General features: G+C 41.4%; 43 protein-coding genes, 1 other RNA gene and 1 pseudogene (1 of these 45 running past the window's edge). 23 read left to right on the top strand and 22 right to left on the bottom strand.

Features of this window, described 5'->3' with window-relative positions; all coding sequences use genetic code 11:
* The 6 genes from MVI27_RS11080 to MVI27_RS11055 all read right to left on the bottom strand — a co-directional run.
* Positions 1-109: the 5' portion of an SIMPL domain-containing protein gene (locus MVI27_RS11080; protein WP_246961797.1), read on the bottom strand. The gene continues 623 nt to the left of window position 1, outside the view; the window shows 109 of its 732 coding nt (coding positions 1-109); it begins with the start codon at positions 107-109; its stop codon lies off the left edge, out of view.
* A gap of 185 nt (positions 110-294) precedes the next feature.
* On the bottom strand, positions 295-1,743 hold the full coding sequence (locus MVI27_RS11075) for an ATP-binding protein (protein ID WP_246961795.1): 1,449 nt from the start codon (positions 1,741-1,743) through the stop codon (positions 295-297).
* A 400-nt stretch (positions 1,744-2,143) separates the two neighbouring features.
* Positions 2,144-2,515, bottom strand: coding sequence for a DUF3387 domain-containing protein (locus MVI27_RS11070; RefSeq protein ID WP_246961793.1), 372 nt, complete (start codon positions 2,513-2,515; stop codon positions 2,144-2,146).
* Between the two features lie 171 nt (positions 2,516-2,686).
* The gene (locus tag MVI27_RS11065) at positions 2,687-3,328 is read right to left on the bottom strand and encodes a hypothetical protein (protein WP_246961792.1); all 642 of its coding nucleotides are present in this window, start codon (positions 3,326-3,328) and stop codon (positions 2,687-2,689) included.
* Between the two features lie 128 nt (positions 3,329-3,456).
* Positions 3,457-4,209 carry a carboxypeptidase-like regulatory domain-containing protein gene (locus MVI27_RS11060; RefSeq protein WP_246961790.1) on the bottom strand — a complete coding sequence of 251 codons (753 nt, stop codon included), beginning with the start codon at positions 4,207-4,209 and terminating at the stop codon, positions 3,457-3,459.
* Positions 4,209-5,006: a peptidase associated/transthyretin-like domain-containing protein gene (locus tag MVI27_RS11055; protein ID WP_246961788.1), complete on the bottom strand. Its 798-nt coding sequence runs from the start codon at positions 5,004-5,006 to the stop codon at positions 4,209-4,211. The genes MVI27_RS11060 and MVI27_RS11055 overlap by 1 nt, the downstream gene beginning before the upstream one ends.
* 640 nt (positions 5,007-5,646) lie before the next feature.
* On the opposite strand from MVI27_RS11055, the gene ssrA reads away from it, so the two are divergent.
* The 5 genes from ssrA to MVI27_RS11030 all read left to right on the top strand — a co-directional run bounded on the left by ssrA (position 5,647) and on the right by MVI27_RS11030 (position 10,349).
* Positions 5,647-6,046: a transfer-messenger RNA gene (ssrA, locus tag MVI27_RS11050) on the top strand.
* 215 nt (positions 6,047-6,261) lie between these two features.
* Positions 6,262-7,548, top strand: a complete 1,287-nt coding sequence (locus MVI27_RS11045; protein ID WP_246961787.1) for a tyrosine-type recombinase/integrase — start codon at positions 6,262-6,264, stop codon at positions 7,546-7,548.
* Between the two features lie 373 nt (positions 7,549-7,921).
* On the top strand, positions 7,922-8,212 hold the full coding sequence (locus MVI27_RS11040) for a helix-turn-helix domain-containing protein (protein WP_246961785.1): 291 nt from the start codon (positions 7,922-7,924) through the stop codon (positions 8,210-8,212).
* Between the two features lie 141 nt (positions 8,213-8,353).
* Positions 8,354-9,340 (top strand): AAA family ATPase, encoded by a 987-nt coding sequence (locus MVI27_RS11035; protein ID WP_246961783.1) that lies wholly within the window; start codon positions 8,354-8,356, stop codon positions 9,338-9,340.
* A gap of 136 nt (positions 9,341-9,476) precedes the next feature.
* Complete coding sequence (locus MVI27_RS11030) at positions 9,477-10,349, top strand: DUF6371 domain-containing protein (protein WP_246961781.1); 873 nt, start codon at positions 9,477-9,479, stop codon at positions 10,347-10,349.
* Between the two features lie 860 nt (positions 10,350-11,209).
* Here MVI27_RS11030 and MVI27_RS11025 read toward each other — a convergent pair.
* Positions 11,210-11,551 (bottom strand): DNA methyltransferase family protein, encoded by a 342-nt coding sequence (locus tag MVI27_RS11025; protein WP_323134615.1) that lies wholly within the window; start codon positions 11,549-11,551, stop codon positions 11,210-11,212.
* A gap of 30 nt (positions 11,552-11,581) precedes the next feature.
* Between MVI27_RS11025 and MVI27_RS11020 the strand changes: the two are divergent.
* From MVI27_RS11020 to MVI27_RS10940, 16 genes and pseudogenes are all read left to right on the top strand, one after another.
* Positions 11,582-12,064: pseudogene (locus MVI27_RS11020) on the top strand (site-specific integrase); the annotation flags it as partial.
* A 78-nt stretch (positions 12,065-12,142) separates the two neighbouring features.
* The gene (locus MVI27_RS11015) at positions 12,143-12,463 is read left to right on the top strand and encodes a DUF6660 family protein (protein ID WP_246961779.1); all 321 of its coding nucleotides are present in this window, start codon (positions 12,143-12,145) and stop codon (positions 12,461-12,463) included.
* Positions 12,464-12,578: 115 nt separating this feature from the next.
* Positions 12,579-16,907: a CusA/CzcA family heavy metal efflux RND transporter gene (locus tag MVI27_RS11010; RefSeq protein ID WP_246961777.1), complete on the top strand. Its 4,329-nt coding sequence runs from the start codon at positions 12,579-12,581 to the stop codon at positions 16,905-16,907.
* Between the two features lie 20 nt (positions 16,908-16,927).
* The gene (locus tag MVI27_RS11005; protein WP_246961775.1) at positions 16,928-18,151 is read left to right on the top strand and encodes an efflux RND transporter periplasmic adaptor subunit; all 1,224 of its coding nucleotides are present in this window, start codon (positions 16,928-16,930) and stop codon (positions 18,149-18,151) included.
* A gap of 51 nt (positions 18,152-18,202) precedes the next feature.
* Entirely contained in the window at positions 18,203-20,305 is a 2,103-nt protein-coding gene (locus MVI27_RS11000) for a heavy metal translocating P-type ATPase (RefSeq protein ID WP_246961773.1), read from the top strand.
* Positions 20,306-21,022: 717 nt separating this feature from the next.
* Positions 21,023-21,409 carry a hypothetical protein gene (locus MVI27_RS10995; protein ID WP_246961770.1) on the top strand — a complete coding sequence of 129 codons (387 nt, stop codon included), beginning with the start codon at positions 21,023-21,025 and terminating at the stop codon, positions 21,407-21,409.
* A gap of 23 nt (positions 21,410-21,432) precedes the next feature.
* Positions 21,433-22,056, top strand: coding sequence for a DUF3347 domain-containing protein (locus MVI27_RS10990; RefSeq protein WP_122026936.1), 624 nt, complete (start codon positions 21,433-21,435; stop codon positions 22,054-22,056).
* Between the two features lie 14 nt (positions 22,057-22,070).
* The gene (locus MVI27_RS10985; RefSeq protein WP_095072156.1) at positions 22,071-23,354 is read left to right on the top strand and encodes an efflux RND transporter permease subunit; all 1,284 of its coding nucleotides are present in this window, start codon (positions 22,071-22,073) and stop codon (positions 23,352-23,354) included.
* 2 nt (positions 23,355-23,356) lie between these two features.
* Entirely contained in the window at positions 23,357-25,315 is a 1,959-nt protein-coding gene (locus tag MVI27_RS10980) for an efflux RND transporter permease subunit (RefSeq protein WP_239283614.1), read from the top strand.
* Positions 25,316-25,333: 18 nt separating this feature from the next.
* Positions 25,334-26,581: a TolC family protein gene (locus MVI27_RS10975; RefSeq protein ID WP_124805504.1), complete on the top strand. Its 1,248-nt coding sequence runs from the start codon at positions 25,334-25,336 to the stop codon at positions 26,579-26,581.
* Entirely contained in the window at positions 26,578-27,828 is a 1,251-nt protein-coding gene (locus MVI27_RS10970) for a heavy metal-binding domain-containing protein (protein ID WP_228410825.1), read from the top strand. The genes MVI27_RS10975 and MVI27_RS10970 overlap by 4 nt, the downstream gene beginning before the upstream one ends.
* An 11-nt stretch (positions 27,829-27,839) precedes the next feature.
* Positions 27,840-29,045 carry an efflux RND transporter periplasmic adaptor subunit gene (locus tag MVI27_RS10965; RefSeq protein WP_246961768.1) on the top strand — a complete coding sequence of 402 codons (1,206 nt, stop codon included), beginning with the start codon at positions 27,840-27,842 and terminating at the stop codon, positions 29,043-29,045.
* 1 nt (position 29,046) lies between these two features.
* Complete coding sequence (locus MVI27_RS10960) at positions 29,047-29,499, top strand: heme-binding domain-containing protein (RefSeq protein WP_246961766.1); 453 nt, start codon at positions 29,047-29,049, stop codon at positions 29,497-29,499.
* Between the two features lie 18 nt (positions 29,500-29,517).
* Positions 29,518-30,081 (top strand): DUF305 domain-containing protein, encoded by a 564-nt coding sequence (locus tag MVI27_RS10955; RefSeq protein ID WP_246961764.1) that lies wholly within the window; start codon positions 29,518-29,520, stop codon positions 30,079-30,081.
* 37 nt (positions 30,082-30,118) lie between these two features.
* Positions 30,119-32,245: a heavy metal translocating P-type ATPase gene (locus tag MVI27_RS10950; protein WP_246961762.1), complete on the top strand. Its 2,127-nt coding sequence runs from the start codon at positions 30,119-30,121 to the stop codon at positions 32,243-32,245.
* Positions 32,246-32,252: 7 nt separating this feature from the next.
* Positions 32,253-35,168 carry a multicopper oxidase domain-containing protein gene (locus MVI27_RS10940; protein WP_323134612.1) on the top strand — a complete coding sequence of 972 codons (2,916 nt, stop codon included), beginning with the start codon at positions 32,253-32,255 and terminating at the stop codon, positions 35,166-35,168.
* Between the two features lie 709 nt (positions 35,169-35,877).
* Here MVI27_RS10940 and MVI27_RS10935 read toward each other — a convergent pair.
* From MVI27_RS10935 to MVI27_RS10915, 5 genes are all read right to left on the bottom strand, one after another.
* Complete coding sequence (locus tag MVI27_RS10935) at positions 35,878-36,684, bottom strand: hypothetical protein (protein ID WP_246961760.1); 807 nt, start codon at positions 36,682-36,684, stop codon at positions 35,878-35,880.
* 20 nt (positions 36,685-36,704) lie between these two features.
* Positions 36,705-39,863 (bottom strand): type I restriction endonuclease subunit R, encoded by a 3,159-nt coding sequence (locus MVI27_RS10930; protein WP_246961758.1) that lies wholly within the window; start codon positions 39,861-39,863, stop codon positions 36,705-36,707.
* 3 nt (positions 39,864-39,866) lie between these two features.
* Positions 39,867-41,147 (bottom strand): restriction endonuclease subunit S, encoded by a 1,281-nt coding sequence (locus tag MVI27_RS10925; protein ID WP_246961756.1) that lies wholly within the window; start codon positions 41,145-41,147, stop codon positions 39,867-39,869.
* A 108-nt stretch (positions 41,148-41,255) separates the two neighbouring features.
* Complete coding sequence (locus MVI27_RS10920) at positions 41,256-42,392, bottom strand: Fic family protein (protein ID WP_246961755.1); 1,137 nt, start codon at positions 42,390-42,392, stop codon at positions 41,256-41,258.
* Positions 42,393-42,487: 95 nt separating this feature from the next.
* Positions 42,488-43,996, bottom strand: a complete 1,509-nt coding sequence (locus MVI27_RS10915) for a class I SAM-dependent DNA methyltransferase (protein ID WP_246961754.1) — start codon at positions 43,994-43,996, stop codon at positions 42,488-42,490.
* Between the two features lie 937 nt (positions 43,997-44,933).
* Between MVI27_RS10915 and MVI27_RS10910 the strand changes: the two genes are divergently transcribed.
* Positions 44,934-45,554: an alpha-ketoglutarate-dependent dioxygenase AlkB gene (locus MVI27_RS10910; protein ID WP_246961753.1), complete on the top strand. Its 621-nt coding sequence runs from the start codon at positions 44,934-44,936 to the stop codon at positions 45,552-45,554.
* A 12-nt stretch (positions 45,555-45,566) separates the two neighbouring features.
* Here MVI27_RS10910 and MVI27_RS10905 read toward each other — a convergent pair whose 3' ends face one another.
* Positions 45,567-46,103 carry a hypothetical protein gene (locus MVI27_RS10905; protein WP_246961752.1) on the bottom strand — a complete coding sequence of 179 codons (537 nt, stop codon included), beginning with the start codon at positions 46,101-46,103 and terminating at the stop codon, positions 45,567-45,569.
* A 397-nt stretch (positions 46,104-46,500) separates the two neighbouring features.
* Here MVI27_RS10905 and MVI27_RS10900 point away from each other — a divergent pair, with 397 nt between their 5' ends.
* Positions 46,501-46,845 carry a prephenate dehydratase domain-containing protein gene (locus MVI27_RS10900; protein ID WP_246961751.1) on the top strand — a complete coding sequence of 115 codons (345 nt, stop codon included), beginning with the start codon at positions 46,501-46,503 and terminating at the stop codon, positions 46,843-46,845.
* A gap of 286 nt (positions 46,846-47,131) precedes the next feature.
* Here the strand turns inward: MVI27_RS10900 and MVI27_RS10895 are convergent, their stop codons facing one another.
* From MVI27_RS10895 to MVI27_RS10855, 9 genes are all read right to left on the bottom strand, one after another.
* Complete coding sequence (locus tag MVI27_RS10895) at positions 47,132-48,574, bottom strand: helix-turn-helix transcriptional regulator (protein WP_246961750.1); 1,443 nt, start codon at positions 48,572-48,574, stop codon at positions 47,132-47,134.
* 127 nt (positions 48,575-48,701) lie between these two features.
* Positions 48,702-50,726, bottom strand: coding sequence for a T9SS type A sorting domain-containing protein (locus tag MVI27_RS10890; protein WP_246961749.1), 2,025 nt, complete (start codon positions 50,724-50,726; stop codon positions 48,702-48,704).
* Between the two features lie 280 nt (positions 50,727-51,006).
* Positions 51,007-52,125, bottom strand: coding sequence for a tetratricopeptide repeat protein (locus MVI27_RS10885; protein WP_246961747.1), 1,119 nt, complete (start codon positions 52,123-52,125; stop codon positions 51,007-51,009).
* Positions 52,126-52,508: 383 nt separating this feature from the next.
* The gene (locus tag MVI27_RS10880) at positions 52,509-53,159 is read right to left on the bottom strand and encodes a phosphoribosylanthranilate isomerase (RefSeq protein ID WP_246961745.1); all 651 of its coding nucleotides are present in this window, start codon (positions 53,157-53,159) and stop codon (positions 52,509-52,511) included.
* 321 nt (positions 53,160-53,480) lie between these two features.
* A complete protein-coding gene (locus MVI27_RS10875; protein WP_246961743.1) occupies positions 53,481-54,107 on the bottom strand; it encodes a chloramphenicol acetyltransferase in 627 nt (208 codons plus the stop codon).
* A 133-nt stretch (positions 54,108-54,240) separates the two neighbouring features.
* The gene (locus MVI27_RS10870; protein WP_246961741.1) at positions 54,241-55,344 is read right to left on the bottom strand and encodes an IS4 family transposase; all 1,104 of its coding nucleotides are present in this window, start codon (positions 55,342-55,344) and stop codon (positions 54,241-54,243) included.
* An 84-nt stretch (positions 55,345-55,428) separates the two neighbouring features.
* Positions 55,429-56,037 carry a hypothetical protein gene (locus MVI27_RS10865; RefSeq protein WP_246961739.1) on the bottom strand — a complete coding sequence of 203 codons (609 nt, stop codon included), beginning with the start codon at positions 56,035-56,037 and terminating at the stop codon, positions 55,429-55,431.
* A 163-nt stretch (positions 56,038-56,200) separates the two neighbouring features.
* Positions 56,201-56,548 carry a carboxypeptidase-like regulatory domain-containing protein gene (locus MVI27_RS10860; RefSeq protein WP_246961737.1) on the bottom strand — a complete coding sequence of 116 codons (348 nt, stop codon included), beginning with the start codon at positions 56,546-56,548 and terminating at the stop codon, positions 56,201-56,203.
* Positions 56,545-57,671, bottom strand: a 1,127-nt coding sequence (locus tag MVI27_RS10855) for a hypothetical protein (protein ID WP_246961735.1), incomplete at its 5' end; no start/stop codon positions are given. The genes MVI27_RS10860 and MVI27_RS10855, both read right to left, overlap by 4 nt.

Genomic DNA, 57,671 nt, shown 5'->3' with positions numbered 1-57,671 from the left:
AAATGGTATTTTCGGCTTTGTTGCGGTTTTTGATGGCGCTGCCAAGCAAGGCCAGCCCGATCACAAATCCAAGTGCAGCCACGGCGATGGCGATAATTGTTTTATTCATCAGAGTTGAAAATTTGGCTTATGGAGATGCAAAAATCATGCTTAAGAAAGCCAGTTTACCTGATGGAATTTTTTTTCGCGAAACGATCTTATTTTATTTGAGTGAAAATTTATGAAAACTCAGGTGACTGTTTGCGGTTGAATTTTCTTTTTTTATGAAACTATTGCGGCGCTGGCTATCCGGTTTTAAATATTGCTTTTTGTTTTTAGAGTGATATCACCAATATTATAACAATATACCGATGCAGGTAAAAAAGTCAAAGCAACATTTTCAATTGTTTTTATTCCCAATTGATCAATTGTAGTTACCAATGCTTTGTCAAAAGAATTCGCTTGGCAGAATTGAAGAATGCTTTTTAACTCTTGTGGTTTTTCGAAATAACGGTTACTCCATTTTATTTCAACACCCCAAGCCGGTTTATACTTTTTGTCGTCCAAAAGAACCAAGTCTACTTCCCCTTCTGTCCGCCCGTCTTTCCACCGGGCATATTTTAAATCTAGTTTTTCGCGATGCATCCATTGCGAAAGCACAGCAGTTTCGACCAAATTTCCCATTTCGCTGTCCGTTTCAGAAATGGGAGAAAACAAAGCAGTGCGCAGGGATGGATTCGTAAGATACACTTTAAAGCTAGTGACTCTTTTTAATCTTTTAGCATTGACATCTACTTTGTTTAACACTTTAATAAGAAAAGCAGCCTCTAAATATTCCAGGTATTTTTTTAGGGTATCTTTCTGAATACTGCTTTCCCGGCTCATGGTTTCATAGGAGAATTCGTTTCCTGTATTATAAGCGATATAAGTGAAGAAACGATTCAGTTCCTGCACATCTTTTATTCCGTAAAGGCTGGGCAAATCCCGTAACAACACTTTATCCACAATGTCATTCTTTACGTATCTGCCCATATCGCTTTGTATTTTTTCGGATAATACAACTTCCGGATAACCTCCAAAATTCAGGTATTGAATAAACTCCCTATTTAAGGCTTTTACATCATGTGTCAGGCAGTATTTAAGTTGCTGAGTACCGTAATGAATGCTGCTATCAAATATCAGATTGTTCATTTTTTTCAAGTATATATATTCCTGAAATGTAAGCGGAGGAAGCATAAAATCTGTAAATCGGCCAGCACCGCTTTCCGTACTGTGCCACTTCAGCGCGGCAGCAGCTGAACCGGACACTATAAATTTTGTATCCGGAAATGAATCCACAAGAACCTTGAGATGCCGTTCCCAGTCCTTCAGATATTGAACTTCATCAAAAAAGACATAGCAGCCATTTAAGTTTTTCAGGCTGAGAGCTTGCTTACACAGATCTAGCATATCTTCAAGACTTAAATGCATATAGATCGGATTATCAATACCGATAAAGAAAATATTTTGAGGATGTACATTCTCACTTAGTAATTGTTCAATACAGTGAAAAAGCATTACCGTTTTACCAACGCGGCGCGGCCCCATTAAAACTAAAGCGCGGCGAATCCTCTTTTCTTTGACATGCGGATAAAACAAATCAAAATATAGTCTCCTGGACATTGAACCATATACTTGTGGAATCTGATTATTTATCCACCAAGGATTTTCATAACGCAATCTTTCAATGATTTTATCTGTTGGAATAAGAGTAAATCGGCCCATAAATTCATCTATTTATACAAATATACACTATATAAGCAGATTTGAATCCATCTATTCTGACATTTTTGATGAAATAAAATGGAAAGGCGCCGTAATATTAACTCTTTCTTGCAGCCGAGCTATCAGAAAGAGGTTGGTCCCTTAATGCAAGACATTGTCTTTACAAACTCCTGCAGCATACATTTTTAACAGGGCTGCGGATACGAGTTGTAATTCACAGTGCGAATTAAGTAAATTTATATACTACAACTAGTTCCCCATCAGTTCTTCTAACATTTCCTCTAGATTATAATTTTATTTAAAATTTCAGGTCATGGTATATATCACAAATCAATAGATAGATAAAAATCTCTATCACTTACAATAACACTTTCATTGTAGAAACATCTTCATCAACCAATCATGATCTATTGGGATCATTTGTATTGTCATAATTAATTCTTGGAAATTCACTTAGGTCCAAATGCTCCACGATATTCTGTATTTTTGCCATTAAACTCTTCAATTCACTGTTAAGCTGAGAATTCAAGATTTCTCCTGCAAGATTTTTCGAAAGTTGGTAGATCTCCTCACGCCCTTCGATGCTGTCAAGATATTCATTCTGAAGTCTTGAAATTACAGCCCAAGCCTGACATTTAAATTCGATATCATATTCATCATCTACAAAAATCCAACTGTCAGCATTCGCCAATCTCCCAAGGGGATCCTCATACTGCTCGCATTGAAATATTTTGCGAACTAAAAGTTCGCATGAATAGGGAAAATCAACCACTAGTTATTTTTTTTTTACGTTAGAAGACATATTTAATATTGCACTTTTAGAGTTAGTTACGTTTTTCTGCAAATGGCCTTGTTTAAATATTAATCTAATAAAAACTTAATTCACCCTCATGAGATGCAATATATTTTCGCACCACAACATAATGAGTTGTTAAAAATAATATTATTGAAGCTTAATGGAATTAAAGTATTCCTTTAGACCTACCTTCATCTCACTATAATTTTCTTTTTCAGAATTGAAAATTGTTACATAGTAATAGTCTTGATGCGGAATAACGTAGTAATCAGCGATGTACTTCGTAAGTTTTGCTGTAGTTGGTTTCACTAACTGATATTCCATTTGGTAGTAGATGATATTGACCATATTTGAATTCGCGACAATTATCGGCGAAATATTTATTGATGCTTTTGCATCTAGTTTATTTAATTCTGTCACATTTCTTTTTACCGTTTCTTCATAAAAATAAATTAAGTTATCTGCAACTTCAGAGTTAGGCAAGAAGTCTGAATTGATGTTATCCATGTTATAATCTGCAAGCATAATCTGAAAGGTATTCATACAATTACATTTCATATTTTTATAAAAATATGTTTTAGGCGATGAAAATTCTGAAATATCGAAGTTTTCAACTACTGCAGAATAATTTTTATCTACCGATATTTTTGATTTAGCTTGCTCCAACAGTTTTTGATCAGCGATCGTAAAGTTATGCGGCACAGTCAGTTCCAAGCTCGATATTCTAATATTCTGAGACTGAACCAAAGAACAAATCATAACCATGACAAAAAACAGGTATTTTTTCATTTTAAAGAAGTAAGAACGTTTTTGAAGATGACTTCTATTAAGCATGAATTATTATTTCTAAACAATTTCAGCTTAAACTCAAAAGTAATTAATTGATTTTATAGCGCCAAAAAGTAGGGCATTTCTTTTTATAATTTTCTCTTCACCGGCTGATTAGGTTCGCCGCGGCGGTACGGCTCTATTTTGCGATACGCTTCGGAAATAAAACGCGAAACATCGGCGGTAGTCGGCCGAGCCGTTGCCAGTACCGTTGCGTAATCGAAACTTTGAAAAATATAAAAGATGAACGGCTGAATCTGGGTGGTGGTGAGCTTGAGTTCTTCGGTGAAAAATTCTGTTCCGATTTCTTTCAGAAGGAACTGCATATAATCCACTTTATCCCACTGATTGCGCACTTTTCCAACATTGAAACCCGGCCCTACCGGCTGCACAAATTCGCCTACCCTCGGTTTCAATACAGCCGGGTCAGACTTCGACCGGATGTATTTGATGGTTTCTGCCTTGAGTTTGGCAGTGGCTTTTGAATCACCCACATGTTTCACATCTTCTTTCAGGTCACCGACCAGTTTGTACGCTACTTTCACTTCTTCAATCTCCTCTGCAACTCTGGCCAGAACTATGTTTAAAGGCCTAACCGGATTTGTCACCACCGCTGTACTGCGTTCATACCCCCGTTTGAAGATACGGAGCTCGCTGCCGGCTGCGGCCTGAACGGAAAAAGCTCCATCGATTTTGGAGAGCACCTGCTGGCCGGTTTGCATATTGATGACGGTAGCACCGGAAAGCGGATCCCCTTCTTCACTACGCACTGTTCCTTCCACGACTTGTGCTGCGACCAACAGGGGAAACACCAGGAAAGTAATGGCAAAAAATTTAAGCATCAGGAACCGATTCGATGTGTTTTCACGTATTCTTTATAGGCAATACGCAGTTCACGGTCAATCACGGCAGCATTGAAATTTTTGCGGTAGCGCATGGCCAATTTTGCGTACTGATCGGCGTAAATCAGGAAACGATCGATATCTTCCTCGGTCCAGCCGGCTTTATAGTAAAAGCTGAGGTCCACTTCATTTTTAATACTACGGAAGAACTGCTGGGTTTCCGCGTAGTTAGCTTTGGTGATCGCAGGTTCGCTGTTTTTCTTAATTAATTTCGCCACCAGGCCGATCGCCGCAAAAACATCAACGCCGCCCGAGTATTTGGGTTGTTCAAAAAGAGACGGTGTTTTCAGGGTGGGCAGCACTTCCGTCACCGGTTGCCGCATATACCCACTAATGTAATTGTTGAGCGCTACTTTCCGGGGAGACTGATCGAGTGCTTTGCTGTCTTTCTTCAGGTCGCCCGTGGGCCGGAAGGTGAGTTTTACTTCCTCGATGTCATGCGCAGCCTGAATCAGCGTTATATTTACCGACTTCGTGAAATGCTGGTTATTCAAAGTGAGAGTAAAACGCTCGAAGCCTTTTTTAACGATGCGCAGTTGATCGCCCGGCCGTGCGGCGACGGCGAAATTGCCGTACTGATCGGTGGGTGTCGATTGATCGGTGCGCATATTGAAAACGATGGCACCGGCGATCTCGCGGTCGCTTTCGGAGCTTACCTTCCCGATGGCGTACTGCTGGGAAGACAGCAGCCCGGATAAATAAAGGAGGAAAAGGAGCAGGAGTCGATGTATGATCATACGCTTTTGTTTTCAGGTAAAATTAACCGATAACGATAATCGTTGATGCGCTGCGGGTTATTCCCAGCAGAAGTTTAACCATCCTTAACCGCTTTTATGATTTATTTGGAAAACGGCTGTTGAATTATTGTTAAAATCGCCCAAAGAGAGCCGGTTTTCCGCGTGAGGGATTGCAGTGGAAAGCCCGCAGCGAGGCACGAGCGAGGACTTGCAACGAAAAGCCCGACGGGAAGGAGCGCCTGGAGGCCGCGCGGCAGTGCGGGCGGAAGGGGCGACTGAGCGGCACGCCCTTGTTATAGAAGTCAGAGGGTTAGAAGTTAGAGGGGAAATAAAAGATTTTGAGAGAAAAGAGGAAAGTTTGCCGCAATTTTAAATTTTAAATTATAAATTTTAGATGGCTCCGACTTGTCAGCTAGCGTTAGAATTTAAATAACAGAAGCTTAGATTTTAAGTGGAGCATCTGTACAGCAGAAATTAGAGTGTTAGAATTTAGAAATTAGAGGGGAGATGATAGACATTGAGAGGAAAGGGAAAAGAAGAAAGAAAAATACTGGCAGAAATTGGCGATATTTTTTTGGTGAGGCGGCGTGGAAATTTTCATTATTAGCATCATTTTTGTATATTTGCAGGCTAATCAATTGGGGTTGACTGGTTTCGACAGCAAGACCAATAGGTAAGTAAGCATGCAGAGAACCGTAGCGCGATCTCTTAAATCCCTTGCTACGCATTTTTAACTGGCAACGAAGAGTTCGCTCTTGCAGCATAATCTGAATCACAGTAGGATTTTGCGCTTTCCCGAAGTATAGTAAGGAAGCAAGATGTCTCCCAAACGTTCTGTTCTGCGACGTTTGATCCGGGGGCATAGAAATGCAGAAATAAGTCCCGGGAGGCTTTGGCCCGGGAACGAAAATTTCAGAAGCTAAGCGGCAGATTGGGTGTCTGTACTCTGTTTGCCGACGAAAATCAAGTACAGAATAAGCATGTAGAAAGCTTATGTATTGCTTGTTTGGACGAGGGTTCGAATCCCTCCAACTCCACCACCCACACAACAAAGGCACTTTCCCGAGTGCCTTTTTTATTACCCATTCTTCACCAATTAAACAACTAAACGCCTTTCAGCAAGGGCTTCTATTGATGTTTAATGTTTAAATTTGTTCAATTGGGTTTATCGTATTATTACAAAATCTTATTACAAAGAAATAGCTTGTAATGTTTTAATTCCTACATTTGTAACAATAAAAACAAATGCAATAGAATGGCTTCATTTTACTACTTACGAGGAACCAAGGAGAAAAAAAAGATTTACATATCTGTAACATCCGGAACTTCTTTTACTGTACAGAAAGCAACTAAGTTCGTGGTGCATGTAGATGAGTGGGATCAGAAAGACAACAAGCTCATAGTCACCAGAGGCAGATTAGCCGCAGCTAAGGCTGAACTATTAGAGAGAGAAAAGATTAATGCTGAACTGTTAGAATATCAAAATAAGGTCGAAAGCTACCTAAATGAGCTAAAGGAAAGTGATAGCCTGAGTGAGCAGAGAATAGTAGATTTTATTAGCGCCTTAAACGGAAAGAAGGCTAAAACCTTGGAGATTGCCACAGATTTTAATGGATTCCTAGAGTATTACTTTACGTCGAAGCATTGGCTAGCAGATGGCACTGTTAAAGCGTATCGGCGCACCGGCAACTTAGTTAATAAGTTATACCCGAAGCTAAGAATGAGTGATATTGATGACAGCTTTAAAAAGAATTTTGCCTCCTATATGAAAGAAAACGGGCATCAGATGTCCTATGTAAGAAAAACTTTAGGGAATATTCGGGACTTCTGGAAATACGCAAAAGACAAAGGACTAACTGTATCTATAGATCCGCAGACATGGGAATTAGCTAGAGAATTCCCCACTCCAAAAGAGCAAAAATATGAAGATCCTTACCTTTCCTTAGCAGAGCTAGACCTCATAAAAGCGGTTAATTTTGAGAAGGAGTCACTTGACAACGCTCGAGACTGGCTATTGATATGCTGCTGGACAGCTCAAAGAGTTAGTGATTTAATGCAGTTTACACCGGATAAAATCACAGAGGTAAATGGGGAGCAATTCATTACTATAATCCAAAATAAAGGCAAGAAAGAAATTACAATCCCACTTTTTAACGAGGTCGCCAAAATCTTAAATAAGCGAAACGGTAATTTCCCGCGGGCTATTTCGGAACAGAAGTTTAACGAATACATAAAAGAGGTGTGTGAAAAGGCTGGCTTGACAGAAATAATCCACGGCTCACGACGAAGACAAAAAACCGAAATAAATGGCAGAACTGTTTACCGAAATCAAATTGGGTACTTTCCTAAATTTCAACTTATCTCTTCACATATTGGGCGAAGAAGTTTTATTTCAAATTTCCTGCGGCAGATTGACTATGAAAAAATAAAGCAAATTTCTGGGCACAGCCATTCGTCAATGGTCCAACTTTACGATAAAATGGGAGCTATTACGAAAGCTGAGCTGCTTAGAGCTGATTATAAAAATGCCGGAATAGAATAATTTAAAAAAGTTACTAACAATTTATAAAAAGCAAAATCATACCCAGAGCATACTCTAGGTACGATTTTGTTTTTTTTATGCGAAATTTTGATGTCAAAACCTAACTTATCCGTAGTTGTAAATTTGGAATGATACGTTAAAGGGTCTATTTTTGAATCAACAGAAACAAACACAGAAGGACACAACACTATATATTTTATACCATAAAAATGAACCATTAAAAAAATTATTTTACAAAAAAATGCCCGACCAGAAAAGATCGAGCAAAACAGAGTAGGTTACATTAAACTTTGCACGGCCTAATGTAATTACAAAGCTACTCTTTTTGTTTGTACTTAGAAAGTTGGGTTAATATCAAACTTAAATTTTCAAAATGAAGAAAAAAGTATCTTTCAATGAGATACCAGAAGCTCTAGATGCATTACTGGTATTAACTGCGCAGATTTTAACTGCAACACAAGCAAAGCCAACCAATCCGGCGAACGACAATCTTAAAGAAATTTTATCAGTCAAGGAAGTGTGCGAGCTACTTGACATTAACCGAACCACCTTGTGGAACTGGGAGAAAAAAGGCACGGTAAAAAGCTACGGCATCGAAGGGCGAAAGTTTTTCAAGCGCTCAGATCTTTTAAAACTTTTAATACCGCTGACTAATGGAAAATAAAAAGCCCCAAGCATTGCAGTGCGTAGGAGCCGTATTAGTAAATGAGTATAAGACCTGCAAATATAGTGAATACTTACTATTTCACGAAGCTTCTTTTTACACCGTCTTAATAATGTTTAACAACCTAAAAAACGTAGCATTATGTTGGATATAAAAGGTGTTATGCAGTCAGTGAAAGAAGATCGGACGGCGATTGCTGAGCATTATAGGAACGAGATTAAAGCAAAGACTATTTCGGCCGAGGAATTAATTAAGATGGATGTAAGTGAAATCCCGACTCTATTAGAGCCGATATTTCCAAAAGTAGGACTTATTGGTTTTGCAGGAAGTTCTGACGTAGGTAAAAGTTCATTAGTACGCCATTTTGCGGTATCTGTAGTACTTGGCCAGAAAAGTTTCATCGGAATGAATATAAACGCTCAGCATAACAGAGCAATTTATGTAAGTTCGGAAGATTCTGCTGAAAGTTTGGCGTTTTTGTTACAAAAACTGAACAACGAGTATAAACTGCCAGCTTCCGAATACAGGGGATTAAAATTTATAACGGAGACCGAGAACCTTTTAGAAAGATTAGAATTGGAACTCCAGTCCGAGCCCACAGACTTGATTGTTTTAGATACATTTGGAGATCTTTATGGCAGATCCATGAACGAGAGCAACCAAGTACGTAGTTTTCTAAATGATTATAGTCAACTCGCTCAGAAGTATCAGTGCCTTGTTATTGTATTACATCATACCGGAAAACGCACAGATGAATTTGCACCCAGCAAACACAATTTACTGGGCTCGCAAGGTTTCGAAAGTAAGATGAGACTGGTAGTTGAACTTCGGCCTGACAGGCATAAGAACTCCCAAAGACATTTTTGCATTGTCAAAGGCAACTATCTGCCACGGGAGTTTAAGGAAAGTAGTATTGTACTGGAAATGAATGATAATTTTTATTTCTCTGCAACAGGTGGACGTGTAAGTTTTGAACATCTAGGCGCCGCAGGCAACACTAAGCAAATAGAACTTGAATATGAAGTGCTGGAGCTTGCTCAAACTGGCATAAGTCAGACAGCAATCGCAGAAAAGCTAGGAACGAACCAATCTAAAGTGAGCCGGATTTTATCGAAGAATAAAACATGATTTAAAATTATTCATTCATTCACCCCCTAGGGCGTGAATGAATGAATATTCACTTTTATAATCGTATTACTCTTATAATCAATAATTTGTTCACATTTTATTCAATGTGAATATTCAGCAAATAATTCAGAAAGAAATGCAAAAAAAATTCGCATTTTCAAGGGGAAAACGTCGCATACTGGCGCAGACCTGCCCGTGCGGAAAATCCAATAATGATGGCAAATTTGCCCCAGACAAATATGATCCTAACACTGGCTATTGCCATTCTTGCTGCAGAGCGTTCTTTGGTAAAAATGACAGGACAAGTTTTGACAGTAAACTCTATAAACTTCCGGAAGTCCCGAGTTTTCATTCTAGAGAAACCGTTGATACCACTCTGAGAAATTACGGTAACAACAATCTCATCTTATTCTGCAAAAAAGTATTTCCTAAAAAAGACGTTGAGAGGCATGCGCAGACATACGGTGTTGGAACGTCAAGTAAGTTAGGCGGTAAAAGCACCGTTTTCTGGCAGCAGGACAGAATAAACAACGTTCGAGCAGGAAAAATAATTAAGTACGATTCTACAACGGGAAAACGACTTAAATATCCTCAAGTAACAACGGATGCTATTTGGGTACACAGTTTTTTAGAAACGCAAAACTTCAACCTTCAACAATGCCTGTTTGGGCTCCACCTCATCACCAGTGATATGGACAAAGATATTGCTATAGTTGAAAGCGAAAAAACAGCATTTATAATGTCTCTCGTGGATGATAGTGTTATATATTTAGCCACCGGCGGTAAAAGTAATTTTAATCTTAATATGTTACGACCTTTAAAAGGTAGAACAGTTACGGCATATCCGGATAATGGTGAATTTGAACTTTGGAAAAGCACTGCAGATTCATTGCGACAACATGGCCTTGTCATTCAAGTATCTCAAATTATGGAAAGCCCAGAGAAGGATAAAGGATGGGATTTAGCAGATGAGGTAATTCGAGCAGTTTTCAAAGGAAATACACCATAAAATATAATAGAGTCTTAACTGAAGCATTCTTTATATTAATATAAGGCTTGTCATTTTTGATTCAATCGCATTTAATAAGAAAACGATGGACTAAGGTAAATGCTGGAGCAGCCTATTGGTATTTGTATAGTGAGCCCAACAATCGGAAGCGGAGATCCATATTAAACTCTTCTTCCCTACCAAACTATAAATCTAATAAGGCCAGCCAGCCTCATAGCTACATATTTTAAGAAAGCTAATTGGCTTCACATTGAAACTACAGAAATCATTTTTAAGTTCCATTTGACACGTGCGTAAAATCGAGTTTGGAATTGCAAACTAGAAGCTATGATATAGAAGGGGCGGGTCGTTTTGCAGATGAAAAGGTCGTCATTTTTTATTGGTGCTCTTACGATAACACTTACCATAGATCCTAGGTACCAAAGGTGAATTCTTTTTACAATATGCTTGAAATAAAAGTCAGAAAAAATCTCAACTGGCCCTAGCACTGGAGTCTCTAAAAACCAATCATAAACAACCTTTACCATGTTTTAAACAGTAAACTATTAGATTAATAGCTAATGGCTATACTGCTTTAAATTATATATATTTGCATTTCAAATTTACCGATAAAACGAAGCGTTAGCTTTTGTTCTGCAAACAGAAATCTGGAAATTTCAAATACATCGCAGGATAAACAGTTGATGCCCTCGCCATGGGCGTGGGCTATACTGTCTTAAACGCCAAAACCTGGACTATTTTTTCTAAAACTGATTTTTTAAGTGTTTCATCCTCAAGTTTAGATTTGTTCCGAATATCTTGAATTTCAGGAATTATATTCTTTAGCGGAACGATCTTCTTAACATCACGTTCATTGATTACTAGATCCTCGAAGAGATTGCCGGTGCGGACAATTTTTTTTTATTTCGAAGGTTAGTTAGTAATCCAATTGCATCATCCAGATTGCCATGAACGTAAATCTCCGAACGGCCGAAGCGATTGGTTTTCTCCCTAATTTCCCCTAAGATATTTTGTGAGTTTTTATCGAAGTAATCAGAAATATTTTGAGCGGGAGATTGACTATTCTTTTTAAGAATTATAATATCCGTTCCAATTTGTGTACCCGCAAAGGCACCAATTGGCAATCGATAAGCGCTTAACAATTCAGCGTTATTCAGCTTTTTCTGACGGTTTAACCAGCCGGACGGAACAACCATTGCCAAAATACCCTCATGTTTCAAAGCATCGAGACCACCGGGTTGCGATATTCGGACGTAGAAAATTTAAAACGAAGCGACATTAAAGATAATTTCATCGAAATAATAACGGTAAAAACTTCCGATAGTTTAATTATTGAACTCAATGATCACAGCAGAGCCATACTCGAAAAATACAAAGATGAAGTGTATGAAAAATCTAAAGCTTTCCCAGTGATCAGCAATCAAAAAATGAATGAATATTTACGGGAACTAATGGAAATGGCAGAAATTGATGAACCTATTCGCGAAACCTATTATAAAGGTAATCAGAAATTCGATGAAGTTTCCCCAAAATACGCAATTATGAGTTCTCACGCTGGGAGACGAACTTTTATCTGCAACGCTTTGGCATTAGGAATTCCACCGCAGGTCGTGATGAAGTGGACAGGTCACAGTGATTATGCTGCGATGAAGCCCTATATTGATATTGCAGATCAAACTAAAATAAATGCGATGGAAAAATTTAATATGCTGTAATCATAACATGAAGTAAGTCATTGCACAAATACCTACCTCCAATATTGGATAAAAAATAATTTTTCTAACTTAGCGCCCGTGAAAATTATCGCCTTCCTCTTATCCTTATTCTTTATGGCACTCATCGTAGTACCATGCAGCGATGCTGCGAATGGTTTTGGGGATAAGGTGTGTGTCGCAGAGGATGTTCATTTAGAACAAAGTCAGGATCAGCATGCGGATCTTTGTACGCCGTTCTGCGTCTGCAATTGCTGTGGAATATCAATTACTGTTTTGCAAATCACCAAACTACTTCCACAGAAAATTGTTGTATTTATTAAAGATATTCTTCCTGAGAAGAATTACAACTACGCCCTTCTCGCCTCTGCCGGTGTCTGGCAGCCCCCCAAAATAGGTTAATACTTTTCCTTCGGATTTATATTCGTAGGATTATTATACGGCTATTAAATAGTCGTGCATTTCCGTGAACAATACGGAATATGCTCTATCCTTCAATTAACCTTAATTTTTACAAATGCTATATAAAATTATACAGTTTAGTGTAAAGAACAAGCTCATAATTGGGCTCATGACTTTCGCACTAATCATCTGGGGCGTGTATAGTGCTACTAAACTCCCTTTGGATGCTGTACCTGATATTACCAATAATCAGGTTCAGATTATAACCAGTACACCAACATTAGCCGCACAGGAAACAGAACAATTGGTGACTTTTCCAATTGAGCGGAGCCTCGCCAATATTCCTGGAATTACCGAAATGAGATCAATCTCCAGATTTGGCCTGTCGGTAATTACCGTCGTTTTTGAAGAAAGCGTCGATGTTTACTTTGCTCGTCAGCTGATAAGTGAAAAACTGAAAGAAGCCGAGGAAAATATTCCACAAGGTATTGGTACGCCAGAAATGTCTCCGGTATCCACCGGTTTAGGAGAAATCTATCAGTATGTTATTCACCCTAAAAAAGGGTCAGAAGACAAATACTCCGCTACCGACCTTCGAACTATGCAGGATTGGGTCGTGGCCCGCCAACTCTATGGTACACCGGGCGTAACTGAAATTAACAGTTTCGGCGGTAAACTTAAGCAGTATGAGGTGGCTATCAATCCGTACAGACTTAAAGCTATGAACGTGACCATTGCAGATATTTTCACAACCCTTCAAAAAAATAACGAAAATACAGGTGGTGCTTACATTGATAAAAAACCCAACGCTTATTTCATCCGGGGAATCGGCCTTATTTCATCTTTAGATGATATTTCCAATACCGTTATTAAAACTGTTAATGGCATTCCGGTGCTTATAAAAGATGTTGCAGAAACCAGAATTGGTAGTGCAGTCAGATATGGTGCCTTAACTTATAATGGCGATAAAGAAGCAGTGGGTGGTATTGTAATGATGCTGAAAGGTGAAAATTCTGCGCAAGTAGTGAGCCGGGTCAAAGAAAAAATGGTTACCATACAAAAATCACTGCCGCCTGATATTATCGTGGAGCCTTTTCTGGATCGAACGAGTTTAGTGGACCGTGCGATCCGCACCGTAGAAACCAATTTGGTCGAAGGAGCACTCATCGTCGTTCTTGTGTTGGTTCTGTTTCTGGGTAACTTACGGGCTGGGCTTATTGTGGCGTCGGCAATACCACTGTCACTTCTTTTTGCGCTTGGAATGATGAATGTATTTGGTGTCAGTGCAAATTTGATGAGTCTTGGTGCTATTGACTTTGGACTTATTGTAGATGGTGCCGTTATTATTGTTGAAGCAACTCTACATTTTCTTGCTGTCCATCACCGTTTCCAGAAACTGTCTCAAGATACGATGGACCAAGCTGTGCAGTCAAGTGCAAAAAAGATGATGAGTTCTGCGGTGTTTGGTCAGATCATTATCCTCATTGTATATCTCCCGATTCTTTCACTTCAGGGGATTGAAGGTAAAATGTTCCGCCCAATGGCAGAGACGGTGTCTTTTGCAATTATAGGGGCATTAATACTCTCGCTTACCTATATACCAATGATGTCCGCCTTATTTCTGTCTAAAAATATAAGCGCCAAAAAAACTTTCGCAGATAAAATAATGGCGAAGATCCGGAATTTTCATCTGCCCCTTTTGCAGAAAGCAATTGCATTTAAATACGCAGTTGTTGGCGGTGCGGTGGCGCTGCTTGCGATTTCGCTGTTTCTGTTTTCCAGGATGGGTGGTGAATTTATACCGCAGTTGCAGGAAGGCGATTTTGCAGTGCACTGTATTTTACCACAGGGTACCTCACTTTCTCAAAGCATTGAAACGTCAATGCAGGCAAGCCGAATTCTGAAATCTTTTCCTGAAGTGAACACCGTAGTGGGTAAAACCGGTAGTGCCGAAGTTCCCACAGACCCCATGCCGCCCGAGGCAACTGACCTTATTGTGACCCTGAAACCACAAAAAGAATGGAAGGACAGTAACAAATCTTATAAGGACTTAAGTGCTGAGATGATGGAAAAACTCGAAATGATTCCCGGGGTATTCTTCGAGGTTTCACAACCGATACAGATGCGCTTCAACGAGTTAATGACCGGGGTGCGCCAGGACGTAGCGGTCAAAATATTTGGTGAAAACATAGATACCCTTGCGAAACTGGCACCTGAAGTTGCCAAAATAGTACAAAAAGTAGAAGGTGCCACCGAACCACAAATTGAGCAGACGGTGGGTTTGCCCCAAATAACCATTACTTACGACAGAGCCAGGCTGGCCTCTTATGGATTGAATATTGAGGATATAAACCATACAGTGAGCACAGCTTTTGCGGGCGAAACCGCTGGAGTGGTATTTGAGGACGAAAGAAAGTTTAATTTGGTCGCACGGCTCGACAGTGTGAGCAGAAGTTCTATCGATGACGTGAGTAACCTGTTTATTCCAACTGAAAATGGCGTGCAAATTCCGCTTTCTCAGGTAGCAAAGGTTGAATATAAAGACGGACCGGCGCAAATCAGTCGTGAAGATGGCAAACGCCGGATCGTTGTAGGCTTTAATGTAAAAGATAGAGATGTAGAAAGTGTAGTAACTGAAATTCAGAGCAAACTTAATGATGCAAACATCTTACCCGCTGGCTATTACTATACATACGGTGGAACATTCGAAAATTTGAAGCAGGCCTCTTCACGATTGCAAATAGCAGTTCCAGTAGCCTTAGCTCTTATTTTTCTTTTACTGTACTTCACCTTCCGTAACTTCAAAGACAGCATACTTATTTTCACCGCAATACCAATGAGTGCTATCGGTGGGGTCTTTGCACTGCTGATTAGGGATATGCCTTTCAGTATTTCAGCGGGAGTCGGCTTCATTGCGCTATTCGGGGTGGCAGTTCTGAATGGAATTGTTTTAGTCAGTACCTTCAAGGATCTACAGAAATCCGGCGTTAACAATATTTTCAGGAGAGTCATTCAAGGTACGACCACCAGGCTTCGCCCTGTGTTGATGACGGCGGCAGTCGCATCATTCGGATTCTTTCCTATGGCTTTTTCAAATGGTAGCGGCGCAGAAGTACAGAGACCGCTAGCGACCGTGGTAATTGGAGGTTTGGTAACAGCAACCTTACTTACCTTATTTGTCCTGCCTCTACTGTATATCATATTTAATTCTAAGAATCAAATCAAAAATAAATTGAGAATTAGTAAAAAAAAATCGTTTTTAATGCTAATAATTTTACTGTGTTCTTCCGTAGGTGCACTTAGTGCGCAGGAAAGAATTTCACCAAATGACGCGGTAAATATAGCCTTAGATAATAATCTACAGTACACTGTAAACAGTGCCCAAGTCAATAAAGCCGTACTGGAAACTAAAACTGCACGTGAAATTCCGAAGACTGGGATCTTTGTAGAAAACGACGATATGAGACCAAGTGATCCGGATGGCGATTTTAAAATTGGTATCCAGCAGTCCATCCAATGGCCCGGGTTGTATAAGGCGAAAAGAAAATATTTTGAGGAGCAGCTGAAATATCACCAACTGAACAAAAACATGCTGGACGCGGTGATAAAAAGGGAAGTAAATACCGCTTTTTACCAGCTATGGTACCTTCAGGATGTGGGTAAACTCTACCAAAAACTGGATGAATATTATACGTCCATGTACAAAGCTGCTAACCTTCGTTTCAAAACTGGCGAAGCAGCCGGTCTTGAAAATATTGCTGCAGAAGCTCGGATGAAGGAGCTTCAGGCCCAACGCCAGCAAAATTTACAGAATATTGCAGCACAACAGCAACAATTAAGTCTTTATCTTAACAGTCAATCGTTATATCTGCCGAAAGACACAAACCTGGAGAAACTGGAGCTCGATGATTTACCCTCAGACAGTCTTCATCCCTCATTAGCCCTGCAGCGGCAGAATATAGAAATTGCACGGGCGAATATAGATGTTCAGAAAATGCAGAACAAACCTGACTTTTCCGGAAGGATATTTTCTCAGCGATTATACGGAATGAAGGATCCGATCACGGGTTTTTCTGTAGCGGTAGATTTTCCGATTTTTGGAAAAACGGCTTATAAAGCAAAATTGCAATCTGCAAAAGCCGAGGTAGAAATTCAACAGTCTCAGCTGCGTTATCAGCAAAATCAGTTCGCGGCACAAGCTCGCACCACCTATACAGAAATTCTGAAAGCTGCTGAAATGCTTAAATATTATGAAGGCATAGGTTTAAAACAGGCAGATCAAATTTTTAATGCGGCAATGCTCAGTTACAAAGCGGGGGAAATAGGGTTTTCTGAAATGCATCAGTTTTTTACGCAAGCGATAGACATCAGAAAAAACTACTTGGTTGCATTAAATGAGTACAACCTGGCCGTTATTCAGTATAACTATTACATTAAAAATTAAGTACCAAAATAGAATATCACATGAAAAAATATATCACCCTTATTTTTGCAGTTTCTGTCTTGTTGACAGGATGTAAAAAGGAATCGCAAGTCACTGAAAACCAAAAAGCAAGTGAAGTGGAGAAGCATGAAGAACCTAATGTGGCACATTTCACCGACGAACAGATTAGGACAGTTGGAATTCAAATGGGCAGTATTGAAAGTAAGGAGCTTTCAAATACCATAAAAGTAAGCGGTATGCTGACGGTTCCAAATCAGAATAAGGCATTTGTTACTCCATCATACAGCGGCATAGTACGCTCCCTATACGTACAACCTGGAAGTTATGTATCAAAAGGAAAAGTTATCGCAACCATATCAAACCCTGATCTAATTGTGATGCAGCAGCAGTTGCAGCAGGTTAATGGCCAGATCAGGATGGCAGAACTGGAAGTTACCCGTGCACAGCAGCTTTATAAAGGTAATGCCGCACCGCTAAAGAAACTTCAGCAGGCACAGACAGATCTTGCAACATTACGCAGCCAGCGCTCCGGATTGCAGAAACAGTTAGGTAGCATCGGCGCAACACAAAGTTATGGTTCGGCCCTTTCAGTACGCGCACCCATTAGCGGCACGGTAAGTAAAGTAATAGCGCAAATCGGGAGTAATGTAGATATGGCTTCGCCAATTGCCGAAATTGTAAGCAACTCAGCGCTGCATTTGGATATTTATGTATATGAAAAAGACTTGGCCAAAGTACAACCGGGGCAAACCATTCACTTTACACTCACCACCAGTCCAGGCAAAGAATATGATGCAAAAATAACTTCAATAGGTACAGCCTTTGAAGGAGAAAGCAAAACTGTTCCTGTTCATGCGCAAGTCGTCGGAGACCGGACAGGTCTTATTGACGGTATGAGTGTAACAGTCGTTATCAGTCTGGATAACCAAACTGCAGCCTCGGTTCCTACGGACGCAATAGTTAATGATAAGGGTCAGGATTTTATCTTTATTAGGCAAAATGATAAAAACAAAGGAGATCGGGGAAATGTACCGGATTCAGGAGAAGCAAGCAATAACAAAGAATCTGAGGAAAAGGAAGTGCGATTTGAAAAAATTCCAGTGGCTAAAGGAGTTACAGATTTAGGCTATACTCAAATCACACCTTTGAAACCAATTCCCGACAATGCTAAAGTAGTAGTTAAAAATGCCTTCTTTATCTTAGCTAAAATGAATAATAAGGGAGAGGAAGGTCATGGACATTAAGAAATTACAATTCAAAGTAAGCACTAAAGCATTATCATAAAATTTAAACTTATGTCAAATAAAAAATTACATACACATACCTACGACGAAAATAGCAATCAATTGTGCTGCACGCCGCAGGAAGGCAAGATATACAAAGATGCAGGCGCTAAAGTTCTGATCGAGGACAGCTGTTGCAGTGTCACTGACAAAGCATATCGTTCCGCAAAAAAATCACCGTCAGGGTCTAAGAAACTGACCGAGGATGATGAACATACGGAGGATGATGGTCATGACCATTCAGCACAGGGGAAATCAACGTTTCAGCTGTTTCTGCCTGCAATTATTTCCTTCGTGATTTTGATGGTGGGATTAGCGATGGATTATTTGATCCTTCAATCCTGGTTCAGGGATTGGGTGCGGATTGGCTGGTATGCAGCAGCATATATTCCGGTAGGTTTGCCGGTTCTTAAAGAAGCGCTTGAAAGTATCCGGAAAGGAGATGTGTTTTCGGAGTTTTTCCTCATGTCCATCGCCACTATTGGGGCTTTCGCCATTGGTGAATATCCTGAAGGGGTTGCGGTAATGCTGTTTTACTCCGTGGGCGAAGTATTCCAAACTTTAGCCGTTCAGCGGGCAAAAGGTAATATCGCTGAATTGTTAGATCAGCGTCCTGATGAAGTGACCATCTTAGTAGATAATCGCCCACAAACCGTTAAAGCTGCAGACGTCGCACTCGAATCGGTCATCCAGTTGAAACCCGGCGAAAAACTGGCCCTGGATGGAATTTTAATTTCAGACAGCGCTTCGTTCAATACATCGGCACTTACGGGTGAAAGCAGACCGGATACAAAACAGAAAAATGATACCGTCCTTGCAGGGATGATTAATCAGAATACTGTTGCGCAGGTGAAGGTCAATACCCTTTACAGTGATTCGAAACTTTCTAAGATTCTGGAATTGGTACAGAATGCTACGGCTCAGAAGGCACCCACTGAATTGTTCATCAGGAAATTTGCCCGCATTTATACCCCCATTGTGGTGTTTCTCGCCGTGGCAATTTGTCTGACACCGTATTTTCTTGTGGATGAATATATTTTCCGGGACTGGTTATATCGCGCCCTTATATTTCTGGTAATATCCTGTCCATGTGCATTAGTGATTAGTATTCCACTCGGATACTTTGGTGGAATTGGTGCCGCAAGCAGAAATGGAATTTTATTTAAGGGTAGTAACTTTTTGGATGCGTTAGCAGAGGTCAAAAATGTGGTAATGGATAAAACAGGAACCATGACTGAAGGTGTTTTCAAAGTACAGACCGTAAATCTGAAACCGCAATTCGACCGGGATTTAATTCTAAAATTAGTGAATGTAATCGAAAATTCATCAACCCATCCGGTCGCAACTGCAATTCATGAACACCTCGGTGAACCCGACCATACTGTTATTCTCGACAATGGAGAAGAAATAGCAGGTCATGGCTTGAAAGGATCATATCAGGGAAAAGAGCTACTCGTAGGAAACTTTAAACTGATGGATAAGTTCAACATCGAATATGATGTAAATCCAAATGATATTGTAGAAACATTAATTGCCGTTGCTTATGACGGAAAATTTGCTGGATACCTTACCATTGCAGACAGTATTAAGGAAGACGCAGCTGACACAGTGCAAAAACTTCACAGTCTGGGAGTAAAAGTCACGATGCTTAGCGGTGATAAATCAACCGTGGTCAAAGCCGTGGCAGAAAAACTGGGAATCACGAATGCTTTCGGGGATTTATTGCCGGAAGATAAAGTGCATAAAGTCAAAGAAATAAAAGCACGGAATGAAACGGTGGCATTTGTCGGCGACGGAGTCAACGATGCACCGGTTGTCGCTTTAAGTGACATCGGCATCGCAATGGGCGGCCTTGGCAGCGATGCAACCATAGAAACGGCAGATGTGGTCATACAGGACGACAAACCTTCCAAAATTCCGATGGCCATTAATATGGGCAAGCAGACCAAAAAAATTGTATGGCAAAATATCGCATTGGCTTTTGGGGTAAAAGCGATTGTTCTGGTATTAGGCGCGGGCGGCTTAGCGACGATGTGGGAAGCCGTCTTTGCAGATGTGGGCGTAGCCCTGCTTGCCATTCTGAATGCAGTACGGATTCAGAAGATGAAATTTTAAATATAGCGGGCTTCGGCCCGTTTTTTTCACCGCAGCCATCAGTTAAGTTGAAAATAATTCCTACATTTGTACAGCTTTACTTTATAATGCACGGACATTTTAAAATACTGTTGCTTTCCCTTACACTCGCGTTATTGGCGCCAGGGATTTCTCAGGCTTGCAGTACAAAGGAGAAGCAGGTTATTAAAACCGCGACCAGTTCGCAAACTTTCATAAAACAGTCATTCGCACAGATACAGCCGTCTTGCGACAGCGGCGATTGCAAAGAAGAATGCTGTCACCCAAAATCACACAATTGTCAAACCGATGGATGCTCAGGAAATTGCAGCGGTAACCTTTGCAGCACTGCTCAGTATACCATTCTAGCAGACAGCAAATTTTTAGAGGATTCTAAAAACGAAGCGTCCGGTTACGATGACAAAAATTCTAATTTCTTTTATCAGAATCCCCATTACTCCGGTGGATTCCATACCATTTGGGAACCGCCCAAAATAGGTTAAGATCTTCTTTTACAGCCCGAATTGTGTCTGGTCGTGAAGTGTTTATGACACTTTCCGCAGATTATTTAGCGGTGCTGAATGTCCCTTCGAACTTCCACTTCTCGTTTAAGTAATCCTTTAGAAAAGAATGTTCTTTAAAGAACAACTTGAAGATCAGGATATTCGTACACAGTCTCTCAAGACGGAGGCTCAAATTTAACCTTTAACCGATAATTTAATGAAGAATATTCTTTTAGGAATACTGGCTTTTGTAGCAGTGTTTCTCGTTTCCTGCACCAATTCAAAAGCCGAAAATACCCAAATTACCAATGCACAGTTCAAGACCGGCGACATTGTTCCTCACGACCAGGTCTGTATGGTAAACAACGCCTATATGGGTAAAAAACAACTCGAAGTACAGCACGACGGTAAAACGTATTACGGCTGCTGCGAAAACTGCAAACTGAGAATCCCGCAGGAAGAAAATGCGCGGATGGCATACGATCCGATTTCTCACCAACTTATCGATAAAGCAACCGCAATTATAGCGATATCCGATAAAAACGACAATGTCGTGTACTTCGAAAACAAAGCAAACTACGAAGCCTTTTTCAATAAAAAATAAATAAACTTTAAACTTATAAAATAATGAAAACAGTACTATTCAGCCTTTTGGCAGTCGGAACATTTGCACTTACTTCCTGCAAAGAAAACAAAGAACAGAAAAGCACCACTGAAACTTCCATGAAGCACGATATGAGCACAATGTCCGATAGTGCAGCGATGGGCAATATGGCAACGGATAAAGAGATAACCGTTACTGAAGCCAAAAAGTCTTCCGCTGATCTTACGGAGCTTTATTCCCATTACACCCACCTTACATTCGCTTTGTCCGGTGATGATGATAAAGAAGCGGTTAGTGCAGCGAAAGGGATCCTGGCCTCTTTTCCTAAAATAGACAAAAATGGGTTTTCCGATGAACAGAAGAAAGAATTTGCAGAACTGGAAGCCAGCATCCGGGAACACGCCGAGCACATTGCAGATAATGCCGGAAACATTGATCATCAGCGCGAACACCTGGACATAATGAGTGCAGATTTTTACGACCTTTTGAAAGATTTCGGAACTCCAAAACCGGTGTATAAAGTATTCTGCCCGATGTATAATGACAAAAAAGGAGCCTTCTGGCTCAGCGATTCACGCGAGATCAAGAACCCTTATTACGGCAAAAAAATGGCTTCATGTGGCGAGGTTCAGGAAGAAATTAAGTAAAACTGTACAGAACCATGATTCAAAATTTAATCAAACTGTCCCTCCGCAACAGGTATTTCGTTTTGCTGATTGCAATCGGCCTTTTTATCTGGGGTATTTTTGCGGTAAGGGACAATCCCATCGATGCCATTCCGGATCTGAGTGAGAACCAGGTCATCGTTTTTACGGAGTGGATGGGCAGAAGTCCCCAGATTATTGAAGATCAGGTGACTTTCCCGCTGGTCAGCAACCTACAGGGAATTCCGAAAATTAAGAACATCCGCGCCTCTTCCATGTTTGGGATGAGCTTCGTATATGTTATTTTCGAAGATAATGTGGATATTTATTGGGCCAGAACCCGCGTAATGGAACGGCTCAATTATGCGCAGCGTTTACTCCCACAAGATGTCACCCCTACGCTCGGACCGGATGGCACCGGTGTTGGTCACGTTTTCTGGTACCATTTGGATGCACCCAAAATGGATCTAGGAGACCAGCGCGCCCTCCAGGACTGGTATGTGAAATTTGCTCTGCAGACGGTTCCCGGTGTGGCGGAAGTAGCCTCCTTTGGCGGCTTCGAAAAACAGTACCAACTCATTGTAGATCCTGTAAAACTCCAGTACTATAACGTATCCCTCATGGATGTCATGAACAAAGTGAAAGCCAACAATAATGATGTGGGCGGACGTAAATTTGAGATGGCCGATATGGCCTATATCATTCGCGGCCTGGGTTATATCAAGAACGTAGCAGATATCGAGGAAATTGCTTTGGGAAATTACAACGGAATTCCTGTGCGGGTGAAAGACATTGGTTCTGTACAGATGGGTGGTGATTTGCGTCTGGGTATTTTTGATGCAGACGGTGAAGGCGAAGTCGTGGGCGGTATCGTAGTGGCACGGTATGGCGAAAATGCGGATAAGGTCATCAACGATGTGAAAGAGAAAATGAAGGACGTTGAAAAAGGACTCCCTGAAGGCGTCACCTTCAAGACATCGTACGACCGCAGTACCCTGATTGAAGGGGCAATAGACAATATTAAAACCAAGCTGATTGAAGAAATTATCGTGGTGGCAATCATTGTTATTCTGTTCCTATTCCACTGGCGAAGTGCATTGAGCATCATCATTCAGATTCCGGTCACCATTGCCATCAGCTTTATTCTGCTCAATGCGTTTGGACTATCCTCCAACATCATGTCACTTACCGGAATTGCACTTGCAATCGGGGTGATTGTAGATAACGGAATTATTATGTCTGAAAATGCGTATAAAAATCTTTCGGATTGGCAGAACCATCAACAAAATAAAAACCCATAACAATGAAGACCAACTGGTTTAAAAATATATTCAGAAAAAAGGATAAGGAGAAAGACAGTTACGTTAAAATTCCCGAAGACATTCGGTTGAAGATTATCGAAAAATCATCCTTACAGGTATCCAGAGGCGTATTTTTTTCTACGGTAATCATCGTGGTTTCTTTTCTCCCGGTATTTATGTTGACCGGTCAGGAAGGTAAACTTTTTCATCCGCTGGCGTACACTAAAACATTCATCCTGATTGTTGATGCAATACTGGTGCTTACCCTTGCACCGGTGCTGATCTCCTTTTTTATGAAAGGAAAATTTAAGGACGATAATAAAAACCCAATAAACAGGGGCTTGGAAAGGGTGTACGAACCGCTTATCAGATGGTGCATGAAATGGAAAAAAACGACGCTTGGCATTAATATTTTGGCCCTGCTCATCAGTATTCCAATGATTATGAACCTCGGGCGTGAATTTATGCCGCCTTTGGATGAAGGATCCCTGCTCTTTATGCCGGTAACCCTTCCCGATATTTCGAACTCTGAGGCCAAAAGATTACTGCAGGTGCAGGATAAAATCATTAAAGGAGTTCCGGAAGTAGATCATGTCCTTGGAAAAGCTGGAAGAGCCAACACGGCGACGGATAATTCACCCATCTCCATGATAGAAACCATTATTCTGTTGAAACCGCAGAGCGAATGGCGCGACGGCAAAACAAAAGAAGATCTGATCGATGAACTGAATGCCAAACTGCAGATTCCGGGCGTAACCAATGGCTGGACCATGCCGATTTCCAACCGGATCAATATGCTTTCAACGGGGATTAGAACGGATGTTGGAGTAAAAGTATACGGCCAGAATCTGGACAGTATTGCCGTCCTTTCAGAAAAGATAAAAAAGGAACTCACGGGAATTGAAGGAATCAAGGATATGTATGTAGAACCGATTACCGGCGGAAAATATGTGGACATTGAAGTGAAACGCGAAGAAATAGGAAGATACGGCCTAAGTGTGGATGATGTAAATGCCGTCGTGGAAAGTGCCCTCGGCGGAATGAAACTCACCACAACCGTTGAAGGCCGACAGCGCTTTTCGGTAAACGCCAGGTACGGCCAGGATTTCAGAAATAATTTGGAATCTCTGAGAAGACTGCCCATGCAGACGATGGAATTTGGTTCCATCCCGCTAAGTGCAGTAGCCGACATCCGTCTTACAGAAGGACCACCAATGATCAATTCTGAAAATGCAATGTTGCGTGGAACGGTTCTGTTCAACGTACGCGACCGGGATTTAGGCAGTACCGTAAAAGAAGCCCAGGCAAAACTCAATAACATGGTGAACAAAATGCCTAAAGGTTATTTCGTGGAATGGAGCGGTCAGTACGAAAACCTGATTCGCGGAGAGCAGACTTTAAAAATGATTATGCCACTCGTATTGGTCGTGATTTTCCTCTCCATGTATTTTGCGTTCAATTCTTACCGCGAAGCTTTTTTTAATCTCATCAGTATTCCTTTTGCCTTAATCGGCGGTGTCTTTATGATTTCGATTTGGGGGGTGAACCTTTCCGTAGCCGTAGCAGTTGGTTTTATTGCGCTGTTCGGACTTGCGGTAGAAACGGGAATTGTGATGGTTATTTACCTGAACGATGCCATGATTCAGCTTACTACGAAGAACGGCAACTCCCGGGAGACCATTAGCAATGAAGAACTTCGTGAATATGTCATCCATGGTGCAGCAAAAAGATTAAGACCGAAGATTATGACGGTTTGTGTGACCCTCTTCGGCCTAGTCCCCATCCTGTGGAGCCACGGTGTGGGAAGTGATATGATGAAACCCATTGTATTACCGATGGTCGGTGGCGTTTTCACGTCGGCCATTCACATTCTTTTGGTAACGCCTATTATCTTTTATATGCAGAAGGAATGGGAACTGAACAAGTTGGGTAAAATTGACGTGCTCGACGCTTCCCATTAATACTTAAATGATTACAAAATGAAAAAATTAATAATAACAGGAGCACTGGCCTTGCTTTACACCAATATTGATGCTCAGCGGATGCCGTTGCCCGCTGTAATGGACAGTATCGCAGCCAACCATCCGGTGGTTAAAATGTATAATGCGGAAGTCCGGTCAATGGACGCTGCGGCCAAAGGCGCAAGAAGCTGGATGCCCCCAACCGTTGGAGCCGGGTTCTTCATGACACCCTATAATCCAAAACTCTGGCAACGCGACGGCGATATGCTCGGTATGGGCTCAGTAGCAGTTTCTGTGGAGCAGATGTTTCCCAACACAAGGAAACTTGATGCCAACGAAAATCTGATGAAGGCGATGTCTTCCGTAGAAAAGGAAAAACTCTATGCCGCCCTCAATGAAAACTTTCAGGATGCGAAAAAACTGTATTACAGTTCAATCGTCCTGGATAAAAAGCTGCAGGTCGTAAAGGAAAACGAAAAGATGCTGGATTTCATGATCAGAAACGCCGAGATCCGGTACAAAAACGGGCTTTCCAAAATATCTGCATATTACAAAGCCAAAGCCGCCCTCGGAAGCTCCAAAAACATGCAGCTCATGTACGAGAATGACCTCCGCGTCAACCGGATCCGGTTGAATGCCCTCATGGGAAGAGACCCGCTCGCGCCACTGGAGATTGAACCGGAATACAACCTGAATGATTATTCCTTGGAAACCTTTGATCAGGAGCTATTTTATCAAAACAGAAGTGACCTTCGCGGCATCGACCGGGAAATCAATATTGCCAAACTCAAACAGGATCTGGAAAAGCAGAATCTAAAGCCGGAATTTGGCGTAAAGTTCGAAAACATGTTTGGTTTTGGCGGCCAGCCCATGCAGTTTTCACTCATGCTGATGGCAAAGCTGCCGTTTGTTTCCTGGGCTTCACGCATGAATAAAGCCAATATTGAAAGTCTCAAACTGAAAGAAGAGGCCTTGCAGGCGCAGAAAGAAATGATGGTGAACGAATACAGTGGAATGGCCTACGGAATGCGCAATGAACTGGACCTGAATAAAAATCAGCTCAAACTCTATGAAGACACCATTATTCCGGCCTTAAAAAACAACTACAAATCCATGCAGTTGGGCTATGAGCAGAATACGGAAGAACTCTTCATGTTATATGACGCATGGGAACAGCTGAATATGGCCCAACTGGAATATTTCGAGATCCTTACCAAAGCACTGCAGACGCAAACTGAAATTGACCGCTTAATTGAAAGAAGATGAGAAAAATTATAATATTCACTATGCTTTTATTTGGTTTGACGGCGTGTGACAAAGTTAAGTTCTGGGAAGATAAGCACTCGGCAGAAGCTGCAATGCATACTTATACCTGTCCGATGCACCCGGAAGTGATTTCAGACAAACCCGGCAAATGTCCCAAATGTGGGATGGATTTGGTCCTGAAAGATGCCCCTGAAAAAAAGGAAGAGGGGATTAAACTCGACGATCTGCTGAAACCAACCAATGAATTTGTAGTGTCGGAACAGCCCGTAATAAAAGTAAAAAGAGAAAACATACCCACCACGGTTGATGCTTTAGGGACGGTAGAATACGATACTCGACAGATTGGCAGTATTTCCTCACGCGTTGCGGGCCGTATCGAGAAACTCTATGTGCGGTATAAATACCAGAAAGTGTCCAAAGGGCAGCGTATTTTAGATATATACAGCCCGGAACTTTTAACCGCACAGCAAAACCTGCTCTTCGTTATTAAAAATGACCGCTCAAACAAAACGATGATCGATGCTTCACGCCAGAAACTCCTTCTTTTGGGAATGCCGGCTTCACAGATTCAGAAAGTCATCCAGCGAGGGAAACCTGATCTCACAATTCCGGTTTTCAGCAATTACAGCGGACACATTCAGCAGGCAGGATCGGCCGGAAGCATGGGGTCATCACCACAATCTGCACCCGCAATGGCTTCAAATACGGCAGTCACCGCTGAACTACCCCTAAAAGAGGGAATGTACCTCCAGAAAGGACAGAATATTTTCAGTGTCTACAATCCCAACAGAACCTGGGCCCAGATCAATATTTTTTCTGAAGACATTGCACTGGTCAGCAAAGGACAGTCAGTCATGATCATCCCGGAAGCCAATCCTGAAAATCGCTTCAAAGGAACCATCGGTTTTATTGAACCGTTTTTCAGGCAGGGCAGCAAAACCGTAACGGCGCGCGTCTATTTTGATAATTCCACCGCAAAAATTCCTGTCGGAAGTCAGGTTAAAGCGGAGATTATGAGCCACAACAGAATGGCAGACTGGCTGCCGAAATCAGCGGTGGTTTCTTTAGGGATTGATAAAATCGCGTTCAAAAAAGTAGAAGGCGGTTTTATTGCCCATAAAGTTGTTACCGGCGCGGTGGTAGGCGATAAAATTCAGATCGTCAGTGGTTTGCTTCCTGAAGATGGAGTTGCCGAAAATGCACAGTACCTGATGGACAGCGAAAGTTTCATAAAAATTAACAGATAAAAATTGATAAGATGAAATTCAATATTTTAATGCTTGCCTTGCTGGTTTTTCTTTACTCCTGTAAAAAGGAGGAAGATCCGCATGCCGGCCACGATATCTACTACACCTGTTCCATGCACCCGCAGGTAGTCTCCGATAAACCCGGAAAATGCCCCATTTGTCACATGGATTTGGTGCCTGTGGAGAAGAAAAAGAATGCGGATCCTAACGAAATTGTTTTGAATGACGAGCAGGTTAAACTTGGGAATATCAAAACAGTCGCGCTCTCTGACGGTTCCATGGCTGATAAGCTCACGCTTACCGGAACACTTAATTTTAACCAGTACCAAATGCAGGCAGTAAGTTCCAGAGTAATGGGCAGAGTTGAACGGTTGTATTATAAAAACATTGGCGATTTTGTTCCGAAGGGGGCGCCGTTGGTCGATATTTACAGTGAAGAACTCAATAATGCAAAGCAGGAATATTTGCTGGCGCTTGAAAGACGCAAGCTGTTCGTCGGTAATACTTCCATTGATTTTGATCAGTTGCTCCAAAGTTCCCGCAACAAGCTTTATTTATGGGGAATGTCCGAAGGCCAGATCAAACAGCTGGAAAGATCAGGAAAAGCCACGCCAACCACTACCGTGTTCAGCAATGCAGCCGGTTACATCACCGATCTGAGCATTGCCGAAGGCGATTATCTTGCCGAAGGTGGCACCATCGTGAATCTGGCAGATCTTTCATCGCTTTGGGCAGAGGCGCAGGTCTATTCTTCCCAAATGGCTCTCCTTCAGAAAGACAGCAAGGTCACCGTATATATTCCCGATCTGGATAATCTGAAGATTAATGGGAAGGTTGATTTTACAAACCCGGAAATAAGCGCCTCCAGCAGGATAAATCTGGTTCGCATTTCCGTGCCCAACAAAGGAAATCTGCTGAAACCCGGCATGCCGGTATATGTTCTGGTGGAAAACAAATCCCGTGATGGTCTTTCAATGCCTGTGGATGCGGTAATCAGGGATGGCAAATCTTCCACGGTGTGGGTGAAAACCGCGAAGAACACCTTCGTCAACAGAATGGTGGAAACGGGTCTCGAATATGAAGACAGAATAGAAATCACATCAGGAATTATGGCGGGAGACGAAGTAGTGGTCTCCGGGGCCTACCTTCTGAACAGCGAATATATATTTAAGAAAGGGGCAGATCCCATGGCGGGTCACGATATGAGCACCATGTAATATGAGAAAATTGAATATCATAGGTTGGCTGGCGGTGATAGTAGTGGCGGTTGTTTTAGCCATTCAGGTCATACCGGTGGAGCGTAATGTATCCACCGTTCCGCCAGGTCAAAGTTTTGAAAGAACCGAAAAGGTGCCCGCCAACGTGGCTGCAATCCTTAAAGTTTCGTGTTATGACTGTCATTCCAATAATAGCCGCTATCCCTGGTATTCGGAATTGCAGCCGGCCGCGTGGTTCATGGCCCGGCATATTAAAAAAGGCAAAGAAGAACTCAATTTTGATGAGTTCAATAACTATTCAAAAAGACGGAAAAAAGCAAAAATAAAAAGCATCATCAGCCAGATTGAAAAAGACGAAATGCCCTTGAAATCGTACCGCTTGATGCACGGAGGTTCCAACTTACCAACAAAGGACAAAAAGGAGCTGCTCGATTTTTTTAATAAACTTAACTAACTTTTAAAAACGAAAAATATGGAAAATTCACAGCACAGCCACAAAGTTTCGCCGGACCATAACGCCTCGGGGGAAACTCATTCTACACAGAATATGGATTCAAAAAAAGAAAGTGAACAAATGGATCACACCGGAGCATATAAAAAGTTATTTTGGATGCTTCTCATTTCCTACGTATCCATGTTTATTTTAATGTATGCGATGGTTGATCGGTTATCCAATGTGATTCCCAATATCAATCAGTTTTATATGGCCGGGCTCATGGCTTCTCCTATGTTGATCATCGAACTGCTTTTAATGGGAAAGATGTATCCCAATAAAAAACTAAACAAAGTACTGATGGGTGTCGGTGTGTTGGCGATGGCGCTGTTTTGGTCTGGCATTCGGCAGCAGACCGCCGTTGGAGATATGCAGTTCTTAAAGTCAATGATCCCGCATCACGCCGGTGCAATCTTGATGGTCGAAGAAAGTAATTTGGTCGATCCGGAAGTGAGAAAATTGGGCGAGGAAATTATCAAAGCACAGGAGGAAGAAATTGCCGTCATGAGGGCGAAAATTAAGGAACTTCAAACCGAGAAGTAATCGCAAATAGCAGAATTTAACGCAAAAAAATTAAATTATGATAAAATACACCTGTCCCATGCATCCCCAGATATTGAAGGACGAACCGGGGAAATGTCCACTATGCGGAATGAATTTAATTCCTTTAGGAGGAACCGCCCGAGCTGAAAAAGACGAACACAGCCATCATCATCAGAATCATGATCATCACACAGAATTAGAAGATTCTGCCGCGGGATTTGACAAACATGCGGGTCATCATACACCGGATTTCCTGAAGAGATTCTGGATTACACTGGTACTTTCTGTTCCGGTGCTGCTGCTTTCCCACATGATTCAGCAGTGGCTCGGTTTTACGATTGCTTTTCCGGGGGATAAATACGTGCTGTTGGTTTTAGGAAGTATTATTTATTTCTACGGTGGAATGCCTTTTTTCAAAGGTTTTTTAGGCGAAGTGAAAGCCGGAGCTATTGGGATGATGACGCTCGTTGCTTTGGCAATTACTGTAGCTTATGTCTATTCCGTTGCAGTCGTATTCGGGCTGCCGGGCATGGATTTCTTCTGGGAACTTGCCACCTTAATTGTGATCATGCTTCTTGGGCACTGGCTCGAGATGCGTTCGCAGATGGCTGCTTCAAAAGCGTTGCAATCTCTAGTTGCCTTACTACCAAATGACGTAACCGTCGAGCAGAACGGAAGTCCGGTTAAAATAAAACTGGAACAGCTGAAAAACGGAGATACCGTAATCATAAGACCGGGCGAAAAAGTCGCCGCTGACGGTCTGATTGTCGAGGGCAGTTCCTATTTAAATGAAAGCATGCTGACCGGAGAAAGTGTTCCTGTAAGAAAAGAGTCCGGTGGAAAGGTTATCGCAGGGTCTATCAATGGAGACGGGGCTTTAAAGATAAAAGCAACAGGGGTTGGAAAGGATTCGTACCTCAATAAGGTCATTAATTTGGTTCAGGATGCTCAGGCAGCAAAGTCGAACACTCAGAATCTGGCGGATAAAGTAGCCAAATGGCTTACTATAGTAGCAATTGTGGTGGGAGTAGGAACTTTCGCTTACTGGTACATCACCATGGGAGATTTGGCTTTTGCTCTGGAACGGATGGTAACGGTAATGGTAACGGCCTGCCCTCATGCTTTAGGAGTGGCAATCCCTCTGGTGGTGGCCATTTCCACTACACTTTCAGCGACAAATGGTTTACTCATCAGAAACCGCACGGCTTTTGAAACCACGAGAAAATTATCGACCATTATTTTCGATAAAACCGGCACCCTTACGAAAGGTTCCCACACCGTGCAGAAAATCATTCCTCTAACTGAGCACTATTCGGAAAACGATTTACTCCAGTATGCAGCGGCAGTGCAGCAGAACTCCGAACATCATATTGCAAAAGGAATCATGCAGACCCTTTCTGAGAGAAAACTGGAGCTATGGAAGTCAGACAATTTCCGCTACATGCAGGGAATTGGAGTTACAGGAATGGTTAGTGGTAAATCGGTAGTCGCGGCCGGTCCTAATTATTTTGTTCAAAACAATAAACAGGTACCTGCCATTCCGGAAGAAATCAACCAGGATGCAGAAACAGTGAACTTTATTCTGATTGATGACGTGCCAGTGGGTATTGTTTCTTTAGCAGATACCATTCGCGAAGGCGCAACAGAAGCTATTGATCAACTTCGAAGCATGAACATTAAATCATTCCTGCTTACAGGTGATAACGAAAAGGTAGCGGCGGCGGTGTCAAAGCAATTAGGAATGGACGGATATTTGGCAAATGTACTTCCGCACCACAAACAGGAAAAAGTAAAAGAATTCCAGGACAAAGGGGAAATTGTTGCCATGACAGGAGACGGCGTAAATGATGCACCGGCTTTGGCAGCAGCAGATGTAGGCATTGCAGTTGGCAGCGGAACTGATGTTGCTGCCGAAACCGCAGATATTATTCTGGTCAATAGTGACCCTCGAGACGTGGTGAAAATGATAGATTTTGGAAAGAAAACTTACAGCAAGATGATCCAGAATCTCGTATGGGCAGTGGGCTATAACGTCGTGGCTATTCCACTTGCTGCAGGTGTTCTGTATCCCACATATGTCCTGAGTCCCGCCATGGGCGCAGTGCTGATGAGTGTCAGTACCATCGTGGTCGCACTTAATGCAAGTTTGTTAAAAATTAAATAATCACAAGATGAAATATATATTTTCGCTCTTTCTATTTATGGCAATGTCCATAAACAGTTATTCACAGAGCACCAAAACCGTGTACACCTGCCCGATGCATCCGCAGGTCGTGAAATCAGCACCCGGTAACTGCCCCATTTGCGGTATGACCTTGGTGAAGAAAACCATCACCGAAAAAAAACCGGCAGCCAAACCCGCAGCTGCTCCTAAAAAAGTTACAGCAGTTAAAAAAACTACGGCTAAGAAATCTGAAATTACCGCTGCAAAAACAAAGACGGTAACGGAAGTTAAAAAAACGGTCCTGCCAAAGGCTAAAGCAGTACCGAAAGACCCAGCGAGCATCAAAACGCCGGAACATTCAACACCTGCTCCGCATCAGCATGAAGCAGCGCAAAAGATGTATACTTGTCCGATGCACCCCGAGGTGGTTTCGGACAAACCCGGAAAGTGTCCCAAGTGCGGTATGAATCTGGTCCCTCAGAAGGAAAGCGGCCGGCATCAGTCTACCGGCAAAACCCCGGAACATCAAACTTCAGATGCGCATCAGCATGAAGAAGCGCAAAAGATGTACACCTGCCCGATGCATCCCGAGGTGATATCGGACAAACCCGGAAAGTGTCCCAAGTGCGGTATGAATCTGGTGCCTCAAAAAGGAAAGAAGGAAGATCATTCTGCACACGGAAACATGCAGATACATGGTGAACACAAAATGGTCATGCCCATGCCCGAAAAGCACCTAAAAGGCGGACGCAAAGTGACCTACCATCTTTATGTGAAAGACACCCTGGTAAATTTCGCGGGCAAACAGAAACGCGCCATTGCCGTAAACGGGCAGATTCCGATGCCAAAGCTGGAGTTTTATGAGGGCGATACGGCGGAAGTGATTGTCCATAATTTAATGGACGAAGAAACTTCTCTGCACTGGCACGGTCTTCATCTTCCAAATAAAGAAGATGGGGTTCCCTGGCTTACCCAGAAACCCATTCCACCACATTCAACCTACACGTATTCGTTTCCGATCATCCAAAACGGAACCCACTGGTATCACTCACATACTGGCCTGCAGGAGCAGATTGGAATGTATGGGATGATGATTCTGAAAAAACGTCCCGAAGATCCTACTTTCCGGCCGGGGATTGATGATCTGCCCACAGAGCACCTTATCCTAAGCGAGTGGACAAACCTGAACCCCAATAATGTTCAGCGGATGCTTCACAACGCCAATGACTGGTTCGCAATAAAAAAAGGCAGTACCCAAAGTTATGCAGAAGCCATAAAAGAGGGACACTTTAAGACAAAACTCACCAACGAATGGAAGCGGATGCTTGCCATGGACGTGAGTGACGTGTATTATGACGCCTTTCTGATTAACGGTAAAATCGAAAGTCAACTCTCCCGATATAAAGCCGGTGATAAAGTTCGGCTTCAAATCGCCAACGGCGGTGCTTCCTCCTATTTCTGGCTCAATTATGCCGGAGGAAAAATAAAAGTAGTGGCCAGTGATGGATTGGATATTGAACCGGTCGAAGTGGATCGCCTGATCCTGGCGGTTTCCGAAACAGTGGATATCGTAGTGGAAATTCCTGAAAAAAACACTTCATACGAACTCCTTGTTACACCCGAAGACCGCACAAAATCTGCGTCAGTGTTTATTGGAGAAGGAGCTACGAAATCCCATGATCCATTACCCAAACTCAAATACTTTGAAGGGATGAAGATGATGAACGACATGATGAAGATGAACGGTGACATGAAAGATATGGGCATGAAGATGAGTTATCAGACGATGGATATGAATCAGGTGATGTATCCTGAAATTAGTGCTGAAAATAATGCAGCAATGCCGATGGACAAGATGGACAACAACGATGCGCAAATGGATCACTCACAGCATCAGATGCCTGCTTCCGGGATTACCACATTGAATTATGGGATGATGAAATCGCCTTATGACACTTCACTCCCGAAAGACAGTCCCGTGCGCGAGCTCAAGTTTACCCTTACGGGAAACATGAACCGCTACATATGGAGCATGGACGATAAAGTCCTGGCAGAATCTGACAAAATATTGGTAAAAAAAGGCGAAATTCTCCGCATTACCCTGTTTAATAATTCCATGATGCGTCACCCGATGCACCTGCACGGATTTGATTTCCGCGTACTCAACAAAAATGGTGTTCAGGCACCCCTCAAAAATGTGTTGGATGTTATGCCCATGGAAACCAATGTCATAGAATTTGAAGCAAAAACGGATGGGGACTGGTTCTTCCACTGTCACATCCTCTATCACATGATGGCAGGGATGAACCGTGTTTTTGCAGTGGGCGATTATCAGAATCCTTTGCTGCCGGATAAAGCTTCAGCTTATAAAAAGCTTCAGCGCGAAAGTAACATGTGGCACCTGATGGCCGAAAACGATTTCGCCACCAATGGTAACGACGGGATGGCGAGAATTTCAAATGCCCGCTGGGAATTGGGAACGGAATGGCGCTTAGGTTACAATCCTCATCACGGCTACGAGGTAGAAACCCAGCTCGGAAGATATGTGGACCGTATGCAGTGGTTGAAACCCTTTATCGGATTCAATTATCATTACAGAAAAATTGACAGGAATAATATTGAAAAAAACCTCTTTGGACAAGCCAGTACAAAAGACGAACGAAAAACTTTCAGTGCTGGAATCATGTACAAACTTCCGCTGTTGGTAGATTTGCAGGCAGAAATATTTACAGACGGTATTGTTAGATTCCAGCTGAAGCGTGAAGATATTCCGCTTTCACCACGTTTGCGGGGTGCATTTATGGTCAATACCGACAAAGAATATATGGCTGGCCTAAAATACATTGTTACAAAGAATTTTGGTATTTCCACACACTACGACAGCGATATGAGCTGGGGCGCAGGGATTACTTTGAATTACTAAGATACTTGTTGATGAGCAATGTTTAATAGGATGCAACACGTAAATTAAAGACCGGTTGCACTTTATTTTGCTCGTACGCAGCCAGATATGTAATAAAGGAGAGGAAAAAATACGTATTACGAAGAAATTTGAAGTATCAATTTTTAGTCCCTACTTCTAAAATCAGGGACTAAATCGGGGATTGAGACTGGAAGATTACAAAATATGCATTTATTGACAATTTAACCGGAAAGGAAATTACAAGCAAAAATCCTGAATGTTCAGGTAAAAACCTATATCAACTTAAAAAAGAGGGTCTTCTGAACGTAAAAACGTACAAGCATATTTATAATGGTCCTTGTACCGACAGTGCATCTAACGATGAAGGAAAGTGGAGTTTTAATGCAACTACTAAGACTATAAATTTTTACGGTGATGCAGACTATATATTGAAGTCATACAGCAATTCACAGATGGAAATTGAAAACTTCGATGAGGGATATGTCGACTATAGTCCTGCGGACTACAATAATGATGGAGTAACAGATAAAGTAATTACTGTACTTATTAAACAATAGAGTTCAGCTCCTGCACTTAACTTCAACAATCAGCAAAACAACATTTCGGAGCGGAATGTTGTTTTTTTGATATAAATTCTAGACACACGTAGTAATGTTTAGCAGGACGCTTGTCGCAGTAATAGAGAGATAGCGTCCATTCATTACTGGTCTTAGGTAGGTTTTGTTCGGTAAATCTCATTCAACTTACTGTCCTCTACAGTACCGGAGGAAGTAAAACTTGAAAGTAATGTTTCTACAATTATTTTATCCGCGGAAGAACAGTTCGGATGTAAACGAACTTTTACTGAATCCAGCACATCAGGATTTATATCCATATCTATATAATCCGGGAAATTGCCTCCACGCGGAATTACTGTTACATAAAACCGTACTTCTTTTTGAAAGCTCCAAATCGGATTTTTGTAGCCAGCAATAATTTTTGCATTTTTAATATGAAAGTATCCATTTTTCTTAACTATCCCATCTCGTTTAATCGACTCAAAACTTTGGTCATAAGTCATCTCGATAAAAAAGCCATCTTCTATGTAGCTTGCTACTGCTATACCGTAATCTTCTGTCATACATTGTTCCGGAGTAAAAGGATATATGGGTTTCATTCCATTATCAACATGAATACCTTTAGCACGATCAGTTTGAAACTCATAGTTCATGTAAAACTCCTTGGGTAGTTCTAACCGAATCCCTTTCATCTTAGTATACAAGCTCCACTGTGCTAAATTTTCTGCCTCATCCTTGCTCCAGCAGGAAACATAAATCCCACGTGTAACGGTTTCAGGAAGGCCATGGCACTCTTGGATGTCATCAAGCATAGATAACGGTGTGAAACGGATTTGTTTAAACTTCAGAATTAGTGCTAAAGTTTGTATGCTAGTATAATGGTAAATCTGCATAAATAAGTTTAGTAATGTTGCTTTAAATTTTTGATGAGCAATATCTGACGTAGCTTTTCTTTTCATTAGAGCATACGATATGGTTTCTATACCACTTCGTTTGCCATCAGCTTCGCCTGCTCCAATACTGTTTCAGTTGCTTTCAGCTCCAGGTCTGGTGGGTAGCCGTGTTTGCGGAGGATTTTTTTGACGGCGATGCGCATTTTGGCCTGTACGTTTTCGCGGACGGTCCAGTCGATGCTGGAATTACTGCGGACGGTGTCTACCAATTCACGGGCGATGTGCCGTAAAATATCGTCTCCCAGGATTGCTACAGCGCTGTCGTTTACTTCCAAGGCGGAATAAAATGCAAATTCCCTGAAATCCAGTCCTAAATTTTCACCTTTGCGGTCTGCTTCCTTAAGGTCTTTTGCAAGGTTGATGAGTTCCTGAATGACTTCCGCAGAGGTGATGAGATTGTTCTGATAGTTGCGTACCGCATTTTCTATCATTTCTGAGAATTTCTTGGACTGTACAATGTTGGTTCTCTGCCGGGTTTTCACCTCATCATTTAATAGTTTCTTCAGCAATTCGAAAGCTAAGTTCTTATGCTTCATACCTCTTACTTCTGCCAAAAATTCATCTGATAAAATGGAAATATCCGGTTTCTTAATTCCGGCTGCATCAAAAATATCGATGACTTCATCTGCTACAACCGCATCACTCAATATCTGTTTAATGGCCGTTTCTATTTCTTCGTCGCTCTTGCCTTTTTTACTACTTTGGGTTACTTTTACGATTCTGGATTTGATCGCCTGAAATAATCCTACCTGATCGCGGATCTCAATTGTAGATGGATGCGGAACCGATATGGCGAATGCTTTTGATAATGCTGTTACAGCGTTAACGTATCTCGCCTTTCCATCTTCTAATCCTAAAATATAGTTGGCTGCCTGAATCGGAAAATATAACTTCTCCTTTGGCGTCATGTTAAAGAATGACAGATAATTAAAACCTTTGGATTCTGTATGGTCTTTGGGTTGTTCTGAAAACATCTGGGCAACAATCTCGTATTTGCTCATCATAACTGCCGATGCTTCTTCCTGATCGAATGCCGGTTTTCCTTTTCCACCGCTTTCTGTATAGACGGATAGTGCTTTTTTAAGATCTGTTGCTATTCCGATATAATCTACAACCAAACCACCTTCTTTGTCTTTGTACACGCGGTTTACTCTTGCGATTGCCTGCATCAGGTTATGCCCTTTCATCGGCTTGTCAATATACAGGGTATGTAAACTTGGCGCATCGAAACCAGTGAGCCACATGTCGCGGACAATGGCTAATTTGAGAACGTCTTTCGGATCTTTCAATCTTTCGCCTAATGCTTTTCTTTTGGCCTTATTTCTAACGTGAGGTTGGAAAGGCAAAGGATCTGAGGAAGAACCCGTCATGACCACTTTAATGGCTCCTTCGTTATCATCATCGCTGTGCCAGTCGGGTCTTATTTTTATAATTTCGTCGTAGAGTTCCACAGCGATGCGGCGGCTCATACAGACAATCATTCCTTTACCATCGAGTATTGCATTCCGTTCCTCAAAATGTTTTACAATGTCGGTTGCGATGAGTTTTAAACGGTCGGGATGACCGACAATGGCTTCAAGGCGTGCCCATTTTGCTTTCTTCGATTCGATATCGTAGCTTATTCCTTCTTCAGTTTCGCCATAGTCTGCCATTTCTTCGGCTACCAGATTGAGCTGCTCATCAATTTGATATTTGTTTTCTTCCTTTAAGGCAATTTTAGCTAACCGGTTTTCATAAAAGATACGAACCGTTGCTCCGTCTTCTACTGCCTGCTGAATATCGTAAACATCGATGTAATCACCAAAAACGGCTTGCGTATTTTTATCAGTGTTTTCGATCGGTGTACCGGTGAATCCGATAAAAGAAGCATTGGGTAAAGCATCGCGCATGTGCTTGGCAAAACCGTCTATAAAATCGTACTGGCTCCGGTGGGCTTCATCTGCAATGACCACAATATTCCTGCGGTCTGAGAGTTCATCAAACTGGCCTTTTATGTTTTTAAATTTCCCATTTCCCAAATCTATTTTCTGTTCTATTTCCGGGAGGAATTTCTGAATGGTCGTAAATACGATACCGCCTGAACCTACGGAAAGTAAATCCTTCAGATGGTCTCTGTTCTCGGCCTGTACGGGAGTTTGCCTTAACAAATCCTGACTTAATGAAAAGGTGTCGAACAACTGGTCGTCAAGATCGTTTCTGTCTGTCAGTATGACCAAGGTTGGGTTTTGGAGTTGCAGCACTAATTTACCTGCGTAAAAGGCCATCGATAAACTTTTGCCGCTGCCCTGTGTATGCCAGATTACTCCAGCACGCTGGTCTCCATTTACTGCAGTGGCTTTCTTGGTGGCTTCTACCGCTTTGTTTGCGGCGAAATATTGGTGGTAGCGCGGGACTATTTTGGTAAGCTGTTCCTTATTCTGGTGGAAGATTGTAAAATGACGGATCAGGTCCAGGAACACTTCTTTGTTCAGCATTCCTTTTGCCATGACCTCCATCTGTGGGATATTTTCGTCGGCCATGAGTTCGCCGTCAATGGATTTCCAGGGAACGAAGAACTGTTTGGGTGAAGTCAGGGAGCCGTACAGCGCATCCCAACCGTCTGAAGCGACCAACAGGGCGTTGTACTGAAATAAGGAAGGAATTGTCTGTTTGTAGGTCTGCAGCTGATTGAATGCTGCTTTTACATCTGCATTTTCATCTGCGGCATTTTTCAGTTCGATGACCACGAGCGGCAGTCCGTTAACGAAGAGAATGACATCCGGGCGTTTATTTACGTTGCCTTCAATCACGGTAAACTGATTGATAACCAGAAACTCGTTGTTGTGCGGATTGTCGTAATCTACGAGCCAGACTTTATCTCCGGCGATACGATCACCTTTGCGGAATTCTACCTCTACACCATCTGTGAGATATTTATGAAAACGATAGTTGTTCTGGAAGAGTTCGGGGCTGTCGGAACGCAATACTTTGCGAAGGGCTTCTTCCTGAGCTTCTGCTGGAATAGTGGGATTGTGTTTTGCAATGGCTTCCTGCAGGCGGTTTTTGAGGACTACTTCGTTGTATTCTCTTTCTTTGTAAAGTCCTTCAGGGGAAATATCTACGCCATTGAGGTAATGATACCCAAGGTCTATAAATTCCTGAATGATGATTTGCTCTATGTGGTCTTCTGATATAACTGCTGCCATAGGTTATGCATTTTCTGCGATGAGTTCGGAGACTTCCAGTTCGCCGGAAATTAGTTTTGGAAGAAGGGAGTCGCGGAGCATTGCTAGGTGAATGTTTTCTGAAAGATGATTACTTTGCAATTCCCACAAGTCATTTATTATTTTATCAAATGTTGAAATTACTACCAAAGGGATATCTAATAAATTTGTGTTTCTAAAATCGGTTTTATTAAATTTCAATTGAGCGGAACCAGATGTTATTGATTGTATTTGTTCCTGACCTCGAAAGTACTTGAAGTATAGGTAAAAGTAATTAGGATACGAACTTCTAAAAAAGACAAGATTGTTACCCAATGTCAGAGGTTTATTCAAATATGTTGGTGGTCTAAAAACCGTGCCCACATCCGCGACATTACTAATACAAATTTCATCGCCTAGTATCTTTGATTTTGAAAGGAAATTATACGTTTTTTCATCAACATATCTTAGCTGGTTTGTAAAGTTGGATTTTGAATCTGTATTTCTTAAAAAAATAGCGTACGAAGGACGATCTAAAATTGTCACATTCTCTTTGAGAGATGCAAAACTCCCATTTGCTACAAAATCAGAGACAAGGTACTTATCACCCAACCTAATCAAATGCCATCCTTTCGGAATTTCACCTATCTCACTATCCACCATTTCACCGCCCGAGGATTTGTAGGGCTCTCCGTTTTCGTTAGGGAATTCAAAATCGATGAACCACTGCTTGAAGAGGGTTTGAGCGAGGGTTTCGAGTTCGCGGTTTATTTTGTTGTTGAGTTCTATTTTGTCGTCGAGGGAGGAAAGGATTTCGGCGATGGCGGTTTGGGTGGGGAGATCGGGAACTGATGCTGAAATTGTTTCAAATGTGGATCTTGTAATTGTATCAAAAACAGCTCCGTGTGCATTTCTCTTTAATTCTGAAATTTTACATTTCATCAAATAGTAAAGAAAATCATTAGTGCATGTTTCTGATTTAGCATTTAGTCCATAACAAGATTGATTAAAAGCCATATCACGACCTAAAACTGCCAATTCTCCAACTGTACCACGAGCAGATATGATGATTTGACCTTGTTTTAGAATTTTAGTGCTTGAATTATTTAAACCCAAGTCTGTAATTTTCTTTTCCGTATCATATACTCTTTTCTCAGCATTACCAAAATCTACAACTGATAACCAAGGAATATCTCCATTCCAGTATTCTGGTATTTTAGTTTTTGGTGTTCCACCGCCTATTACATCCATTAAATCGGATAACTTATATTCTTTCCAGTTGGTCATTTAAATTGTGTTTTATTTACATGAATGAAAAATACAAAATAACGTAATCTAATGATTTACAGCTATTTGATTGTTTCTATTTTCGATTTTATTTTTCATTTGTTTGTTTTAGAATAGTTTAATGTATTCGTCGAATACAAAAACCCTGTTGCGGCTTTGCCCTGTCATTTCTTTTAATATACCGGCTTTCACAAATTCTGTGACTAAATCGTTGGCTGTTTTGTAGGTGCTTCGGGTGACTTCTGCAACCTGATTCACGTGTATTACCGGTTTCCTGAATAGGTACTGCAGTAAAACTGACGCATTATTTGCTCTTTTACCAAACGTTGTGTGTATCAGCGTTTCTAACCTCGCTTTTAGTTCTAAAACCTCAGAAAGTGTTTGTGTAGCTTTTTCTGCTGTTTCAGCTACCCCTACCAAAAAATATTTGAGCCACTGTTTCATATCGTTTTTAGACCGCACAAAAGTGAGATTGTCATAATACAAGCCTTTATTTTTTTCGAAGAATGCAGACAGGTAAAGCAGTGGTTTGTTGAGAATTTTTTGGTCAACCAGATATAATGTAATTAAAAGCCGCCCGATCCTGCCATTGCCATCTAAAAACGGGTGAATGGTTTCGAATTGATAATGAGCAATGCCTATTTTGATTAATGCCGGAACATTGATGTCTTCATTATGGAGAAATTTTTCTAAATCTCCCATTAATTCATTAACATAAACTTGATTTGGCGGAATAAAAACTGCATCTGCCAGTGAGTTGCCCCCAATCCAGTTTTGAGAGTTCCGGAATTCGCCGGGCTGTTTATGCTCGCCACGTACACTATCAAGTAGAATTTGATGAGTTTTCTTTATAAGCCGGGATGAAATAGGAAGTGTTTCCAATTCTTTTATCGCCTCATTGAGTGCCCTAATGTAATTGTTTACTTCGACCCAGTCGTTCTTTCTTTCCGGAGAAATTTCTTCTTCGTCTAAAAGTGCTTCATCCATTTGGGTTTGCGTACCCTCAATCCTACTTGAAACTACGGCTTCCTTAGTGACATGTAACTGAATAAACAGATCAATGTTGGGAACAAGTTTTGAAAATGAATTTAATTCCCCTAATTTAATTGCAGCTTTCTCTAATAGTTTATTAACACTTTGGTCCTCCCAAATCCAAGCATCATTTATTTCACTAGGTAAAAAAAAAGTATAGCCAGTTGAATGTTTTAATTTCTTTCCTGCTATATATTTTTCTAGGTTTATCATTTGTTTCTCTATTTTACTAAAGTAATATATCGTGTTCTTTTATTTTACTTTAAAGCGTAAAACTAAAATAAGAATTTTCTTATTTTAGTTTGAACCTAAAGTTCTATACCTACTTTCACCAAATTTCTTTTAATTCTCTCCTGCAGCTCTACCGACTTTTCAAAATAGCCTTTCAAGTTTTCTGAAATCGCCGCTACTTTTTCTTCGTAAGGTATGCCATCATCTTCCACATCTTCGGTGCCTACATATCGTCCGGGTGTCAATACGAAATTATTGGCTTCCACCTCAGCCAATGATGCGGATTTACAGAAGCCCTGAATATCTTCGTAATCGCCGTCTTTGTTGCGCCAGTTATGATAAGCGTTTGCAATTTGAGCAATATCTGCATCATTGAAGGCTTTATTCTTGCGGCTGGTCATGTGACCTATTTTCCGGGCATCAATAAAGAGAATTTCGCCGGAGCGGTCGCGGAACTTATGATTGGTACGGTTGCGTGCAAGGAACCACAAACAAGCAGGTATTTGGGTATTGAAAAACAGTTGGGTTGGCAACGCCACCATACAGTCCACTAAGCCCTCGGCAATCATCTGCTTTCTGATTTCTCCTTCAGAACCTGCGGTGGTCGTCATGGAACCGTTTGCGAGAACAATACCTGCTGTGCCGGTTGGTTTCAATTTATTGACAAACAATTGAAGCCAAGCATAGTTGGCGTTTCCTACGGGTGGAATCCCATATTTCCACATGTGGCTGTCCTGCAACTGCTCGCCACCCCAATCTGAAATATTAAAAGGCGGATTCGCCATGATAAAATCTGCTTTCAGGTCTTTATGACGGTCGTTGTGGAAGGTGTCACCGAGTTCTATTTTGGCATCAATCCCCCGGATTGCCAGGTTCATTTTTGCCAGTTTATAAGTCGTAGGATTACTCTCCTGACCATAGACTGCTATATCGCCTATTTTACCGCCGTGCGCTTCCAAAAACTTTTCGCTCTGCACAAACATTCCGCCACTGCCGCAGCAACCGTCGTATATTCTGCCACTGTAAGGCTCCAGCATTTCGACCAGCAGTTTCACAATACTTTCTGGCGTGTAGAACTGACCTCCTCTCTTGCCTTCGGCATCTGCAAACATTCCTAAGAAATATTCATATACGCGGCCCAGAAGATCCTTGCTGCTGTGTCCTTTTTCCTTAAAGCCAATATTTCCGATGAGGTCTACCAGTTCTCCCAAACGCTTTTTGTCCAATGACGGACGGGCGTAATCTTTTGGCAGAACACCTTTCAAAGAAGGGTTGTCTTTTTCGATGGCATCCATGGCATCGTCAATATCCTTACCAATACTTGGCAACTTTGCCCGCTGGTGCTGGATATACCCCCAACGTGCGGAAGGAGGTACATAAAAGACATTCTCTGCTAAGTATTCGTCTTTGTCTTCTTCATCTGAAAGTTTATCTTCTTTCAGTTTGGTGTATAGATCTTCGAAACTATCTGAAATATATTTTAAGAAAATGAGGCCTAATACTACATGCTTGTATTCGGCCGCATCCATATTGTTGCGTAATTTGTCGGCAGTAGCCCAGAGGGTCTTTACGAGTTCTTGGTTCATGGAGATATTTAGATAAGGAAGTTAACTCAATTTTCAGTTGAAATATTCTTAATAAAGGTTAAATGCAAGTAAACCAAATATAATCAAATTTCTGGGTCTACGATTATATTATATTTATCTAATTATGGCTGCCTCTCTGCATACTGAAAGCCGTTTGAAAGCGAAATATAACTTTTTACTTTTCTGTCGCCATCCGATTTAATGTACAGTGACAGTCGCTTTATACAACAATGCGCAGAAAAGCTAAGTATGTAAGCGCAAAAACATCTAACTGAGGTAATTTATCCCTTCATTTTATCCTGCACGACCCATAACTAGTATTTCTCGTACCATTATTCAAGCTTTAAAGATATTATTGAAACAGCTGATTTCTACGGCATTTAAAATAATTTATAAACACTTCCTTACGTGGTTATAAAACATTGGATAAATAAAGTATTATACTTTACCCTACAGCCCCACAGGAAACCATGCGCCAGCATAATAGTTGCTGATAAATCTCCCATCGTTTAGCTTTGCTCGTCAGTAGTCAGATCTCAAAAAGTACATTAATGATTATGCAGAATGCTACGTTAGACTTATACAAGCTTTGTAGAGGTGGGTGCTTGAAAAGCTGGAAAATGTGAATTACCCAATTACTAATTCTGTAAATTTGCCCACAGGAATAACTAAGAATTCACCAAAAAAAGTTCAAATCGAAGACCCTAACAATTAGCGTAAAAACAACATATTATTACAGATACTTATTACAATTAAAATATAAAACGTTGATTAACAAAGCTATTTTGTGGTCCCTCCAACTCCACCACCTCATCAAAAACCATCTCGCTGTAGATGGTTTTTTTCATATACGATCTTGCAGAAAGTGCTTGCCATTTTAATATAAGTTCCGCTCGGTCTGGTACACAATTCGCACCGAGAGACGAAATACCTGATTATGGAATTACCTGGCTTTACACTTATTCCCGACTTTATTACGGAAGCGCAGGAAGCTGCGTTGGTGGACGAACTCGACGCGCAACCCTGGCTCGTCGATTATCAGCGGCGGCTGCAGTATTTCGGCTATCGGAATGAATTGGAGAAGCCCTACGACCTAGTGCCGTTTCCGGTTCCGTTTCCGCCGTTGATACAACGGTTGGCACAAAATATTTTTGAACAGCAAATTGTGGAGTTTATGCCGGATCAGGTCATCATTAATGAATACCTGCCGGGTGAGGGAATCCGGCCGCACATGGACCGCGATTACTTTGAAAATCAGATTTGTGGCGTCAATCTCGGCAGTGGCTGTGTGATGCGGTTTACAAAAGGTAAAGAAACAATCGACTTTGAAGTGCCGCGCCGTTCACTGTATGTGATGCAGGATGACGCCCGCAAAAAATGGAAGCACTCCATACCGCCCCGCAAGAAAGACATTATTGAAGGAGAACTCAAACTGCGTGACCGCCGACTTTCCATCACTTACCGCAAAGTGAAAGAAAGCAAGGTGCACCCCATCAATCTGGACGGCAAAGCAGCGGGAATGCTGAAGAGGTATTTTAATATTGAAGTCGGCAAATAATTTACGCAATAATTACAGTAACCTGACACCGAAAAACTGATCAGAAAGAATAATACCAGAACTGAACAGCATGATCAGCAACACACTCCCTAGCTGAAATTTCCGGGTAAGCTGATATTTTTTAGAAATCAGAAACACCATGAAAAACAGCAGTCCGCACACCACTATTGACAAAGTGAAAGTGCCAATCCCTAAATAACTGCTGATCCTGCCCTCATCATTTAAATTGACCACGTTCATCGACCCTGCTAAAATCCTCATATACAAAGGAACCAGCAGGAAGAGATATGCAAATTTATTCCAGGCTTTCTTCAGTGCAAGAAAAGCAATAAACGCCTGAACCAGTGTAATGATCGGACCGGCCGCAGAAATGAACTGCTGATGTTGTCCGGTCGGGTTTTGCCCTTTGGAATAAGAGGTACTATTTAAGCTCATACTCGTTTCATATCCGAGGAACTCTGCAGTCAGCCAGTGCGCAAATTCATGGAGAAGCCATGAGAAAAGGACAACACCCGCTGTGGCAGCAACATAAGAAAGGGTAATTTTCATCCTTGAGTTAAATGAAGAACCGGCAGTTAATACATGAGTGGTCATCGGCATATACTTTTTTTTATAAATCCTTATAAGATTTCTATTGTAATATAGAACACTTGCAGCATTCCGTTGTTTGTCAAATAAATTCAACGCATTTTCTCCTGAAAACCAATGATTTTAGATGCGTGAAAACAAATATTCGTATTAATATCAAGTGCAGGGTTGATGATTTAATAAATCGATATTGTTTGCGGTTATTATTGTATAAATATAAATAAGTTTTTAATACAAAAAGATTATATTTTAACATAAATTCCAATCAAGACACAGCAGATCGACCATAATTAATACTCTTTTGATGTCCGTTTCCCTGACACATTCTTTACATTTGCAAACTTTAAATGCCTTCTACATGAACATCGCTTTCCTTGGTCCCGAAGCTTCTTTCACGCAACTTGCGGCGCTGGAATTATTTCCTGACCAACACTTACTCCCCCACCCCAATATTCTGGCTTGTTTTGAGGCAGTGGCAGCCGGTAAAGTGGATAAAGCTGTGGTACCGCTGGAAAATTCGATTGAGGGAACGGTGTCGATGACTTTGGATTATTTATATCAGACGCCTGATATTAAAATTAGAGCAGAAGCCGTGATCCCGATTGCGCATCACCTGATGATTCACCCGGCACATGATCATGACACTGCGATCGATAAAATTTACTCTCATCCGCAGGCACTGGCGCAAAGCTTCATTTCCTGAACGGGAAATATCCGGAGGTGCCGAAGCAGGATTTTGTTTAAACGGCGAAGCTGCGGGGCGAAGCATAAACCTCACCTCCCAACACCCTTTATATTTTCTCATTAACGCTTCAGTTTCCTGTTCACTTCACTTCTGCAATTAGTTGTTTTCCGTCGGCAAATACACACTTCCTGCGTGACTAACAACAGCTGTTAAACCGGAAATGATAAAAGATCGTGTACTAAGTTCTTGTTGTTCTTGTGGAATCCTGCCGGGCTTGGGCATGTTGCGATAATTTTTAGTACAACTAAACATTTCCACCTTTTCGGCTCTCCAGATTTTTAATGTAAGCAGAAGGGGTATAACCGGTGAATTCTTTAAAGGCGGTGTTGAAACTGCTTTGGGAAGTGAAGCCGCTTGCCTCGGCCAGATAACTGATCTTATAGGTGCGGTAGCGCGGCTCCGAATTCAGTTTGTCCAGTATATACCGGATGCGGAGTGAATTGACATAGGCATTAAAACTCTTTGCTTTCGAGGCATTAATAATGGACGAAAGGTAGCGCGTGTTGGTATCCAGCTGTTTCGCGATAGTCGCCAGGCGAATCTGGGGATCTAAGAAAAGTTCGGATTTTTCAAATTTCAGCAGTTTTTCCAGAATCTCTTCTTCGGTTTTATCGGGAATCACAATGCCTTTTGCCTGATCAGGTTCTGCGGCTTTTTCCGGACAGCGTTTAGGATAGATTTTAAAGACCGCATAGCCCGATATCACCAAAATTAAAAGAACAGAACCAAAAAGAAACCTCTGGTTTAGTGCTTTTTTTTCAGCCGCGTCCTCCAGCTGTTTCTGCTGATAATCATTCTGAATTAAAGCCACTTTTGCCGCACGTTTTTTCAGTTGCTCCTCCGAAACCTGCTGGTGCAGCATACCGTGATAGTACATTAAACTGTCGGTGTTCCAGTTGCTTTCGAAATAGCTGATGGTACTTTTCAGCATCAGCGGCTGCAGGTCCGGGTCGAAAAGTTTCCGGGCGGATATTTTGGACATCACTCGGTCATCCATTCTGTCCGATTTCAGCAAATCCAGATAAATTCCAGAAGCCTCGGACAGCGGGGAAACCTTTTTGGCCGAAATCACCTGCCTGAAATAGTAAGTCGCTGAATCTTTCTGCGTGGGAAAATATAATTTTGCGACGGTGAACTGAATAAAAGGCCTGCGCACATCTTTCACCTGCATTTTGCGGAGGATGCTTCGCAAAGCGCCAATTTTTCGGGCAGAATCGCGATCCTCAATAAATTTTACGGCAAGCAGATCCAGATCTGCGGCATACTGTTTCTGCAGTTCTGTACTGAGTTTCCCGTAGTTTTCCCGCGCTTCACGATAAAATGACTGCCCTTCATTTTTAAGATCCAGTTCGCAGTACAACAAGGCAGCTTCGCGCAGGTACTCGAATTTCAAAGCCGAATTAAAACGTTCCGTATCCGCTTTTTGAAGGGAGCTGAGAACGGTAACCGCCTCTTCGTACTCGCCGAGCAGCCGGTACAACTGCAGTTGTTTTATGTGAATGGCCACCGCTTCCTGAGCCGTGGAATTTTTTACTAAAAAGTCGTAGAGTTTCAGTGCTTTCTCAGGATTATCAAAGCGGTTTTGGGTGGCTTCTGCTAAGAGTTTCTCTTCCTCAGACTGCTGTGCATGGACCGGTGCAATAATTCCTATTGTAAAAATAAACGCAATGATACAGCTGAACTTCATAGATCCGGGTGGTACGAAGGACAAAATTACATCATTTGTCAGACTTCCGAACTTCCCGGTAACAATAAAAAACTCTCCAACCACACAGGGCCGGAGAGTTTACAAAACACAAATAGATAACCTAACTTTATTTTTTAATGAATTTGATCTGTTTGGTTGATCCGTCCTGCAGGGTCGCCACAGCGACGTAAACTCCGGCAGATAATCGGGATACATGGATGCTCTTCTGGTAAGGTGCGATAGTCTGATTAAGAACCAGATTGCCGGCAAGTCCGTAAACTTTCACCGCGGTAACCGGCACAGCAGTTTCAAAATTCAGCACATCTGCGGCCGGATTCGGATAGACGCTGAAGGCGGAAGCCGACGGGTTCTGTACATTCAGATCGTTTCCAAACGGCAGTTTGTAAAACTGCGTAAGCATCTGTTCATAACCGCTTTCATACTGCACCGTCATTTTGTTGAAGGCGCCCTTACCATCGGTAAGGAAAGTAGAGCCAATAACGTTTCCAAGATTGGTGTCGCCCCGGAACTCCACCAGAGGCTTCTCCGTATCCTTGCTTATGACCAGGTTGTTATAAACCTTTCCGTCCGAGGCCATTTCCTTATAAACGTAGTTGTAATAGAACGCATTATCATTGGCAAACAGATTGGGCAACAAGGCGTATTGCGTCAGAACAGGCTGAAAGAGTACCGTATTTTCCGGCAGCAAAAACCTTTGCCTGTGCGTGGAATTCCCCGTCCGGTCGTAATGATTGATAACACCGTAGATATTGCCGTTTTCCTCATCCGGCTCCCCTAAACCGATGACGTAATTGAAATCATTGTCTTTCGGGATTCTGTTGAATGAATTGGAAAGTCGGTCACCATTGTGAACAGCGTTTAAGTTCAGATCAAACTTCCAACTTTCAATATTAAAGAAAGCAAGATTGGTCGCCATGCCCTCTTCGCCCATTAAAAATGCCAGCTGATTGTCATGACCCTCGATGCTGTTCATTTCCTGGTAGGAATCGATGATGTAATCATTCAGTTCATGGATCATTTGCCCGTCTTCATTAGCCACCCGGTAGGTAGACCATTCCGTATCGCCGATCATATCATAATAATAGACACCGTAAGCTACTTCGAGTTTATCGTCATCATTAAAGATATGGCGGGAAACATCATATGTTTGGTCTCTGTAGAAGGTGCCAAAATCTGCCATCGGGATCACATAAGGACCGGCGTCCGGGTAGCGGGTTTCAATATCCAAAGAAATTTTTTTCACCTCCTGTAGGTTATAGTCCAGCAGTTTTACGATCAGGTTATTGTCCGGGAAAATCTCAAAAGTATCATTATCCATGAACAAGTGCTTGTAGTGCGCCAGAGCGATATACTCCTGCCCGTCTACCGTCAGGAAGTTAAGCGGAGATCCTACAAAGAACGTGATCAGTTTTGCATCCACCACATATGTATTTTGAACTTCCCATGTATCGACATTAAAAGCATTGACGGTAAGTGTGTTATCATCTAACAGATAGCTGAATAACTTTTTGTTACCGTCTGCATCAGTTTTGGCCTCTGCGCCGGTACCATCCAGTTTCTTCAGGATTTGGCCCGCGCTGTCTACCACCCAAACTTCCCAGATCATACCCTCCGGGCCCGGTCTTTCCGGATCAAAATGCTGCACGAAAACCATAAATTCTCTGTCGGCATTATTGTTGAAAAACCCGGAAGAATAATGGTTCAGCACATCTACCTGGTTGGCATTTGCCGGAACCTGAATGGTGAAATTATCGACAATCTCAATATTGTCATTATAGGTTTTTACGGTGTAACTTGTACCCGCGCGTTCCGTTGAGAAAAGGATTTCGCCGCCGTTCTCTACCTTGTTGATCACGCCCCAGCGTGGAATATCGATCTGAGCAATTGGATCAATGCTGCGTGCGGAACGGGCTGAACCGGAAGAAGAATTGCCGGTAGTTCCATTATGACCAAAAGGCGAGCTGACCATTTTCGGCTTGTTCAGCTCGCGCAGGTCGTATTTCTTAAAGCCGCGTGTTTCCTTCTTCGCTGCGTCAAAACCGGTAGCCTGTACTTTAGAAGTCTTAAGGTTTTGTGCCGTGACGGCCACAGAAGTGCAGAGGAAAAAAAGAAGTGTAGATTTCAATTTCATTTTTGAAAAGCTTTTTTATGATTGAAAAAATTTAGAGTAGCAAAACAAGCGAATAGAACGCGAAATAAAAAACGGTAAACAACTGAATACAACGAAAATTACAGAAATTCGTCAAAATAAATTTTTCATTAACAGTTGATAGTAAACACCTTAGGTGCCTTTCAAGATGTTTTTGGCTTTTTTATAAAACCGCATTGACAAACGAGGAAAACAGCCGCTTTTCGGCCGTATTGACGAAAGCAGAACGGCTGATTTTAATTCCATTCTTTGAAAAATTGGGCTACCCTTTCTTCTTCCGATGATAAAATTCCCGGCCAAAAATCACGGTCGTGATGAGGAGCAAACCGTAAAATAAATAGGATGAAGTTTGGGTAGAATTTTCAACCGGCAGCGGTTGTGTGCTCACAAAATGAAACACATTCTCAAATTGGGTAATGCCAAGTCTTTCCACCTCGCCGGCCGCACGGTTGTGCTTCTGTTCGTATTTGCGGTACTGATCCGGCAGGTTCAGCGCCAGATAATTTTCTTTCAGCAAATAATAAATCTCCGTTTTGATCTTAGGATTTTGCGCCGTATCAATGATACTCAAGATCCGCTCGAGGCTGTCCGTGGAACTCCGGAAGTTTCCTTTCTTCCACGCAATTTTAGCCAGGCCGATCCCGGCATTGTGCCGGTATTCTTCAAGGCCGTTTTGCGTGGCGAGTTGATACGCTTTCTGAAAATTCCGCTCAGCCTGTTTTAAATTATCAAGGTCCAGCAGGCAATTCCCTTTTTCCAGAAAAACCAGCGCCAGATTGTTGCGCGCCACAGGATTGTCGGGAACCGACTGATAGGAAGCGATGGCCATATCGTAAATCTTAACAGCATATCCGCAATCAATCTCGTTCTTATAACCGTTTCCTTTGATGGCGTAAATATTGCCACCGGAAACGGCCTGCGCTTCTTTGGAGAGATCAGAATGCTGAATCAGGTTTTCTGCCTTGTCAAGATATTCCCGGGAAATGCCGTTCAGGTGCGAGAGCTGGTATTGCTCGCCCAAAAGGCCCAGCGCCCAGATCCTGTATTGAATATTTTGCGAACGCTGCGCTAACTTCCATGTTTCGGACGCGTATTGCAACGCCTTCCCGTTTTGCTGAAGTGCCGTGTAACCGTTCACCATGGTAACGAGCGCAAAAATTTTGGTGTCAATGTTCTTTGCGTGCTGATACACGTAGGTACTCAGGGCCACGGCTTTTTGAGCATCCCTGTAAACGTTGAGGTTCGCCTCTTCCAGTTCCGCCGAAAATTCTTTCTTTTCCTGGGCACTCACCGGCACAGCGAAGAAGCACAGCAAAGCACAAAAGACGGTCAGCAGGATTTTTCTCAGTGGCAGCATGTCAGCGTGAATCAGGGGAATCATGGTGTACAAATATAGGGCATAATCACCCTAAATGCGGAATGGAATTAATCCTTGTTTCCAATGAATATCGCGGCAAAAGTAAAAGTTTCACGTAGTACCGAACCGAAAAGCATTGAGGCCGGAACATCAGCTAAACTGAATTTTGCTTTTCGGGAAAAACGTAAGAATGTTCCGTTGGAGATATCGCAGGTAATGAAAGTCCATCTAAAGAAGACAGACGAGATTCTTTTCTGGTTCCGGTGTAACCATACCGAATAATACTCGATAGAAGGCTGTCATTGCCCCGAGAATCCTTGCTTCACCCGAAGAAACATCAGGCATTATGTTAAGTAGCAACGGTAAATTCCAATTATCACTTGCTGTTCCGCCGCGTGCTTCAATTACTACTCCATCGCTTCAAAGAATGCTTTCAGCTTTTGCGGGTCAAGTTTTCCCTCGGTCCGCACACTGCTGCAAAGGTCCAGCCCAAATGGTTGCACACTGTCAATCGCCTGCCGCACATTGTCCTTGTTCAGTCCGCCGGCCAGAAACAGCGGAACAGCAACGGATTCCCTGATCTCTTTGCTCAATTCCCAGTTGTGTGTCCGCCCTGTGCCGCCCAGTTCCTTTACAGATAAATTGGGATTGCCGCTGTCCAGCAGGATGGCGTCCACGTACGATGAGATCTCAATGGCTTCTTTTACAGAATGGTCGTCGATGACGTGGATGACCTGCACCAGTTTTACGTTGGGCAGCTCTTTCCGCAGCATTCCGTATTCGCGTTTTTCCAGCGCATCCACTATTTGGATTGTATTGGTATTTACCCGTTTGTAATGCGAAATAATATCCTGCGGCTTCGTCTCACTGGTCAGCAGGAAAGTTGCAACAGGCGGCGGAACCGTCTTCGCAATCTCGGCGATCAGCCCATCGCCGATAACGCCGGGCCCGCTTGGCATATGCCCGACCAACCCTAATGCAGCAGCACCGTGTTCAATGGCCATCCTTGCTTCTTCGATACTGCTGATACAGCAGATCTTCACTCTTGGTTTTATCATCAACGTTTATTTTTTTATTTAGATTCTGATTAATCGGATATGGTCTGGAGCAGAAATTTAATATCGCCGGCAACCGCTTTATCACCATCAAAAACATTGACACGTTATACAATGACGTTCAAATTTTTCCTAAAAACCCTTTTATAATGATATTACGGAACAGGCAAACTTCGCTAAAAGCTGACAATCCTACGCGTGCTGGAACAACTGTCGCACGCGTATTTGTTCGTGGATAAGTGTATAATTTTGATCTTAAATCTTCTTGCTAAAGTTCCGATTTTCCAACTGCACATCGTACAAAGACGACAAAATCATTCTGAATTACCGATCCAGCTCCTTTTGAAATTCGCTAAGGTACTGTGCCAAATGGAAGCCGTCAACCAGTCCGTGGTGTGCTTCAATGGAAATCGGCAAGTATTTTCTACCGTCTCTAACACTGAATTTACCAAAAGTGATTTTAGGAACCGACTCCGTTTTATCGAGATTGGTGGGATGCAGCAATGCGGTAAACGATGACCACGGAATCGTGGAATACCGGATTAAATCCTTCTTTATATCATCATCGTTCAATCGCAGACCGGTGGAATTTTTGACGGCTTTAATTTCCTGCTGCAATTCAGCATTAAACTGTTGAAAATCCTTCGAGAAGTTAACGAAGACGAAAGCAAAAGTTCCGTCGGCCCTGCCCACGGTGGCGCCTGCGTTGATTTTGTCGAACACGACCACTTCACCGTCCACAATTCTGTATTTCATTTCCGCCACGGCATTTACCGCCAGCATTGATTTATGGAAATAATGTGCAAAAAAAGAGTGTCCGTTATCCTTGGCATTTTCATACGCTGTGGTGCAATCCACTTCCGTGGTGATTCCGAAATACGGGCTGGCCATTTTGGAAAAAAATTCGAAATGTTCTTTGCGGTTCCATTGGCTGACATCAATCTTCTTCATTTATTTTTATCTGGATTTAGGTTGCGGGATAAACTCAGGACTGGCTGGGAAGCATTTCGCTTTCACTTTAATCTTAATGTTTTTAACCTGTTGTGCATTTAGAAATTAGAAAAGAAAAAAGATTGTCCATTTGCTAAGTACACGACAAAAAATCTAAAACATTGATATTTAGGTTTTTATTTTTGGTAATCAGGAGTCTGGAAATATAATCCAGGCCATATCTGAATACACTTACAGCTCTGTTTCCATGTTTTTTAATTTTGATTTTCTTAATATGACTGTCAAGGAAGTCCCCCGTTTTATAACACCAGACAAATGCGATCATGACCAGTAAAATTAGTTTTTCCAGCCTGTCTAAATGAGTTACATGGGTATCTTCAAGATGAAATCCACTTGATTTCAAACCTCTGAAAAGCGTCTCGATCTGCCATCTCTTTCTGTAAATAGGTAATGCCTCTTCTGGTTTATTAAAAGAAACTATAATACAAAAATCCAATTTTCCGTCTCTAATTGTCTTCATCCCCGAGAGATAGCAGTATTCTCCCTGCATCTGTAAAATCTTGTGGTAATGTTTTAATTGTCCTGATTTTAATTCATTGAATAAATGCCGGGCCGGGATATACATCTGCCTCCTGGGATCATAGATCTTAAAGTTATTACGTATTCTGATATGATAACGGATATTGTTTTGATTTAAAAAAGCAATCCATTCTTTCCCTACAAACTCTCTGTCAGCTAAAAGGGAATCTATGCATTCTTTTCCAAACCAATCTATAAAATCTTTCATCAGCAGTATACGTTCAGAGGTGTTGGAATTTCCTCTTTTATCCAACATTTTAAACATCAAAGGAAAAGCTACGTTTTTATAACTTACCCCCAACATCAGTATATTAATATCCTTTTTTCCCAACTTCCAGTTTGTCCTGTCAAGCACCAAAGTCACCGATGTGGGATGCGGCAGCAGGCTGAAAATAAGCTGAGAAATCCATTTCATGGGAATATCCACTCCTGCCATAAAACGTTGAATTCTACGGTAATTACTTGAAGATGAGGATTCATTGTCAAATCCAGAGGAAAGTTTTGAAAAATTCACAGACCGAACTTTGCACAGAGCGCTTATAAATAAACAGATAAGACGGATCCTGGCTAAGTTGAGAACTCCTGTAAAATGACCTTTAAATACTTCTAGCAATTCTGTATCTTCATGACCTGAGCTGGTTTTCTTTTTTATAAGCATTACGTAGGAAATAATACTTTAATAAACTGAAAATCAACTCTTTTAGCAAATTAATACATCCTTAATTTGCTAGTTTTTAAGGAATTAAATTTTTGTCGTGTACTGACATTCTACAGTTTCTCTTTGAACTTCGTTATTTATTTTTGAATTACACGATAACAGTAAATAAAAGACACAATAAATACTTAAAATTTTAATTTTACTTAGCCACCGAATACCCAATGAGTCTTTTTGTGATAAAACCAACCTGTCATAATAATCTATTGGTTCATTTCCTTCTGCATATTTCATCAAATCAATTTCTTTTGGGCTTGGAGGATATTTTGTTCCTGGCAATGGATCTTGTTGAATCCAAGTAGGGCCTGAAGTTCCTTTGTGACTGTAAGTATAATTTCTTCCTCCAAAATCAAATAATAGCTGATGTCCTATTTCGTGAGCAGATGTTTCTTGAAAAACTAAATCGGCAAACGAAGTTTTGCGGCAATACCATCCCTTAGTGCTATCATTTTTACTATCAGAATAATATGTATACCCTACTTTGTAGTAAAGCTCTCTATCCAATTCCCAATTATGAGAACGGTTAAATGTACCATTTTCGGAATTGGTAAAATAAATTATCTCGGGGGCTTTCATACCATTTTCATCTTGCAGGGCATTAACAAATGCTTTAAATAATTCATCATTAATATTCATCCTTTTGCCAATGTTGCTATTATTTCTAGACCAATATTGGTTAATCCCAGCCAATGCTAAATTCCGTAACTCTTCAAAACTTTTTGTCCTACTTTTTATCGGTTCTTCTTTATAATAAGCAATTGCCTCTTTTGAAGTAAGTTTTATATAATAAGATACTTAGCTATAAACCATTTTTTCTAATGATAGAATCTCTTGCTTTTTTTTTCAAAATAAATATATCCTCTCCTTTGAATAGTTCCTTTTGTCGTTCACCATTTTGAATTTGTATTGAAGAAATTGTATCTTGATAATAAGGTGCTTTATAAAAAGTTAACGCAGAAGAAATATCATTATTTTTTTTCAAATTAAAATATCCTTTTTGATCTGTCGTTGTTTTAGTGCCATTCTCAAGATCCAAAACCTGCATTCCCGAGATTGGTTTTTTATCAATAGCATCATATACATACCCTTCATAGTTCTGCTGATTACATCCCATTGAAATTAATAAAAGTAATATTAATAATCTCATAATATATTGATTTTTGTTAACCATAATAAACTTAAAACATCTTTTTCCGCTGCCACCCGTCTAAGAAAGTAATTAGGCTGCTTATGTTCATTTCCTAAAATATTATCCCTGTAATATGGCATCAAATCAATTTCACCACTTATTGGAAATTCTGACGCATTATCTTTAGTGTGTTGATCAAAAGAATAAACTTCTGAACTTCCCTTATGACCGTAAGAATATTCAACTCCACCATAGGATTTTAATATTTCATGCCCTATTTCATGAGCCGCAGTATCTTTAAAATCTAAATCCTCTCTGGTTTCATATGAATATCCCCATCCATTAGAGTATTTTATATATCCTACATTATAACAAATAGCTTCTCGAGATACTAAGTTTCCAATCCAAGATATAGGATGTCCTGTTGTTGAACCAGGATTTCCCGATCTCATCCAATCTCCATTAGTATTGTAAACCAAACTTATATCATCCATCGTCTTATTTTCAGTATTTATTGCATTTAAAAACACTTCATATGATTCGTCTACAATTTTGACGTCTTTAGCCGCTATATGATTTTTATTTCTTCCCCAATGGTAGTTAAGCCCATCAATTGCCAGTTTCTCCAAATCTGCAAAACTTCTTGTCCTAGTTTTTATCGGTGGTTTTCCTGAAATTAATTTGGTTTTTGGTATTTTATCCCACGGACATTGTGTTACCGGTTCTCTAAATTTTGGATCGGGATCTATATCTCTTGTCGTACATTTTAACCCTTCAGCTCCGCCATCTTTCAGGTTCACCCGCAATGAAGCATCTATACGTTTATTTTTCTTATCAATTCTTACGTCTACCCAATCAACTTCTTTGTATGAAGTTCTGAATTCAACCTCTTTTGTTTTTTTTATTCCGTTCTTTTCGGCGGTAATAATAGCTTTTAAAGTTCTCTTATTAAAATGGGTGCTGTCATATATATCATTATTGTCAAAACCATCCCAAAGAATCACATAACTTCCTATCTTAGCGTAGTCTGCTACAGGGATCGCAAATGGGTCGTAACTTGGTTTCCAGTCCCAAATATTGACAGGTTTTGCAGGATTAAACGGTGGCTTGTTCTTCTTTATATTTTCAAGCATCCCAGGAT

Origin of the sequence: Chryseobacterium salipaludis (assembly GCF_022968825.1) — a bacterium.
Lineage (GTDB): Bacteria > Bacteroidota > Bacteroidia > Flavobacteriales > Weeksellaceae > Kaistella > Kaistella salipaludis.
Note: the sequence above shows the minus strand (reverse complement) of the source record. Positions and strands in the feature narration are given on the sequence as shown.

What these genes read in the sequence shown, in the direction of transcription:
- MVI27_RS11075 (WP_246961795.1), bottom strand. Translation starts at nt 1,743, where the DNA reads ATGGGCCGATTTACTCTTATTCCAACAGATAAAATCATTGAAAGATTG.
- MVI27_RS11065 (WP_246961792.1), bottom strand. Translation starts at nt 3,328, where the DNA reads ATGAAAAAATACCTGTTTTTTGTCATGGTTATGATTTGTTCTTTGGTT.
- MVI27_RS11060 (WP_246961790.1), bottom strand. Translation starts at nt 4,209, where the DNA reads ATGCTTAAATTTTTTGCCATTACTTTCCTGGTGTTTCCCCTGTTGGTC.
- MVI27_RS11055 (WP_246961788.1), bottom strand. Translation starts at nt 5,006, where the DNA reads ATGATCATACATCGACTCCTGCTCCTTTTCCTCCTTTATTTATCCGGG.
- MVI27_RS11045 (WP_246961787.1), top strand. Translation starts at nt 6,262, where the DNA reads ATGGCTTCATTTTACTACTTACGAGGAACCAAGGAGAAAAAAAAGATT.
- MVI27_RS11040 (WP_246961785.1), top strand. Translation starts at nt 7,922, where the DNA reads ATGAAGAAAAAAGTATCTTTCAATGAGATACCAGAAGCTCTAGATGCA.
- MVI27_RS11035 (WP_246961783.1), top strand. Translation starts at nt 8,354, where the DNA reads ATGTTGGATATAAAAGGTGTTATGCAGTCAGTGAAAGAAGATCGGACG.
- MVI27_RS11030 (WP_246961781.1), top strand. Translation starts at nt 9,477, where the DNA reads ATGCAAAAAAAATTCGCATTTTCAAGGGGAAAACGTCGCATACTGGCG.
- MVI27_RS11010 (WP_246961777.1), top strand. Translation starts at nt 12,579, where the DNA reads ATGCTATATAAAATTATACAGTTTAGTGTAAAGAACAAGCTCATAATT.
- MVI27_RS11005 (WP_246961775.1), top strand. Translation starts at nt 16,928, where the DNA reads ATGAAAAAATATATCACCCTTATTTTTGCAGTTTCTGTCTTGTTGACA.
- MVI27_RS11000 (WP_246961773.1), top strand. Translation starts at nt 18,203, where the DNA reads ATGTCAAATAAAAAATTACATACACATACCTACGACGAAAATAGCAAT.
- MVI27_RS10995 (WP_246961770.1), top strand. Translation starts at nt 21,023, where the DNA reads ATGAAGAATATTCTTTTAGGAATACTGGCTTTTGTAGCAGTGTTTCTC.
- MVI27_RS10990 (WP_122026936.1), top strand. Translation starts at nt 21,433, where the DNA reads ATGAAAACAGTACTATTCAGCCTTTTGGCAGTCGGAACATTTGCACTT.
- MVI27_RS10985 (WP_095072156.1), top strand. Translation starts at nt 22,071, where the DNA reads ATGATTCAAAATTTAATCAAACTGTCCCTCCGCAACAGGTATTTCGTT.
- MVI27_RS10980 (WP_239283614.1), top strand. Translation starts at nt 23,357, where the DNA reads ATGAAGACCAACTGGTTTAAAAATATATTCAGAAAAAAGGATAAGGAG.
- MVI27_RS10975 (WP_124805504.1), top strand. Translation starts at nt 25,334, where the DNA reads ATGAAAAAATTAATAATAACAGGAGCACTGGCCTTGCTTTACACCAAT.
- MVI27_RS10970 (WP_228410825.1), top strand. Translation starts at nt 26,578, where the DNA reads ATGAGAAAAATTATAATATTCACTATGCTTTTATTTGGTTTGACGGCG.
- MVI27_RS10965 (WP_246961768.1), top strand. Translation starts at nt 27,840, where the DNA reads ATGAAATTCAATATTTTAATGCTTGCCTTGCTGGTTTTTCTTTACTCC.
- MVI27_RS10960 (WP_246961766.1), top strand. Translation starts at nt 29,047, where the DNA reads ATGAGAAAATTGAATATCATAGGTTGGCTGGCGGTGATAGTAGTGGCG.
- MVI27_RS10955 (WP_246961764.1), top strand. Translation starts at nt 29,518, where the DNA reads ATGGAAAATTCACAGCACAGCCACAAAGTTTCGCCGGACCATAACGCC.
- MVI27_RS10950 (WP_246961762.1), top strand. Translation starts at nt 30,119, where the DNA reads ATGATAAAATACACCTGTCCCATGCATCCCCAGATATTGAAGGACGAA.
- MVI27_RS10940 (WP_323134612.1), top strand. Translation starts at nt 32,253, where the DNA reads ATGAAATATATATTTTCGCTCTTTCTATTTATGGCAATGTCCATAAAC.
- MVI27_RS10935 (WP_246961760.1), bottom strand. Translation starts at nt 36,684, where the DNA reads ATGAAAAGAAAAGCTACGTCAGATATTGCTCATCAAAAATTTAAAGCA.
- MVI27_RS10930 (WP_246961758.1), bottom strand. Translation starts at nt 39,863, where the DNA reads ATGGCAGCAGTTATATCAGAAGACCACATAGAGCAAATCATCATTCAG.
- MVI27_RS10925 (WP_246961756.1), bottom strand. Translation starts at nt 41,147, where the DNA reads ATGACCAACTGGAAAGAATATAAGTTATCCGATTTAATGGATGTAATA.
- MVI27_RS10920 (WP_246961755.1), bottom strand. Translation starts at nt 42,392, where the DNA reads ATGATAAACCTAGAAAAATATATAGCAGGAAAGAAATTAAAACATTCA.
- MVI27_RS10915 (WP_246961754.1), bottom strand. Translation starts at nt 43,996, where the DNA reads ATGAACCAAGAACTCGTAAAGACCCTCTGGGCTACTGCCGACAAATTA.
- MVI27_RS10910 (WP_246961753.1), top strand. Translation starts at nt 44,934, where the DNA reads ATGGAATTACCTGGCTTTACACTTATTCCCGACTTTATTACGGAAGCG.
- MVI27_RS10905 (WP_246961752.1), bottom strand. Translation starts at nt 46,103, where the DNA reads ATGAAAATTACCCTTTCTTATGTTGCTGCCACAGCGGGTGTTGTCCTT.
- MVI27_RS10900 (WP_246961751.1), top strand. Translation starts at nt 46,501, where the DNA reads ATGAACATCGCTTTCCTTGGTCCCGAAGCTTCTTTCACGCAACTTGCG.
- MVI27_RS10895 (WP_246961750.1), bottom strand. Translation starts at nt 48,574, where the DNA reads ATGAAGTTCAGCTGTATCATTGCGTTTATTTTTACAATAGGAATTATT.
- MVI27_RS10890 (WP_246961749.1), bottom strand. Translation starts at nt 50,726, where the DNA reads ATGAAATTGAAATCTACACTTCTTTTTTTCCTCTGCACTTCTGTGGCC.
- MVI27_RS10885 (WP_246961747.1), bottom strand. Translation starts at nt 52,125, where the DNA reads ATGATTCCCCTGATTCACGCTGACATGCTGCCACTGAGAAAAATCCTG.
- MVI27_RS10880 (WP_246961745.1), bottom strand. Translation starts at nt 53,159, where the DNA reads ATGATAAAACCAAGAGTGAAGATCTGCTGTATCAGCAGTATCGAAGAA.
- MVI27_RS10875 (WP_246961743.1), bottom strand. Translation starts at nt 54,107, where the DNA reads ATGAAGAAGATTGATGTCAGCCAATGGAACCGCAAAGAACATTTCGAA.
- MVI27_RS10870 (WP_246961741.1), bottom strand. Translation starts at nt 55,344, where the DNA reads ATGCTTATAAAAAAGAAAACCAGCTCAGGTCATGAAGATACAGAATTG.
- MVI27_RS10865 (WP_246961739.1), bottom strand. Translation starts at nt 56,037, where the DNA reads ATGAATATTAATGATGAATTATTTAAAGCATTTGTTAATGCCCTGCAA.
- MVI27_RS10860 (WP_246961737.1), bottom strand. Translation starts at nt 56,548, where the DNA reads ATGAGATTATTAATATTACTTTTATTAATTTCAATGGGATGTAATCAG.